This window comes from Pseudomonas sp. Pse79, from assembly GCF_024519615.1.
Classification (GTDB): Bacteria; Pseudomonadota; Gammaproteobacteria; order Pseudomonadales; family Pseudomonadaceae; genus Aquipseudomonas; species Aquipseudomonas veronii.
In genome coordinates this window covers 8,314-62,495 of record NZ_JALJRR010000030.1, presented here as the reverse complement: position 1 = coordinate 62,495, position 54,182 = coordinate 8,314, and the positions used below count along the sequence as shown (strand labels likewise).

Below are 54,182 nucleotides of genomic sequence, written 5' to 3'. Positions count from 1 at the left end.
GTGCACCGGGCGTTTTGAGACTGAAATAGGTGTAAACCTATTTCAGGACTAGACAAACAAATTCTGAAAACACCAAAGATTCAATGTGAGAGGGGGCTTGCCCCCTCCCACATTTCAGAGCGGTTTGAAATCCAACAGATGCGGCAGATCCACATCCCAGAGTACGCCAGGGTCGTTTACCTGGATCTCGCGCACCTGCCCCTGGGCAAACAGCGGCTTGGCCCCGCGATCGCCCGTCAACGCCATCAACGCTGGCCCAAACGCTCGTCCAAACGCAACCGGATGCCCATACTGGCCGGCATGCACCGGCACGTTGATGCTGTCCACGTGCTCCAGCACCCGTTCAATACTGGACGGCAGGATGAACGGCATATCACCCAGCACCACCAGCCAGCCATCACTGGAAGCACTGGCCGCGACCGCTGCCGCAATGCTGTCGCCCATTCCGGCCGAGCACAGCTGCACTACCTCGCAGCCATGGACCTGCGCCAGACGAATGACTTCAAGCCGCTCGGGCGACGTCACCAGCACGCGCTTTAGCGCCCACGCCGGCAAATTCACCAGCACCTGCTCGATCACCGGCCGCACCACTGCGTCCCGGCCGACGCACTCAGCCAGCAATTTATCCCGATCTGCCCCGGCTTCAGCGCGAAAACGACTGCCCTGCCCCGCCGCCAGCACAATCACCGTGACGGTCATTCAACCTGCACCGACAGCGGCTTTTTCTGCAGCGGCACCACGCCATTCTTGATCGCGACAATTTCCGCCAGCAACGACAGCGCGATCTCCGCCGGTGTATGGCTGCCGATATGCAAACCGATCGGCCCATGCAACCGCGCGATCGCCTGCGCAGACAACCCCAGCGCCGCCAGGTTTTCCCGGCGTTTACGCGTGTTGACCCGCGAACCCAGCGCGCCGATATAGAACGCATTGGAGTTCAGTGCCGTCAGCAACGCCATATCGTCCAGGCGCGGGTCGTGGGTCAGGCAGACGATGGCTGTGCGTTCGTCGGTCTGGATGTTCAGCACCGCTTCATCAGGCATGCCGGGCACAAAGCGGCCGTGCGGTTCTTCCCAGCCATACACGAACTCTTCACGCGGGTCGCAGATCAGCACTTCGAAATCCAGCAACCGCGCCATCTGCGCCACGTAGCGGGACAACTGCCCGGCGCCGATCAACAGCAGGCGCCAGCGCGGGCCATAGATGGCGCGCAGGCGCTCGCCGTCGAAGCTCACCACGTCGGTCTTGCTCGCGGGGCTCAAGCTCACGTCGCCGGTGGCCAGGTCCAGCTCCCGAGCGACGATTTCATGGGCGTCACAGCGCGCCAGCAACTCGGCCACCCACTGCCACTCCGTCACGCGCTCTTCGGTCAGGCGCAGGGTGCCGCCGCACGGCAGGCCGAAACGCGCCGCTTCATCGCGTGTCACGCCGTAGGTCACCAACTGCACCGCGGGCCCGTCGTCCGCCAACCGACCATCCTGCAAACGCGCAATCAAGTCGTCTTCAATGCAACCGCCGGACACCGAGCCGATCACCACCCCGTCGCCGCGCAAGGCCAGCATGGCCCCGGGCGGACGCGGCGCGCTACCCCAGGTCTGGACCACGCTGTACAACACCACCCGCTGCCCCGCGCGGCGCCATTCGAGCACGCTGCGCAGGACATTCAGATCCACGCTGTCCATCAAGCCTTCGCCTCCTGCCAGCCTTGCAACTGATAACGCACGGGCAGGTTGCGAATACGCTTGCCGGTGGCGGCAAAGATCGCATTGCACAGCGCCGGCGCAATCGGCGGTACGCCGGGCTCACCGACACCGCCCAACGGCACCTCGCCCTGTGGCGTGACCAGGTGGACCGCGACAACCTTGGGCCCCAGGGACATGCGCGCCACTTCATACATATGGAAGTTGTCCTGCTGGACCTTGCCGTCCTTGAAGCTGATCTCGCCCAATACCGCGTTGCCCAGGCCCATCACGCAGGCGCCTTCGAATTGCGAGCGAATGCGTTCCGGGTTGATCTGCGGGCCGCAGTCCACAGCGATATCCGCCTTGTGGACGATCAGCGTGCCGTCGTCTTTGACTTCCACCTCGATCACCGCCGCCACATAGGTGACGAAACTGTAATGCACCGCCAGCCCCAGGCCTCGCCCCTTGGGTAGCGTGCGCCCCCAGCCGGCGGCTTTGGCGGCGGTTTCGAGGACGCCGCGCAGGCGGGCGGTATCGATCGGGTAGCGCTCCGGGGATTCGCCGTAGTTCCACTCATCGCTCAGGGTTTTCGGATCGATCTGACGGTCCGGCCCAAGCAGTTTGAGTTGGTACTGCAACGGGTCCTGGCCGGCCTTGTGCGCCAGCTCATCGACAAAGCTCTGAATCGCAAAGCCATGCGGGATGTTCGATACCGAGCGGTACCAGCCAACCCGGGTGTGGGCGGCGGCTTCGGGGTTTTCCAGGCGCACGTTGGGAATCGCGTAGGCCATGTTGGTAAAGCCCATGCCCAGCTCGAACGCCGCCTCGTGGTTCATCCCCGGCGCAAACAACGCGGTGATGCTCGGCGCGACGGTGCGGTGCAGCCAGGCGGAAGGCAGGCCGTCCTTGTTCAGGCCGGCCTTGAGGTACTCGGCGGAAACCGTGTGGAAGTAGGAGTTGTGGATGTCATCTTCACGGGTCCACTGCACGCGCACGGCCTTGCCGGGGAACTCCTTGGCGAGGATGGCCGCCTCGACCACGAAGTCCGGCTTGGACTTGCGACCGAAACCGCCGCCCAGCAGCGTGACATTGATCGTCACGTTATCGAAAGGCAGGCCCAGGCGCTCGGCGACGCGCTCACGGGTCACCTGGGGCGCCTGGCTGGGGGCCCAGGCTTCGCACTGGCCCTTGTCGAAACGGGCAACGGCAACCATCGGTTCCATCGGTGACTGGGCCAGATGCGGCAAATAATAAGCGGCGTCCAAAGTGCTGTCGGCCTCGTTCATCGCCTGCTCGAGGGTGCCGGTGTTGCGCACCACTTTGCCCGGTTGCCGCGCGGCCGCTTCCAGTTCCTTGCGGTAATCGATCGAGTTGTAGCCGGCGTTGACGCCGTCATCCCAGACAATCGCCAGCGCTTCGCGGCCCTTGATCGCCGCCCATGTGTTGCTGGCCACCACGGCCACGCCGCCCAGCGGCTGGAACTCCGAGGGCAGAGGCCGGCTTTCGATTTCGAGGACCCTGATCACCCCCGGCACCTTCAACGCCGCACTGGCATCGAAGGATTTGACCTTGCCGCCATACACCGTCGGCCGTGCAATGGTGGCGTAGAGCATGCCGTCGAAATGCACGTCCGCGCCGTAGACCGCGCGACCGTTGACGATATCGGCGCCGTCGATGGCCTTGACGCCCTCTTTGCCGATGTAGCGGAACTCCGACGGCTGCTTGAGGCGCAGCGTGTCGCGCGCCGGCACCGCCAATGCACCGGCAGCGGCGGCCAGCTCGCCATAGCCCAAGGTGCGACCGCTGGGCTGGTGAACCACCTTATGCAGCTGCGCACGGCACTCGCCCAGCGGCACCTTCCACTGTTCGGCAGCCGCCTGTTCCAGCATCGCGCGCACACTCGCGCCGCAACGCCGCATCGGTTCGAACCAGTGGCGCATGCTGCGCGAGCCATCGGTGTCCTGGTTGCCGTAACGCACTTCGTCAGCCAGCGCCTGCTGGACGCGCACGTGGGCCCAATCGGCGTCCAACTCATCGGCGACTACCAGGCTCAGGCTGGTACGCACGCCCTGGCCCATTTCCGAACGGTTGCAGATCACGGTCACGGTGCCGTCGGTGGCAATGCTGACGTAGACCTTGGGGTCATCGATCAGCCCATGGGGCATGGCATCGCCGCCATACTTCTTGGCGGCATCGGCGGCAAACGCGGCGGACAGGCCCCAACTGGCGGCGATCACCAGCGCACCGGTGGCGCCGACGCCCTTGAGGAAACCGCGACGGCTGAGGTTATCGAGGACGAAATCAGCGGGTAAGCGGTTCATGCCTTGGCCCCCTGCAGGTGCGTCGAGGCCTGGCGGATCGCGGTCTTGATGCGGTTGTAGGTGCCGCAGCGGCAGATATTGCCGACCATCGCCTCCTCGATCTGCTCGTCGCTGGGGTTGGGGTTGGTTTTCAGCAGCGCGGTGGCCGACATGATTTGCCCGCCCTGGCAGTAACCGCACTGGGCCACGGCACTGTCCAGCCAGGCTTGCTGCACGACCTGGCCGATGGGGTCGGTGTGCAGGTTGTCGATGGTGCTCACGGCCTGGCCCTTGACCGCGCCGATCGGAGTGATGCAACTGCGCGCCGGGGCGCCGTCGATATGAATGGTGCACGCGCCGCACAGGCCCATGCCGCAGCCGAATTTGGTGCCGTTGTAACCCGCCACATCGCGAATCGCCCACAACAGCGGCATATCCTCGGTGACGTCCAGTTGATGGTCTTGACCGTTGAGTTTCAGGGTAATCATTGGGCACGCCCGCCTTTTTTTGCATTTAGGGGCGAGCCATCTGCTGCGAAAGGTATCGCTGGTTCGGGTGCACGCAGATGGGCTCAGGCTGAGGAGGCTCTCTTGCGAAGACGGATCTTCACCGGGCCTTTGATGGAGCATTGACTAACTGTAAACCAAAAAATTCGAATTTGGCCGCGCAGAAACGCAAACGCCCCGAACCAGTCGGGGCGTTTGCGGATTGCTGTGGGCGTCAGTTCACGCCATCAGCGGGTTACTTGACCACCGGCGCAGGGCCTTCGGCCACGCCCAGGTCATCTTCTTCACGGGTGTCGGAGATCCCACGACCACCGGAAGCCAGCTCGACTTGCAGCGTGTCTTCGTCCAGCTCCTTGACCCACTTGGCGACAACCAGGGTCGCCACGGCGTTACCGACCAGGTTGGTCAGCGCACGGGCTTCGGACATGAAGCGGTCGATACCGAGGATCAGCGCCAGGCCGGCAACCGGCAGGTGACCCACGGCCGACAGGGTCGCGGCCAGCACGATGAAACCACTGCCGGTCACGCCTGCAGCACCTTTGGAGGACAGCAGCAGCACCAGCAACAACGTGATCTGATGGGTGATGTCCATGTGCGTGTCAGTCGCCTGGGCGATGAACACGGCAGCCATGGTCAGGTAGATCGACGTACCGTCGAGGTTGAACGAGTAGCCGGTCGGGATCACCAGGCCAACCACGGATTTCTTCGCGCCCAGACGCTCCATCTTGATCAGCATGCGTGGCAGTGCCGATTCAGACGAGGACGTACCCAGAACGATCAGCAGCTCTTCACGGATGTAGCGGATCAGTTTCAGCACGCTGAAACCGTGCGCGCGGCAGATGGCGCCGAGCACCACCACCACGAACAGGACGCAGGTGATGTAGAAGCAGATCATCAACTGGCCCAATTGCACCAGGGAGCCGACACCGTAGGCACCGATGGTGAACGCCATGGCACCCAGCGCACCGATCGGCGCGAGCTTCATGATCATGTTGATGATGTTGAACATCACGTGGGCGAAGCGATCGATGAAGTCCAGCACCGGCTTGCCGTAGGCACCCAGGCGATGCAGGGCGAAACCGAAGATCACCGAGAACATCAGCACTTGCAGGATGTCACCGTTGGCGAATGCGCCGACGATGGTGTTTGGAATCACATTGAGGATAAACCCTACGATGCTCTGGTCTTTACCAGCTGTCACGTAGGCCGCCACTTTGGATGCGTCCAGGGTGGCCACGTCGATGTGCATGCCGGCGCCCGGCTGCACAACGTTCACCACGAACAGGCCGATCAGCAGGGCGATGGAGGACACGACTTCGAAGTACAGCAGCGCGTAGCCGCCGGTTTTGCCGACCGATTTCATGCTCTGCATGCCAGCGATGCCGCTGACAACGGTGCAGAAGATGATCGGGGCGATGACCATTTTGATCAGTTTGATGAACCCGTCACCCAGCGGCTTGAGCGCCACACCGGTCTGCGGGTAGAAGTGACCGAGCAAAATACCGATAACGATGGCAACGATCACCTGGAAATACAGGGATTTGTACAGTGGCTGACGAGTCGTCATTGCAAAGTTCCTCAATCGTCCCGTGTGGCAAATATCCGCCATTGCCCACGGCACTTGAATTGCGAACCCTCCTGCACTGGAGGGATTTGTTGTTTGCGAGACCTGTAGGACCAAGCCTGCGCTGTAATCCTTATCGCAAACGTCGTGCCACTTTGCTGAAACGGCCTGAAGCCCCTTAAACATCAGGGCTGGAGGGATCAAGGCGCGCCTGAGCGCCGTCCATTGCATGGCGGGTTTCCGCCAACTCGCCGTGTCTCGTCCTACAATTTGGCGGATATCCGCCTTGTCGCTGTAGCGGGTGATGGCTACCATCCGCCCTTCCATGGACGAGGCCCTTGCATGCGCGAACGTACCATCGCCAGTCACTACGCCCGAGCGGCCCTCGGCGGTGCGCGCCGGGCCGGCTACGACTACTCGGGCCTGTTGCAGCAGGTGGGCATCACCCCGGAACTGCTGAACGAACCCCGCGCCCGCATCGCCCCGGAACAATTTACCCGGCTGTTGCAAATGCTCTGGCTCGCGCTGGACGACGAATACCTGGGCTTTGCCGAAGGTCCGAGCAAGCGCGGCACGTTCGCCATGATGTGCCACGCGCTGATCCATTGCCGCACCCTGGAGAAGGCACTCGAACGCGGCTTGTTGTTTTACAGCCTATTCCCACAAGGTCCGCGTTGGCAGCTGACACGGGAAGGCGAAATGGCCCGCTTGAGCCTGGACGACTCCCAGCTCGGGGACCCGGATCACTTTCTCAGCGAATCCCTGCTGCTGATCTGGCATCGCCTCGGCAGTTGGTTGATCGGCCAGCGCATCCGCCTGCAGCAGGCCACGTTCAGCTACCCGATGCCGGCCCACGCCAGCGAATACGACCTGTTGTTTCCCTGCCCGCAGGTGTTCGGCGCACCGAACAGCAGCCTGGTGTTTCCTGCGCGTTACTTGAGCCTGCCGCTGCTGCAGGACGAGCGCACCCTCAAGCATTTCCTGCAGCGCTCCCCCGCCGACTTGTTGTCGCGTCCCGATGAAGGCGACAGTTTGAGCAGCCAGATCCGCCGCCTGCTCAGCCGTGACCGCACACCCTGGCCGGACCTGGACGCCGTTGCCCAGCACCTGCACATCAGCCCGCAGACCCTGCGCCGACATCTGCGTGAAGAAGGCAGCAGTTTTCAAGCGCTCAAGGATGAGCTGCGGCGGGACATCGCCATTTACCACCTGGGACGCGCGGATCTGTCATTGCAGGAAATTGCCGAACAGCTCGGGTTCTCCGAGCCGTCGGCGTTTCATCGGGCGTTCAAGAAGTGGACGGGATTGACGCCGGGGGCTTATCGGGCACAGGAGAGTTAGGCAGGCGCCACTCAAGGAAGGTCAAACGGCCGGAAAGTGGATCTTGAACGCCGCGCCCCCTAAAGGCGAGTCGCCCAGGGTCAGGCGCGCGCCGTAGCTTTCAATGATGTCCTTGACCACCGCCAGGCCGATCCCCTGCCCCGGGTGCTGACGGTCCAGCCGCTCGCCCCGTTGCAGAATCCGCGCGCGCTGGTCGGGCGGCACACCGGGGCCGTCATCTTCGATGCACAGTTCGATGCCATCCAGGCTTTCCACCAGGCTGATACGCACTTCGCTCAGGCACAGGCGGTAGGCGTTTTCCAGCAGGTTGCCGAGCAGTTCCAGCAAGGCGCCTTTTTCGATGGGCACATCGCACGCGTCCGGCAATACGAAGCTCACTTTGACGTGCTTGTCGCGGTAGACCTTGTCCAGCGTGTCGCACAGGCTTTGCAGTACCGGCTGCAGGCGTACCTGATGGCGTACCAGGCCGCTTTTACGCAGGCTGGCACGCTGCAACTGGTAGCTGATCTGCTGGCTCATGCGTTCGATCTGCGATTGCAGCACCCAGGCCTGGTCGCGGTCTTCGGGGCGCTGGGCCATGTCTTCGCTCACGCCCTGCAACACCGCCAGCGGGGTTTTCAGGCTGTGGGCCAAGTCGTCGAGGGAGTCGCGGTAGCGGGTACGCTGCTCGCGTTCACTGTGCAGCAAGCGGTTGAGAGACCCGGTGAGGCGCAGCAGTTCGCGCGGGTGTTCTTCGCTGAGGCTTTCGCGGGTGCCGCCTTCGATCTGGTCCAGCTCCTGGCTCAGGCGCCGCAACGCTTGCAGGCCCCAGGTCAGGCCCAGCCAGAGCAACGTCAGCAACACCAGCAACGCCGCGCCGAAGCCCAGGTAGAGGTTTTCGCGCAGGCCTTCGAGGGTCAACTGGTATTCGCGCACCGGTTGCAGCGCGACGATGCTGAACGCCGCACTCTTGCCGCCGAGCAGTTTGACCTCGACGTCATACACGAAGAATTCCTGGCCATTGCCCTCGCGAATCCGCGCAAACTCATTACCGCGCCCGTCATAGCGCGGCCTGTAGTTGATGTTTTCTTCCTGGGTTGCCCGCGAGCGCCACACCAGATGGCCTTCGCGGTCGTAGATATAACCGAGCAACCGGCTATCGGTGAGGTTGAAGCGTTCGTCCGGCAACTGCGCCGGCATCTGCAGGCGGTTGTTTTCGACCCGCGCCGCCGAAATCAAGGTGGTGACGTCCGACGCCAGGCGCTGCTCGATCGAGTCCTGCAAGGCCAGGCTGAACGCGCCCTGCATGGCCGGCAACAAACCCAGCATAAACAGCACGGCCAGGGTGGCGGCCGCCAGCATCAAGCGCACACGTAACGAGCGAATCAACGACAGCGCTCATTGAACAGATAGCCCAGGCCGCGCACGGTGTCGATCGGCTTGAACCCGCCCGGGCCTTCCAGTTTACGGCGCAGGCGGCCGACCAGCACTTCGATGACATTCGGGTCGCGCTCGTCGTCATCGGGGTAGAGCTGCTCCATCAAGCGGTCCTTGGGCACTACCTGCTGATGGTGACGCATCAGGTACTCGAGAATCCGGTACTCGTAGGCGGTCAGCGCCAGGGGCTGCTCGTCCAACGAGGCCTGCTTGCGGTTGAGGTCCAGCAGCAAGGGGCCGGCGACGATGGTCGATTGGGTAAAGCCGCTGGAACGACGCAGCAACGCGTTCATCCGCGCTTCCAGTTCTTCGAACTGGAACGGCTTGACCACGTAGTCGTCGGCGCCAGCGGCCAGGCCTTCGACCTTGTCCTGCCAGTTGCCGCGAGCGGTGAGGATCAGGATCGGGAAGGTCTTGTCCTGGGCGCGCAGTTGGCGGATCAGATCAAGACCGCCCATGCCGGGCAGGCCGAGGTCGATGATCGCCAGGTCATGGTTGAATTGGCCAGTCTGGTACAAGGCCTCCTCCGCGTTGGCCACGGCTTCGACCACGTGCCCGCTGTCGGTCAGGCGGGTATACAGGTGATGACGCAACAGAGCCTCATCTTCCACGACCAGCAATTTCATAAGGCTCTCCAAAGCAAATCAACAGTCCGACAGAGGGATATCATAGCGGCCCTGCAGGTCTTGCGGGCGCAGTTTAATGCCATTGTATTGGCCACCAAGATGCTCATAGCCGGCACGATACGTCGCCTGCGGGCTGCTCGAACCCAGCGACTGGCCCCAAGGCGCGGCCTGGCTGCGCACCGCCTCGAAGCTCACACGCTGCATCAGCGTGCTGGATTTCTTGGTTCTCTCGCTACCGAATGCCGCAAAGGCGCCATCGCTGGCCTGCGCCCCGGCGGTGGCACTGAACATGGTCAACGCCAACATCAGCTTCTTGATTGCAGTCATGGTACTTACCTCCACGTAGGCTGTAGGCCCACACTACGCAAGCGCCCCTGAACTCCCCCTGAACAGGCTCTGAACCTGGCCTGAACCGCTACGGACTATCCACTGGCGCGCCAACTCGGCAAAATACCGCCCATGACGCCCCTACCCGCTTGCTGCACCCCACTCGACGCCCATTGGCCACTGCCCGATCCCTTGCCGGGCACGGTGTTGCTCAGTACGCGCTTTGATCCGGCCCTGTTGATCCCCGGTGATTTCCAACGCAGCGCGGTGCCGCCGCCGGCGAGCATCCAGCGTTCGGTGGCCAAGCGCCAGGCGGAGTTTCTCGCCGGACGGTTATGCGCCCGCGCCGCCTTGCAACAACTCGATAACCTGGACTGCGTGCCGGCAATCGGCGAAGACCGGGCGCCGGTGTGGCCGCCGCACATCAGCGGCTCCATCACCCACAGCAGCGGGCACGCGGCGGCAATCGTCGGGCACAAGGCGCAATGGCGCGGGCTGGGGATGGACCTGGAAAATGTCCTGAGCCTGGAGCGCGCGGAACGCCTGGCGGGGGAAATTCTCACCGCCGATGAGTTGCAGCGCATGGCCGGGTTGCCGCGTGAGCAACATGCGCGGCTGGTGACACTGACGTTTTCGGCCAAGGAGAGCCTGTTCAAGGCGCTCTACCCGATCGTGCAGAAGCGCTTCTACTTTGAGCATGCCGAAGTGGTGGAATGGTCCGAGCACGGCCAGATGCGGTTGCGGCTGCTGACGGAGTTGTCCGGCGAGTGGTGCCACGGCAAGGAGTTGGTTGGGCAATTTGCGGTGGATGGGGATCAGTTGTTGAGCCTTGTAGCAATCGGCGTCTGATCGAGCGTCATCGGGGGCAAGCCCCCTCCCACACTGGAATGCATTCCAAGAGGGGCGGTGCGAGGGTTCGGCTTGCTCCCGATAGCAGTATCAGGATTTATCCTGGTCCCGTGGCCAACTCAGGCTGAAGCACGCTCCTCCCAGGTTGTTGCTCTTGCTGATCAATGCCCGCCCGCCATGCCAATGAATAATCCGCCGCACAATCGACAAGCCCAGGCCATGCCCGCCCGAGGCGCGGGTGCGGCTGTCGTCCAGGCGCAGGAACGGCGTGAAGATGCGTTCCCAGGCGCTTTCCGGTACGCCAGGACCATCGTCTTCCACATCGATGCGGCAGCGCACCTGGCCGACCTGGTAACTGATCAGCACCCGGCCCTGGGCATGGCGCATGGCGTTGCTCACCAGGTTCTGCAGGGCGCGGTGCAGGTAGCGCGGTTCGGCATCGACCCAGGCATCGTCCCAATGCACCGATGACAGGCAGATACCACGGCTCACGCTGACCTGCGGGCGCAGTGGCGATAATTCGCCGATCACCTGGTCGAGCAACGCATTGAGGTCGACCCGCTGGAAATTCAGCTCCGGCGCGCCCTGCTCCAGGCGCGCGTAGGTGAGCATTTCGTCGACCAGGCCGTCGAGGTCCTGAATATCGCTGTCCATGCCTTCGAGGTATTTGCGCCGGGCCTGCGGGGTGGCGGCCTCGCCGATCATCTCCAGGCCGAAACGCAGGCGCGCCACCGGGGTGCGCAACTCGTGGGACACCGCGCGCACCAGTTCGCGCTGGATCGCGAGCAACTGCTGCAGGTGCTCGGCCATGCCATTGAAGGCGGCGGCCAGGCGCCCCACCGAGTCGGCGCCGCGCGCGGGCACGCGCACTTCCAGGTTGCCTTTGGCAATACGCGTGGCAGCGGCCTCCAGGCCTCTGAGCCGGCGCTCGAGCTGACGCACCAACAGATAAACGATCAGGCCAATCAGGGTCAGGCCGATCAATGCGATCAGGATCAACCATTGCGCCGGGTACGGGTTCATTTGATACAACGGGCCGATTTCAAGCACCCAGGGCGTGCCGACCATGCCGGCAAACACCCGAATCGAGTCGCCGCCCTTGCCCAGCGCCATCACCGTATCGCCCTCCGACACGCGGCGGCGCTGGTCGTCGTCCATATCGGCCTGATCGAGGGCCATCAGGTGCATCTCGAAGCCAAACCCTTTGGCTTCCTTTATATCCGCCAGGCGTTGCGGTTGCTCGGCCACCGGAAAACGCACCAACTCGTCGGCCAACAGGTAGATCGTCGCCCGCGCCAATTGCTCGCTGATCTGTTGCACTTCACCTTCCAGCACCAACTGATCCTGCTCGCTGACCAAACGCAGGACCCGCGCCGCATGGGGGCCGGTCTGTTGCACCAGCACCTGGCCATGCTGCAGGCGGGTGCGTTGGCCGAGGTCCAGTTGGGCATCGGTGTACGTGCGCAGCATCAGGGGAATGCCCAACAGGCGCTCCCACACCGCCAGCGCACGCTGGCGCTCGATCGCGCTCATGGGTTGCAGGTTGTCGCCCATCAAGGCAAAGGTGCCGTGGGCCAGACGCTCGCGGTACTGCCCGCTGCGCACGTCGTTGAGCAGGTGCAACGCCAGCACGCCCAGCAGCGCCACCAGGATCAGCGCCGCGCACATGCCGCCGTAGATGCGCAGGAAGATCGAGTTCACAGCGGTATGTCGCCAGCGGCTTCGGGGACGAACAGATAGCCTTTGCTGCGCACGGTCTTGATCAGGCGCGGGTGGATCGGATCGTCGCCGATCTTCGGACGGATGCGCGAGATACGCACGTCGATCGAGCGGTCCTGGCCGTCGTAGCCGATGCCGCGCAGGGCGATGAAGATTTCTTCGCGCGACAGGATGCGCCCGGCATTCGCCACCAGCAGCCACAGCAGGTCGAACTCGGCGCTGGTCAGTTCGATGCCGTCGCCCTGCAGCCAGGCTTCGCGCAGGGCGTTATCCACGAGCAGCGGGCCGAATTGCAGGCGGCGCTGGTTTTGCGCGACGGCCGGTTCCGCCGGCTCGCTGCGGCGCAACAGGGCCTGGATACGCGCCAGCAGCAGGCGCGGGCGCACGGGTTTGCACACGTAGTCGTCGGCGCCCATGTCCAGGCCCAATACCTGGTCCATGTCGTCGGTACGCGCGGTGAGCATGAGGATCACCCCGTCGTAGCGCTCGCGCACCTTGCGGCAGATGCTCAGGCCATCTTCGCCGGGCAGCATCAGGTCGAGGATCACCAGGTCCGGCTGTTCGGCGATGATCCGCGCCGCAGCCTGGGCGCCGTCGCTTTCCACCGACACGCGCAGGCCGTTGCTCTCCAGGTAATCACGGGTCAACTCGGCCAATCGCTCGTCATCCTCGACGATCAGGATTTGCCAGGCTTCATGCTCCACAGGTAATCCTCGTTGTTATTAGGGGATTGGTTGGTCTGCTTGATCAAATGTGGGAGGGGGCTTGCTCCCTCCCACATGTTGATCTTCGCCAGCCACACCTTATTTGTAATGTTGTGAGGGCATAACAATGATCGATTGTAGCCATGCCCCAACCCTCGAACACAAGCCAGGAAATGCATTCGGTGATGAGGTTTTTTTGTGATAGGGTTCGCGCCCTCAAAAATCCAAAGAGCCGTTTTTTTCTTGGAATATTCAGTGACAAACGGCGCGGTCCCGCAGTACTGCGGCCTACACGGGCATTCTACGTTTCATACACATTTTACTCACAGCGTTATCCACAGCCCCTGGATTGCTAAGCCTCCAAAAACGCATTATCTTGTACCTCGGCGCCAAAAAAACCCTACATGTAGGGTTTTGAACTAAAAGACCAAACACAAATCAGACAAGAAACTCAAGCCCTTTCTTGCTCCTGTTTGGTCCAACTCCAGCATTTTTTGAAAGCCCAAACCGCTCATGCGGATGGCAACCGTTTTAGCGCTCCAACAGCGCAAAACGGTACGGGTGTTGCAGTGCTTGAACCGGGCAACTGTCACCCACCAGGAATACGGCGAGGCGCTTTTGAGCGCCAAACCGAAGACTTCGGCATGGAAGCGGCGCGATAAGCCCCCCTTCCTCCTGTCCCGAAGTTGTTATGCCAGGCCAAGGCCTGCTGTAAGTGCTTCAGGACGGAACGGTGGGCACCGTGATGGTGCCCAAATAAATATAGAATGTGGAGACAACCCCCCATGCAAACCGACACAACTCGCGAGAACCCGCAGGGCTCCGTGCCGCAGGCCGCTGATTCGAATATGGATCTGTCCGCCACTGCACCCGGCCAACTGCGCGTGATCAAGCGTAACGGCACTGTCGTTCCTTACACCGATGACAAAATCACCGTCGCCATCACCAAAGCGTTTCTTGCAGTTGAAGGCGGCAACGCTGCCGCCTCGTCGCGCATCCACGACACCGTTGCCCGCCTGACCGAACAAGTCACCGCGACCTTCAAGCGTCGCATGCCTTCGGGCGGCACCATCCACATCGAAGAAATCCAGGACCAGGTCGAACTGGCCCTGATGCGTGCCGGCGAGCAGAAAGTCGCCCGCGACTACGTGATCTACCGTGATTCGCGCGCCAAGGAACGTGCCGTTCGCTCCCCGGCCGACGAAGCCGCCGTACACGCGCACCCATCGATCCGCATCACCCTGGCCGACGGCACCTTCGCGCCGCTGGACCTGGGCCGCCTGAACACCATCATCACCGAGGCCTGCGAAGGCCTGGAAGAAGTCGACGGCGACCTGATCCAGCGCGAAACCCTGAAGAACCTGTACGACGGCGTGGCCCTGACCGACGTCAACACCGCCCTGGTGATGACTGCCCGTACCCTGGTTGAACGCGAGCCGAACTACTCGTTCGTCACCGCGCGCCTGCTGATGGACACCCTGCGTGCCGAAGGCCTGGGCTTCCTCGGCGTAGCCGACAGCGCCACCCACCACGAGATGGCCGACCTGTACGCCAAGGCCCTGCCGGCCTACATCGCCAAGGGTATCGAATACGAATTGCTGAACCCGGTCCTGGCCACCTTCGACCTGGAAAAACTCGGCAAGGCGATCAACCACGAGCGCGACCAGCAGTTCACCTACCTGGGCCTGCAAACCCTGTACGACCGTTACTTCATCCACAAGGACGGTATCCGCTTCGAACTACCGCAAGTGTTCTTCATGCGCGTGGCCATGGGCCTGGCGATTGAAGAGAAGCACAAAGAAGACCGCGCCATCGAGTTCTACAACCTGTTGTCGTCCTTCGACTACATGTCGTCCACGCCGACCCTGTTCAACGCCGGTACCCTGCGTCCACAGCTGTCGAGCTGCTACCTGACCACCGTGCCGGACGACCTGTCGGGCATCTACCACGCGATCCACGACAACGCCATGTTGTCCAAATTCGCCGGCGGCCTGGGCAACGACTGGACCCCGGTGCGCGCACTGGGTTCGTACATCAAGGGCACCAACGGCAAGTCCCAGGGCGTCGTACCGTTCCTGAAAGTCGTCAACGACACCGCCGTAGCGGTCAACCAGGGTGGCAAGCGCAAAGGCGCTGTATGTGCCTACCTGGAAACCTGGCACATGGACATTGAAGAGTTCATCGAGCTGCGCAAGAACACCGGCGATGACCGTCGTCGTACCCACGACATGAACACCGCCAACTGGATTCCTGACCTGTTCATGAAGCGTGTCTTCGACGACGGCAAGTGGACCCTGTTCTCGCCGTCCGAAGTGCCGGACCTGCACGACCTGACCGGCAAGGCCTTCGAAGAGCGCTACGAGTACTACGAAGCCCTCACCGAGTACCCAGGCAAGGTCAAGCTGTTCAAGACCATCCAGGCCAAAGACCTGTGGCGTAAAATGCTGTCCATGCTGTTTGAAACCGGCCACCCATGGCTGACCTTCAAAGACCCGTGCAACCTGCGCAGCCCGCAGCAGCACGTAGGCGTGGTCCACAGCTCGAACCTGTGCACCGAGATCACCTTGAACACCAACAAGGACGAGATCGCTGTTTGCAACCTGGGCTCGATCAACCTGCCGAACCACATCGTCAACGGCAAGCTGGACACCGCCAAGCTGGAGCGCACTGTCAACACCGCTGTTCGCATGCTCGATAACGTCATCGACATCAACTACTACTCGGTGCCACAGGCGCAGAACTCCAACTTCAAGCACCGTCCGGTTGGCCTGGGGATCATGGGCTTCCAGGACGCTTTGTACCTGCAGCACATTCCTTACGGTTCGGACGCCGCGGTCGAGTTCGCCGACAAGTCCATGGAAGCGGTCAGCTACTACGCGATCCAGGCTTCCTGCGACCTGGCCGACGAGCGCGGCGCCTACGAGACGTTCCAGGGCTCGCTGTGGTCCAAAGGCATCCTGCCGCTGGATTCGCAACAGATCCTGATCGCGCAACGTGGCCAGAAGTACATCGACGTTGACCTGAACGAATCCCTGGACTGGGCGCCGGTACGTGCCCGTGTGCAGAAAGGTATCCGTAACTCCAACATCATGGCCATCGCACCGACCGCGACCATCGCCAACATCACTGGCGTGTCGCAGTCGATCGAACCGACCTACCAGAACCTGTATGTGAAATCGAACCTGTCGGGCGAATTCACCGTGATCAACCCGTACCTGGTTCGCGACCTGAAAGCCCGCGGCCTGTGGGACTCGGTCATGATCAACGACCTGAAGTACTACGACGGTTCGGTGCAGCAGATCGAGCGCATCCCGCAAGAACTCAAAGAGCTCTACGCGACTGCCTTCGAAGTGGACACCAAATGGATCGTTGACGCCGCCAGCCGTCGCCAGAAGTGGATCGACCAGGCGCAGTCGCTGAACCTGTACATCGCCGGCGCTTCGGGCAAGAAGCTCGACGTGACCTACCGCATGGCTTGGTACCGTGGCCTGAAAACCACTTACTACCTCCGTGCCCTGGCCGCGACCAGCACCGAGAAGTCGACCATCAACACCGGCAAGCTGAACGCGGTTTCCAGCGGCAACCACGGTGATGACTCGGTGCTCGCCGCACCGGCCGGCCCGGCCCCCGTGCCGAAAGCCTGCGCGATCGACGAGCCGGATTGCGAAGCCTGCCAATAAGCTGAGCACGTTCCGGGCTTGATGGCCCGGGATTGGAAAACCCCGATAATCCCTTGCTGCAGTTGGGTTTATCGGGGTTTTCTTTTGCCTGGGCAAAGGCTCATCAGTCGTCGAACAATATGGTCGCAATCCCCGACCGGGGCACCCCGCCCCGCTTGCCCCACAGCTCAATCCGGCCACCGATCACCGCCATCGAATGACCGCCATACTCCACCGTCCCCACCTTGCCGCTTCGCAAGTCGGCATCCGTGGCCTGCCGGTAATTTTTGCGCAAGCCCAGACGGTCCAAGCCTTCCCGGCTGTACTCGCCATCATTGAGGGTACGTATGCCATCCAGAAAGCTGCGTCCGGCAGTGCCGTCGTTGTTTTCCAATTGCGCCCGTTTTGCGCTGACTGCAAACATGAAATTGGCGTTGGTCATCATTTTCGGGTCATCGCCCTGGAAACGTGCATGGGTGGCAGCCAGCCGCACTTCATCCTTGGTCAGGTCAACCTTGACACCATCGCGCATGGTCACAGAGTAGCCATTACCCGTCTCCTTGACCTCTTTGAAGACGTCGGTGGGCTTCTCGCCAAATTGCATCATGGCGGCTTTAATCGCTGAAACCGTCACGCAATTGCCGTCCGGCCCCTGTCTGAAACCGCTCCAGATATTCTCCGGTTTTTTCCCCGGCTCGCTGTCATCGGGCTTGTAGTCGAAATGCTTCGCGCCTTCGGTAATCGGCTTGTCGCTCATGGACTCGCTGGGGCCGAAACCACCGCCGCCTCCACCGCCTCCGCCTCCGCCGCCCCCCCCGCCCCCACCGCCGTCCGGAGAGGGGGATGGAGACGGTGCTGGTGACGGCGGCGCATCCGGGCCATCCGGAAATTCCTCCGGGAAGGCTCTCTTCATGAACGCCTGAAAGCCCTCAGGCGCGTCTTTCTTCACCTCTTCGAGGATCTCCTTGAACTTCTCTTCGCCGAGCTCCTTTCGCTTTTCATTCAGCTTGTCCCGCAGCTCCTGGGCCGTCTGGTTCTTGGAGGTTTTTTCGGCATCTTCAAGCTCCTTGATCAGCTTCGTGATACTGTCCTTGACGGCCCCCTTGTCGTCCTTGGTGCCATCAGACTGGTTGACCCCCTTCAGGTACTGCCCTCCCCCCCCATCCTCGTAACGCACCCCCCCAGCCCTTTGGCCGGATATCGATGAATTCCACATACCGCCTCTCCCAGGTAATGAAACAACCCAACGCCTCTCGGCTAGATAGGTGGAAAGACAGGTGTGGCGCGTTCCAACAAAGGCATGTCATCTCGTAACCGCATCGGGGATGGGAAAAGGTCCTGATGCCAAATAAAACGCAAAAAAAAGCCCCTCGATCGAGGGGCTTCTTGTGCAGCGTCAGCGCATCAGGTCATCTGGATGATGGTCTGCATGATGGTGCTCTGGGTGGAGATGGTCTTGGCGTTCGCCTGGTAGTTGCTCTGGGCCTTGATCAGGTCCACCAGCTCGTTGGTCAGGTTGACGTTGGAGTTCTCCAGGGAGTTGGCCACGATCGAACCGAGGGTGCCGGCTTGAGGGGTGTCGTATCCCGGTTGGCCCGAGGCAAAGGTCTCTCTCCAGGCCGTGCCGCCTGCCGGTTGCAGGCCTTGTTCGTTGTTGAAGCTGGCCAGGGAGATCTGGCCAATGGCCTTGCTCTGCTGGTTGCTGAAGGTGGCGAACAGTACACCGCTGCCGTCGATTTTCAGCCCGGTGATCTGGCCGGTGGCATAGCCATCGGTGACCGGCGGGTTACGATAGCTGGCCGAATTGTACTGGGTGATATTCGCCATGTTGACCGCAATACCGCCGGTGTTGGCCGCGGCGCCGTTAGCAGTCCATACACCGTTGGTCACGGTGCCCGGTTTCCAGTTGGAAATGGTCAGGGTGGTGTTGGAGACTGCGCTGGGCGGGGTGACCACGCCAGCGAGCTTACCGGCCGTGTCGAACGTCAGGGTCGACGCGACAGGTGCCACCGCGCCTGCGCCACTGATCGGGGTACCGTCAGGGTTACGCCCGTCGATCAAGGTGTAGGACTTCCATTGGTTGGAGTCCGTCTTCACCAGGTACTGCACCATCGGGTGAGCGTTGCCTTGGGTGTCGTACAAGGTGGTGCTGTACTGGGTGGTGAAGGTCTTGGTGTCGGTTGGGTTGAATGGCTTGGCCACCTGGTCGATCACCGGCTCCGAGGAGTTCAGGTTACTGCTGGAATCGACGGTGCTGGAGGCTTTTGGCGGCAGGTTCGACAAGTTGAGTTGCAGGTCGACCAAGCCACCCTTGACGATCTTGCCGTTGTCATCCGCCGCGTAGCCTTGCAGGCGCGAAGTACCGGTGTTGTTGGTGATGTAGCCGTCTTTGTCCGCACGGAAAGCACCACTACGGGTGTATTCCAGCGAACCGTCGCTACCCTTCTGTACGAAGAAGCCACCGCCCTGGATCGCCATGTCCAGGATGCCGCCACTGTTGTTGACGTCGCCCTGGGTGAATTGCTGGGACACGGCCGCCAGGTTCACACCGTTACCGATGCTGTTCTGGCCGGTGCCCAGCTTGGACGCCGCGTAGATGTCCGCGAATTCCGCACGGGACGATTTGAAGCCAGTGGTCGCGACGTTGGCGATGTTGTTGCCGGTCACGTCCAGTTGTTTGTTGGCCGCATAGAGGCCGCTCAGGCCGATGTTAAAAGACATGTTTCTCTCCCTCTGCCGTATCTAGCCGGCTCTATGTACCGATAGTCTGAATTTGCGACAGCTTGACGCTGCCCATGCCGCCTGCAAGGTTGAGCAGCATTTCGCCGCCGGTCTTGCTCAGGGTCACGCTGGTGACCGTCGCCGGCAGCGAAGTGGCCAGAGCCACTGCGTCGCCCGCGTCATTCTTGGTGGTGGCCGTAAAGGTGTAAGTCCCTGCCGGGGCGACCTCACCGTTGGCGTTCTTGCCATCCCAGATGAAGTCGGAACTGCCCGCGCTCTGTGCGCCCATATCGAGGGTACGCACCACGACACCGTCTTTGTCGGTAATCTTGACCGAGACGTTGCCCGTTGCCGCCGTCACTGCGACCGAGCCGGTCATGCTCTTGCTGGTGTCCACCAGCGCCTTGTCGGTCTGGGTAATGATCGAGCGACCGACCAGCGACGAAGCCTGCAATGCTTGCGACGAGCTGAAGTTGCTGGAGATGCTGTTTACCGAGTCGTTCAGGGTGTTGATGCCTTCCAGGCTACTGAACTGCGCCAACTGAGCCACGAACGCACCGTTGTCCTGAGGCGACAGCGGGTTCTGGTTCTTCAGTTGGGTCACCAACAGTTGCAGGAACGCATCCTTGCCCAGCGACTGGTTGCCCGTTGCCGTCTTGGTGGCGGTGCTGAGGCTGCTGTTGTCCGTCGCAGTCTTGACCTTGCTGTTGAACAGGTCCTGGACTGCCGAGTTGTTCGTCGTATCAACAATGGCCATTGTTTGGCGCCCCTTATCACTGACCCAGGGTCAGGACCTTCTGCATCATGGTTTTGGCGGTGTTCATCATTTCCGCGTTGGTCTGGAACGAGCGACTGGCAGAGATCATGTCAGCCATTTCCTCGACCACGTTGACGTTCGGGTAGTACACGTAGCCTTTTTCGTTCGCCGCAGGGTGATTAGGCTCATAGCGCGCTTCCAGATTGCTCTGGTCTTCAACCACGCCGAGTACCTGCACGCCTTGCCCGGCAGCGTCCTGATTCTGGAACAGCGAATCGCCGCCGCTGCTCTGGCCGCCCTGAAACATGGTGGCGAACACCGGGTGACGGGCGCGGTAGGTCTGGTCAATGCTCGAAGACACCGTCTCGGCGTTGGCGATGTTACTGGCGACGGTGTTCAGGCGCGTGGTCTGCGCGCTCATGCCACTACCGGCAATATTGAAAACACTGGCTAAGGACATGGCTTACTCTCCACGCAGGGCTGACATCAGCCCTTTGAATTTGCTGTTGAGCAGGGTGAAGCTGGCCTGGAAGTTCACCGAGTTCTCGGCGTAGGCCGATTGCTCCAACTGCGCGTCGACGGTGTTCTGGTCGATCGACGGCTGCATCGGCGTGCGATACAGCAGCGATTCGTCGCCACTGCTCAGGCCTTGCGCTTCGATATGACGGCTGTTGGTCATGTTCAAGGCGAAGGTGCCGTTCTTGGTCTTGTCCTGCTGTGCGGCGAGCACGGCGGAGAAATCCAGGTCCCGAGCCTTGTAGTTCGGGGTGTCGGCGTTGGTAATGTTGTTGGCCAGGACTTCGGCACGCTGGGCGCGAAAGCCGAGGGCTTGTTCGTGGATACCGAGCGCTTTATCGAAGCTGATGCTCATGGCGGAAACCTTTAGGCTGACCTGCTGTTCGTTAACAGGGTTATAGCAAGGTGCATGCCAATCTGGCTAAAGCCCATATATCAAGGGGTTACGCAGAGATTGCCGGCGGCAATGCCAGAAAAGCGGCAAGCGGTTTCCGCGTGGCGCCAGTAAAGCGGCAATCGGGAGTTGCCGCTTTTACCTTGCCGCAAAACAAATGTGGGAGGAGGCTTGCCCCCGATAGCGGTGGTTCAGTCATAGATACTGAGACTGACACACCGCTATCGGGGGCAAGCCCCCTCCCACACTTTGACTGCGTGCGACTTACTTGGCCTGGTAAATGATCCCAGGACTGCACTGCACCATCTGGAAATGATCCGGCAGGCCGTTCAGCGCCTCGGATGCACCGAGGAACAGATACCCCCCGCGCTTGAGCGTGCCGTGGATGCGTAGCAAGATGTCTTTCTTCACTTCGGCCGAGAAGTAGATCAGCACGTTACGGCAGAACACCATGTCGAACTTGCCCAGGCTGGCGTAGCTGTCGAGCAGGTTGAACGAGCGAAACTCCACCCGGTTCTTGATCGGCGCCTTGACCGCCCAGCGCCCCGCCCCTTTCGGGTCGAAGTAACGCTGCAGGCGTTCCGGGGACAAACCGCGGCCCAGGGCCAGGCTGTCGTACTCGCCGGTCTTGCAGTTGGTGAGCATGGTGCCCGACAGATCGGTGGCGACAATTTGCGCGCCGGCCTTCAACTGGCCCATGTTCGTCCGTTCGAACTCGTCGATCGCCATCGAAATCGAGTACGGTTCCTGCCCCGAGGAACAGGCTGCCGACCAGATCCGCAAACGCTGACCCGGGCTGGCCTTGATCGCCTCGGGCAGCACTTTGCTCTTGAGTACCTCAAAGGGGTAGGTGTCGCGAAACCATAGGGTTTCGTTGGTGGTCATGGCATCGACCACCATTTCCTTGAGCCCGCTGCGCGGCTGGCTCTGAATCCGCTGGACCAACTCACCGAGGGACTTGATGCCCTGCTGTTCCATCAGTTTGTTGAGACGGCTGGATACCAGATACTGCTTGTTTTCACCGAGCAATATGCCACAGGCTTTTTCCAGGAAGACCCGGAACTGTTCGAAATCCAAATTACCCGTAGACAATGATACCGCCTCTTAAATCGTGTGACCGCCAGGGAAATTCCCCTAGCCGTGATCTGCTGCCTTGATCCGGTCGACTACCCGGGATGCCAGGTCATCAGGGCGGAACTTAGCCAGGAAGTCGTCAGCACCGACCTTCTTGACCATCGCCTGATTGAATACGCCCGACAACGAAGTATGCAGGATGATATGCAATTTTTGCATGCGTGGATCGTTGCGTATTTCAGCCGTGAGGGTATAGCCGTCCATTTCCGGCATCTCGATGTCGGAAATCATCATCAAGAATTCTTCTTCCGGCTTCTTGCCTTCGTCCACCAGTTTGCGCAGGTAATCCAGCGCCTGGCGGCCATCGTTGAGCGCCACCACCTCAACGCCGATGGTTTGCAGGCAACGGGTCACCTGTTTACGCGCCACCGAGGAGTCGTCCACCGTCAGCACCCGCAGCGAAACCGCCTTGTGCGCCGTTTCGGCATCGACGACGCCAACCGAAATCGCTTCGGAAGTCGGTGCGACTTCGGCGAGGATTTTCTCCACGTCGATGATTTCGACCAACTGGTTGTCTACTCGCGTCACCGCCGTGAGGTAGTGATCGCGACCGGTGCCCTTGGGCGGCGGATGGATCTCTTCCCAGTTCATGTTGACGATACGTTCCACCGAGCGCACCAGGAAACCCTGGGTCTTGGTGTTGTATTCGGTAATGATCACAAACGGGTTTTCGCGGTCTTGCAGGCCGGCCGAACTCGTGGCCAATGCCAGGTCGAGAATCGGGATGGTCGCGCCACGGATGTTGGCTACGCCACACACCACCGGGCTCGACTTGGGCATGATCGTCAGCTTGGGACACTGCAGCACTTCCCGCACTTTGAACACGTTGATGCCATAGAGCTGCTTGCCGTCCAGGCGAAAAAGCAACAACTCCAGGCGATTCTGCCCTACCAGCTGTGTGCGCTGGTTTACTGAATCCATTACACCTGCCATGCCCAGACTCCTACGCTAAAACCTTTGGGGGTACGACGCGCACCCAACACTAAACGGCACGAGCTTTGCTTTTTATTGGCTATGGATATGAAAACGACAGTTTCCCGACGCACTCGCCACTCACGGTATCGCAGATTGCTCTGCGCCTGGATGGCGTTGTTTGCCGTGGGCGCAGGCATCACTGCCCGCGCCGCCGACGTCACCTTGCCTGATCTACTTATCGGCGTCACCCAAGGCTTTCTTGAATTCACTGTAGAAGATTATCTGGCAACCACCCAGACGCCAGGACGCTATGAAATCCAGGTCAACCAATTGGATCCGCGCCTGCGCATGCCGATGTGCGACAAGGAATTGACAGCCAGCCTGGAAAGCCCGGCCCAACCCATTGGTCGCGTGACGGTCAAGGTGCGCTGTGAAGGGACCTCGCCCTGGACCGTGTTCGTGCCCGCCCAGGTCAAACTGTTCCGCGATGTCGTCGTGGTGTCGCGGCCGCTCAAACGCAGCGGAATCATCGGCTATGAGGATGTCATCTTGCGCGAGCGGGACATCAGCCTGATCAATCAGGGTTACCTGACGTCAGTGGACCAGGCTGTCGGGCAACGATTGACCCGACCAATGGTCGCCGACCAGGTCATCACCCTGGTCCATCTTGAACAGGCAGAAGTCATTCGCAAGGGCGACCAGGTCATCATTTCCGCCAGCAGCGGCGGGCTGAATGTGAAGATGCCGGGCGAAGCGCTGTCCAACGGCGGCATGAGCGAACAGATCCGGGTCAAGAACCTCAATTCCAACCGCGTCATCAAGGCACGGGTCACCGCGCCGGGCCAAGTCGAGGTGGCTTTATAGATCACTGGAATAGGACGCCAGCTTTTCCTACACTGTACGCCTGACGTTCGTGCATGCAGGTTTATTGTCAATCGCGCCTAAAGTTTGTCCGGGTATGGCCGAAACCATGGCAAGCGTCCAAATACCCAGAGGTTTTTTATCATGGTCATCGATTTCAGCCGTTTGAATAACGCCCCGGCTTTGCCAGGCACTACGCGCACCAGCGGCACCAAGGACAGCGTAGACGCCAAGGCCCAGCCTCTGCCCGCCAAAGCGGAACAGGCCGGCGCCAGCCAAAGCGGGGAATCCGTACACCTGAGCAATGAGGCTCAACAGTTGCAGAAGGTCACTGACTCGCTGCGCGATCAACCCGTCGTCAATCAAGCCCGTGTGGCCGAATTGAAACAGGCAATCGCCGATGGCAGCTATAAAGTCGACAGCAACCGTGTAGCCAGCAAGCTGCTTAACTTCGAAGCCGAGCGCTAGGCAAAGGCCTGCGCCAGGCTTTTGGACGCTTAAAACCCAAGGCCAGCCATGCACCACGACGAAAATCTGCTTCAACTGATCATTGATGATCTGGCGCCGACGCAACAATTGCTCGAGCTGCTCAAAGAAGAATCCCTGGCCCTCTATGGCCGGGATATGCCGCTGCTGGAAGAAATCCTGGCGCGCAAGCAGTCGCTGATTGTCCTGCTGGAACAGCACGGCAAGAAGCGTAGCCAGATTCTCGTCAGCCTCGGCCTACCGGCAGATCAAGACGGCCTCGCACAGTTGGCCAGTCATTCCTCGGTCGGCGATCGGTTGCTGGCCCAGAGCAAAGAACTCAATCAATTACTCACCCAGTGTCAGGAAGCCAACCTGCTCAACGGTCAGTCGATCCAGCTTCAGCAAGCCACGACCGCCAATCAGTTGCGCATACTCCATGGCGGCGAACCTCCGGCCCTGTATAACGCCCAAGGCTCTACCTCGCGCATGGTCAAGCCAAGCACCCGCAGCCAAGCCTGACGTCGGTTTAACGTGCGCCCTATCCAAGGCGTGCGACATACTGGCAAAATGATGGTTCTTGCGTGTAGTCGTATATTGTCTGGAGATGGAAGAACCGTGTTCAACGCCCTTAATGCGGAAGAAGCTCCGCAGCCACCCAAGGTGTTCACCACGCCTCTGGAAATCGCTGGCACCTTGCGCATGCTGCAAGAAAGCCATGACCCGCTGATCATCACCTTCCATGAACGCAGCCAGCGCTTTCAAAGCTACCTGGTCGACGTCGACCGGGACAGCAAGACCCTGGCCCTGGACGAAATGATCCCCCGCGACGGCGAACGCTACCTTGAGAATGGCGAACCCTTCCGCATCGAAGGCTTTCACGACGGCGTGCGCGTTGCCTGGGAAAGCAACGGCACCCTGAGCATCAGCGAAAAAGGCGGCCACCGTATCTACAGCGGCAACATGCCGGACGAAGTGGTCTACCATCAGCGCCGCAATGCGTTCCGCGCCGCGCTGAAACTCGCGCAATTGGTGAATATCGAGTTGGGCGGCGAGAAACTCAAGGCGCCGGTCAGCGGCAAGCTGCTGGATATCTCCGCCACCGGCTGCAAATTGCGCTTTGAAGGCGATATTTCCGAGCGCCTGCAGTTGGGCCAGGTCTACGACCGTTTTATCGCCGCACTGCCCTTTGGCAGCATGACCACCTCGGTCGAACTGCGTTACCTGCACTTCGAAGAGAAGATCAACACCACCTTCGCCGGCGTGCGCTTCCACAACATGAGCGGCCTGGTGCAGCGCCAGGTCGAGCGTTTTGTGTACCAGTTGCAACGCGAAGCACGACGCTTCGACAAAGACGACGATTTTTAAGCATTCAGATCGCGATAAAAAACGGGCAGACCCTTTGGGGATCTGCCCGTTTTTGCATTCAGGGGCGCGCCCTGCTGAGGCCGTGGGGATGCTCATCCGGGCCCGGTGGTTCCGGCGGCCCTTCAAAGAGCGGCTCATCCGCCGATGATTCCGCGTCGGTTTCAGGCTCGGGCTCGACAACCGCCGTCTGCATCTGCTCCTGCACCATCTGCTCATCGACCCGCGGATCGAGGGCCGCCACCAGCGGCGAGCTGGACATGCTGTCAGGCATTGCCACGTGCTGCAGCGGTGCATCGTCGACCTGATGCAGGTTGGTCACCGCTTTAGGCCGGATACGCCACACCAGGATCAGCGCGCACAGGCTGAAAAACGCGTACAGCATCTGGCTGCCAAACAGCTTCATCACCACACCGGCCAGCAACGGCCCGATACTGGCGCCCACGCCATAGGTCACCAGCAGCATGGCCGTCAGCGATACCCGACGATCGCCTTCGACGTGGTCGTTGGAAAACGCCACGGCCAGCGGGTACAGGCAGAACTGCACCAGCGAACACAGGAACCCGGCCACGAACAGCACTTCCAGCGGCACCTTGCTCAGGATCGCCAACGGCAATGCTGCCACCGCCAGGCACAGGGCGAAGCAGCGAATCAACAGTGCGCGATCGTAACGGTCCGACAGCCAGCCCAACGGCCACTGCACCACCAACCCGGCAAAAATGCAGCTACCCATGAAGAGACCGACCTGCTCGGTACTCAGCCCCTGCTGGGACGCATAGAGCGGCGCCAAACCGTAGAACGAACCAACGATCAACCCCGCCCCCAGCACCGTGCTCAACGACTGCGGCACCCGCTGGATAAAGAAGCGTGGCTCCATCGGCGCCGGACGCAGGGGCGCCGGGTGAATGCGCCGGGTCATCGCCACCGGCACCAGGCACAGGGCGAAGCACAGCGCGACCAGCATCAGCAACTCGGGGCCGAGTTGGGGATGCATCACCAGGATCAACTGCCCCAGCACCAGGCCAAGGTAGGACGCAATCATATAGCCGCTGAACACTACGCCACGCTGCTTGGCATCCGCCTGCTCGTTAAGCCAGCTTTCGATGACCATGTACTGGCACATCATCCCCAGGCCCACGATGACCCGCAGCACGATCCAGGCCGGCAGCCAGTCGATCAGGCCATGGCCCAACACCGCCGCGCCGACGATCCCGGCACAGGTGGCATACGCACGGATATGCCCGACCCGGGCGATCAGGCGGTGGCCGATCTTGCCGCCCAGTACCAGGCCGGAATAGTTGGCCGCCATCAGCGCGCCGACCCACAGGCTGTCGACGTTGTCGGCCGCCAGGCGCAAGGCCAGGTACGTACTGAGCAGGCCGGAGCCGATCAGCATCATCAAGGAGGCGAAATAAAGGGCTCGAAAAGATTTCCAGATCTGGCGCATCGGCGTTCCGAGCGGCTCCTTGCAGTGAGGGTCAGGGCTACCGGCATGATAGTCCCGGGGGTCGGGTCCGGACAGGCACCAGGCGCTGTTTCCGGGGAATATTTTGTGTGAAAACGATGGACTACAGCTCAGACGCTACCGGGTGACACACAAGGTACAAGGTTGCGCGAAATACTCGCCGCACCACCTGTGAACCTCGATCACGCGCAAGGTTCGACCGAGTGTTGAAAAGACCGAGCACGCCCCAAAAGCCCCCCGCCGCGCCTGCACATGATTACCCGCACGCCGGCGTCGCCGATGCGTATCGCCGCTAATTGTTACTGTTTTATCAACATTGTTTTCCAGTCTTATGGATTTATCCAAAAAACCAGCGCTATAGACTGGTCTACGCGTTAATCCACCGCGATTAACCAGCGAATCAGTCGGAGTAAAGCATGTAACCCGAACAAGGCCGACAGAGCCTTCGGAACGATTCACTCGCGACTGAGCACGTGGACAGTCGTCAAGCGGGCGTAATACAGCCGCCAACGTTTTCGTTATCCCTCCTGCCGAAACTCAATCAGCCTCTATTAAGCATCCCGTTCGTTATCGAACGGCGCTTTCAACGTGGAGGGCTGGGGCGAAAGAGTGTCGGCATCCAGACCATGAATACGGGGATGGCCAATTATTACGCTGATTTCCAAAGCTCGCTTGCCGTCGGCAAGCCAGCCTATCGGGATCATGGAAGAACCGCACCCGGCCAACTAAAGGCCGAACTCAATATTCGGCCAAGTTGTTGGTAAATAGCGCAAACCGTTACGTATTTCCCCAACTGAGCATATACAAATATGACAGACGATCATCGATCTCACTCTGGAAGATCCTCAATGAGCACTATTGCAAGGGGACTGTTTTCCCTGCTTGTTTTTGCCGTGGCACTGGCGTTGATTTATGGCGGATTCAAGCTGGTAGCACTCGACGGGTCGAGTTATTACTTGCTGGCTGGCCTCGCCTATCTGTTGTTGGCGGCACTGTTTGTCTTGCGTAAACCTATCAGCATCGCCCTCTCCGTCGTCATATTCCTCGCCACCTGTGTGTGGGCGTTCTACGAAGTGGGTCAGTTCAGCTACTGGCAACTGCTGCCGCGCCTGGTGGTGCCGGCGATCATCCTGACCCTCAGCTTGTGGGTCGGTGCCGCATTCCCGGAAACAGCCTTGAGCACCCGGCGCACGGCGAACCGATTCGGCTTCGCCGTATTCCTGGCCTTGATCGCCACCTTCATTGCGGCGTTCTACCCGCACGGCGGGATCTCGAACCCTGTGGCCGCGACTGACTCGAGCAAGGCCACGAGCCCCGCCAGCGCACCTGAAAACTGGGAGTTCTTCGGGCGCAATGCGTCAGGGACGCGGTTTGCGCCTTACACGCAGATCACGCCGGGAAACGTCAAGGACCTGCAAGTAGCCTGGACCTACAGAACCGGACGTAGGACCACCGGCGCCGGCGCTGGCGTTGATGAAAACACCCCGCTGCAGATCGGCAACGTGCTGTATTCGTGCACCCCGGAAAACCTGATCACCGCGCTGGATGGCGATACGGGCAAGGCGATCTGGACGTTCGACCCTCACGCCAAAAGCGAAGAGCATGTGACGTGCCGTGGCGTGGGCTATTACGACATCGATAAAGACGACAGCCTGAGCGCGGCGGTCAAGGCCTCGTATACCGATCAGCAGCAATGTCGCCAGCGTATTCTGGTGTCGTCGGTGGATGCCCGCCTGTTTGCACTTGACGCGCACACCGGCGCCTTGTGCCAGAGTTTTGGTGACAACGGTTACGTCGATCTCAAGAAAGGCATGGGCCCGACCGAGAACAGCAAGCGCTACCACCCGACCTCCCTGCCTGTGGTCATGGGCCACCTCACGGTGGTGGGCGGTTGGGTACGCGACATTGTGGCAGGCGAGCCTTCCGGCGCCGTGCGTGCCTTCGACGTGCTGAGCGGTGCGCTGGTGTGGGCATGGGACGTCGGCGCGCCCGAAGGCACCGACCCGACCGCGGCCGATCACCCGTTCACGCTGGAAACACCTAACGTATGGACGATCCCGACCTACGATAAAGAGCTGAACCTGGTCTACTTGCCGACCGGCAATGGCCCGCCCGACTATTGGGGCGGTGATCGCAACGCCGTCAAAGAAAAATTTGGTTCGGCCGTCGTGGCAGTCGATGCCTCGACCGGCAAAGCCAAATGGGTCTACCAGCTCATTCACCATGATGTATGGGATTACGATCTGCCATCGCAGCCGGTTCTCTATGACATCAAGAATGCCCAAGGCGTGAAAACCCCGGTCTTGATCCAGACCACCAAGACCGGCCAGATTTTTGTGCTGGATCGTCGTACTGGCCAGCCGGTCACCGAGGTGCAGGAGCGTGCCGTTCCGACTTCTCCTGCGGCAGAAGGCGAACACTTGTCGCCGACGCAACCGTACTCGGCCGGCATGCCGGTGATCGGGGCCGACCCACTGACTGAAAAGTCGATGTGGGGCGTGTCGACATTCGACCAACTGTATTGCCGGATCATGTTCAAAGATTCGGTTTACGCGGGGCCGTTTACGCCGCCAACTGAAAAGCCGTACATCGAATGGCCTGGCTTGCTGGGCGGGATGAACTGGGGTGGCATCTCCATCGATGAGAACACCGGCACGATGTTCGTCAACGACATGCGGATGCCGCTGCGGATGTCATTGGTGACCAAGGAAGAAACCAAGAAGTTCAAGGTGTCGACCGATGAAGTGCCGGGTTTCATGGGCACCATTCGCCCGCAAGTCGCGGGTATCTATGGCGGCGTGAAAATCGACATCCTCCAGTCGCCACTGGGCGTGCCGTGCAACTCACCGCCCTTCGGCAGCATGAGTGCGATTGATCTCAATACGCAGAAACTGCTCTGGCAGGTTCCCATGGGCACCGTGCAGGACACCGGCCCGCTGGGGATCAAGACGCACCTGCAGATTCCGCTGGGCATGCCGACGCTCGGCGGTCCGACGTCGACAGCCTCTGGCCTGGTGTTCTTTGCGGGTACCCAGGACTACTACCTGCGCGCGCTCGATTCGGCCACCGGCAAAGAAGTCTGGAAAGCCCGCCTGCCGGTTGGCGCAGTTGCCGCCCCACTGATCTATCAGTCGCCCACCACCGGGAAGCAGTACGTGGTCATCTCCGCCGGCGGCATGAGCCATTCGCCTGACGTCGGTGATTACATCATCGCTTATGCATTGCCGGACAACATCAAGCCGTAATGCGTTAGTTGCCACTGCATGAAAATAACCCCCGTTTACGGGGGTTATTTTTCCAAGTCACAAAAGAACGGTGCAACCGATAAACAACGCGGGCCGTTGAGCTATTCCCCCACTTTCTCTGTAACGGAGCACATCCAAATGCTTTTTTCTTTCCGCGCCATGCTGACCAGCAGCCTGTGCAGCGGTTTGTCCCTATGCCTTTTCGCCCCATCCCCGGCACTGGCCGACGATCTGATGAACCGCTCTACACTCACTGGCGACTGGGGCGGTGAACGCCAAAAGTTGACCGACAAGGGCATCAAACTGACCGGTGACTACAGTTCCGAAACGATTTCCAACTTGCATGGCGGGATCAAGCGCGGCACCCGCTATTCACAACAAATACGCATAGGCGCCCAGTTTGATCTGAGTAAGTTGCTCGACAGCCCCGATGCGGGACGCGTGCAACTGCTGGTTAACGACCGTCGCGGCCACAGCGCCACCGAAGACTTGCTCGGAAACCGCCTGTCGTCGCAAGAAAACTATGGCGGCGAATACACCCGGCTGACCGAGTTCAGTTATCAACGCAACCTGTTTTCGCCGGCCCTCTCCACCAAACTCGGCTTCATGGTGATGGGCACCGATTTCGGTGGTATGCCCATCTTGAGCAACTTTGTGAGTGCCGGTTTTTGTGCACACCCACTGACCATGTCGAGCGGCAGTGGCTGGGGCAACTACCCGACAGCACATTGGGGCGGCGAGCTGCGTTACGATGTCAACCCGTCGCTGACGCTGCAAACCGCCGTATTCCAAGTCAACCCGGAATACAACACGCGCTCGTCCAAAGCGTTCTCCATGCCCAGCAACGGCACTACGGGAGCGATTTTGCCACTGGAGGCGATCTTCAATAACAACGCCTTCCTGAACGGCCAATACAAAGTCGGTTGGTACTACGACACCTCCAACGCCCCCAAGATCGGCAGTACGCAAAAGAGCGACAACCGTACCGGCGCCTATGTGTTGATTGACCAAGCCATCTGGCGGGATGAGCAAGACCCGCAAAGCGTACTACGCCTCTTCGGCCAAGCGGCCAGCAGCAACGCGGCGACCTCGCCGATGCGCCGCTGGTATTCGGTGGGCCTGGTCAAACAAAAGCCTTTCGCGAGCCGCTCGAACGACTCCATCTCTTTTGGCTATGGGCGCGCCGTGCTCAACTCGCGCACACGGGATGTGCAAGAAGCCAAGGCGACCAACCTCGAAGACGCCGAGATGATCGCCAACCTCGACAACGGCGAGCAGATGCTTGAGCTCAACTACGGCGCACAGGTCACACCTTGGCTGCTGCTGCGCCCCGATCTGCAGTACTACATCGAGCCCGGCGCGTTCTCCGGCAAAAAGCGTGACAACGCGCTGGCGGCGGGGTTACAGGTCAAGGCGACGTTTTAACAACGTCGTTCGCACAGGGGGCATCCATTCGGTGCCCTTTCGCAATCGCACACGCGGTCGGATATCTCAGCTTGCAGCGCAATCAATACGTGCTCAAGCGCTACGCGGGCCGACTGTCCGACCTTCTCCGGCGCTCCCCGCCCGACCCAAGCTCCGCCTTTAGCCCCCGACTTACCCATCGACCTCTCCTGCCAGTGACGAATTCAGATCAGCGCCGGTATACACTTATTATTTTTATATACTATAATTTGACCAACTGAACAATTAGTGATCAATCGTATGCTCGAATCAGATCTCCAGCGGCTTCACGCCAACGCCGATGCTGCCAGCCAATTCCTCAAGGCTCTGGCCAATCCGGATCGCTTGATCCTGCTCTGCCAGCTATCCCAAGGCGAGCGCAATGTCGGCGATCTGGAGTCGCTGCTCGGGATACAACAACCGACGCTTTCTCAGCAGTTGGCGGTGCTGCGCCGCGAAGGCCTGGTGGATACGCGCCGAGAAGGAAAGCAGGTGTTCTATCGCATCTGCAGCCCGGCGGCATTGGCAGTCATTCAAACCTTGTATCAACAATTTTGCGCTGGAGAAGCCTCATGAATATCGACTGGCTCAACTTCACTCCCTGGTCATCCCTTGCAGGCGGCGCATTGATTGGCCTGGCGGCCAGCCTTTTCGTCGTCGCCAACGGGCGTATCGCCGGCATCAGCGGTTTGATCGGCAGTCTTTTACAACGGGGCAGCGAAGGTGCGGGTGAGAAAGCGCTGTTTCTCCTCGGCCTGCTCGTCGCGCCGCTTCTATGGGGCTTGTTCGCCGCGCTGCCGCCGATTGAATTCCAGAGCGGCGGGGTCGGGCTGATCGTCGCCGGTGTATTGGTGGGTATCGGTACACGCTACGGTTCAGGTTGCACCAGCGGCCACGGCGTGTGCGGCATATCGCGCCTTTCGCCGCGATCGATGGTCGCCACTGCCTGCTTCATGTTCAGCGGTTTCCTTAGCGTATTTGTCCTGCGTCATCTGCTGGGAGCCTGGATATGAACAAACTGACCGCATTCATTGCTGGCCTGCTGTTTGGCCTGGGACTGCTGCTGGCAGGCATGGCCAACCCGAGCAAAGTATTGGCTTTCCTGGATCTGGCCGGTGCCTGGGACCCTTCCCTCGCGCTGGTCATGATCGGGGCGATTGGCGTCGCCATTGGCCCGCTGACCTGGGCGCGCCACCAATCCCGCTCGCTGCTGGGAAAGCCAATGCAACTGCCGACCAAGCGTGAGTTGGACCCGCGCCTGATCGGCGGCAGCCTGCTGTTCGGCATCGGCTGGGGAATAGCAGGCATCTGTCCAGGCCCTGCGGTGGCAATTCTGCTGACAGGACGCTGGCAAGCAATCGTGTTCATGTTGGCCATGCTGGCCGGCATGTTGTTGTTTACTGCGCTGGAGACCCGGCGCAACCACTGATCGGGAGATCGTCATGAAAGCGAACCTTGGAACCATTGACCGTAGCCTGCGCATTGTCGTCGGCCTGGTTCTCATTGGCCTCAGTCTGTCGGGCGTGATCGGCTGGTGGGGCTGGATCGGCTTAGTGCCATTGGCTACCGGTATTTTCCGTTTCTGCCCTTTGTACAGGTTGCTGGGCATCCAAACCTGTAACCGTTGCTGAGCAAAAACCCCATAGCGTTCACGTGCACGAGGGCATTGGCGCAGCCGATTTTGTGGCTATGCGCCAAGCACGGGACGCTACGCTGGGCATATGTGCGTTGATCCCAACAGCTGGATCTATCAACGGACACCTCGAGTGGTTTTGTTTAAAGCTATTCTGCGTGGCGTCGTTTCAAAAGCTGTGTGAACAAGGAAATCTCAATGTCCGACCTGAACGATCCGCGCGTGTTCTTTGCCGCCGAGCGCACGTTGCTCGCATGGAACCGAACCAGCCTTTCGCTGATGGCATTTGGCTTTGTGATTGAACGATCCGGGCTACTGCTCCAGATGCTGAAACCGGACGCTCCGGGCTCTCCCGGAAAACATTTTTCGTTCTGGATCGGGCTGGCCTTTCTGATGCTGGGCTCCTGGGTTGCCTGCTGGTCATCCTGGCAATACAAAAAGGTGGTCAAGACCCTCAAACCCGTTGAGATCCCCCTTGGCTACAGCGTCAATACCGGCCCTGGCATCAATGTCATCACTGCAATTCTTGGCGTTTTGCTCATGGCCTATTTGTTCATGATGTGAGCAAGACTGGCCTGCATGACTTCACTCGACCTCCTCGATGGGCGGTAGACGGGTGCAGTCGAGCATCTCTCGACGAGCAAACGAACGAGTGTGACCCTGGCTCACCTTTGGACCCTGATTAAGTGAGTCGCCCATTCAAAAACAAAAAAGCCCCGCCGGAGCAATACCCGGCGGGGCTTTTTGTTGGCCTGTTGCTGTCACCCTGCTGTCACGGGGAAAAATGAGCTGGCAGTGGATCGGCGCGCGAGGCTTTATTTATATGGTGTCCCAGGGCCGGTTCGAACGGCCAACCTTCCCCTTAGGAGGGGGATGCTCTATCCAATTGAGCTACTGGGACAAATGACAACCATCGGGCCAACGGCGCTGCGACGGACGGCGTGCATGTTAACGGCCGAGGTGGGTTTTGTCATGTCGTCCGTGGGCTTTTTGAGTGTAAGCCAATGCTTGCGCCACGGATCACGGTTTCGCCCAGCAAACCCGGGCATTCGAGGCCATCGTGCAAAATGCACTACGCCAAAATGCCAGCATTGCAAATTGCAACCCGAGCGCTGTTTAGATTAAACTCAAACCATTGATTTTATTGAAATAAAACATTGGCACGGCATCTGCAATACCTCTCCTACAAAACCATTCGGCTGGACCCGCTGCGGAGAAGATGACGATGAACAGCACCCTTCTGTTGGCTCTCAATACCGTCGCCCTGGCCGCACTGGTGATGTTTCATTTTCAGTCGAACGGTAGCGATGACACCGCGCAGATCCGCCAGCCCGTGCCGCATCATCTGCAACAACGTCCGCAATTGGCGGTGATGACGGCCAACCCGCAATCGCCCGTGCGCCTGGCCCAAAGCACTCAGGCCGCGCCCGCAACTGAACACTGGGTTTTCTGAGGAAGCCTTCCATGTCCAAAGCCGCCTGGCTGTTTTTGTGCCTGACCGTCGTGACTGCCGTGCTGGGCATGTCTACCTCGTCCCAGGACGCTCGCACCACCGCCCTCATCACCAGCGTCGTGTTCGGCAGCTTCCTGCTGTTGACGCTGATCGTCGGCCGCCGAATCAGATTCGACCCCGTGCTGCGCTGATTTTCGCTCGCCGGTACACCTACCTTATGTCGCCTCGCACTAGTAAATCGGCAAATTGCCACTAGTCTTAAAAACAAGGGCAAAAGGCCATATCACGATACGATATGCGCCCCAAACCCCTTGGCAGCAACGGCTTGCGGGACGATGAATTGTGACGATCGCTCGCAAAAAAGTTTTCCAACCAGTCCGCAAAAAAGCAAATCAGTACTGGCATAAAGCCTTTAGGCAGTTCAATATTTGTCACAGAATTGACGCCAAGGAACCGGCAAAACTGAGGCATGATGCGGCCTCTTTGCAATTCAGGTTGAACTTTGGTCGTGAGCCTTGTCTTAACACTCATCTTGCGGCCAATTCCAATAACCGCTCCCCTGAACTAACCGGTTAAATATATGCGCCCATTGAAACAGGCAATTTATTCCAGCCGTACGGCTGACAAGTTCGTCGTACGTCTGCCAGACGGAATGCGGGAACGCATTGCCGAGGTGGCTCGCAATCATCACCGCAGCATGAACTCCGAAATCATCGCGCGCCTGGAGCAGAGCCTCATTCAGGAAGGTGCGTTGGGCGAAGAGCTAAGCATGCGCCTGGACAGCCCTGAGCTGTCACTGCACGAACGCGAACTGCTGCAGCGTTTTCGTCAGCTCTCCCACCGCCAGCAAAATGCCCTTGTCTCGCTTATTGCGCACGACGTTGAGGCGGCCGCAGAAGCCGAATGATTTGTTCCTGAAAGCCGAAGCCAGCCATGTGCTGGCTTTTTTTTGCGCGCAATTCGGGAAGGCAGTACTGGGCGGGGGCTGGGTTGCCCCCGCCGCGAGGGGTCAGAGCAGGAAGATCGTCGCCAGGCCAAGGAAGATGAAGAAGCCGCCGCTGTCGGTCATGGCGGTAATCATCACACTGGCGCCCATGGCTGGGTCGCGCCCAAGGCGTGCCAGGGTCATGGGGATCAGCACCCCCATCAAGGCCGCCAACAGCAGGTTAAGGGTCATGGCGGCGGTCATCACCACCCCCAGCGACCAACTGCCGTACAGCAAGTAGGCCACGATCCCGATCACCCCGCCCCACACCACGCCATTGATCAGCGCCACCGCCAATTCCTTGCGCATCAGGCGCGAGGTGTTGCCGGTATTGACCTGGTCGAGCGCCATGGCGCGCACGATCATGGTAATGGTCTGGTTGCCGGAGTTACCGCCGATCCCGGCAACGATTGGCATCAACGCCGCCAGTGCCACCAGCTTTTCGATCGAACCTTCGAACAGCCCGATCACCCGCGAAGCGATGAACGCGGTGATCAGGTTTACGGCCAGCCACGCCCAGCGGTTACGCAGGGAGCGCCAGACCGAGGCAAAAATATCTTCCTCTTCACGCAGACCCGCCATGTTGAGGACTTCGGTTTCACTTTCTTCACGGATCAGGTCGACCATTTCATCGATGGTCAGACGGCCGATCAGCTTGCCGTTCTTGTCGACCACCGGGGCCGAGATCAAGTCGTAACGTTCGAAGGCCTGGGCGGCGTCGTAGGCGTCTTCATCCGGATGGAAACCCACCGGATCGCTGGCCATCACGTCCGCAACCTTCTTCTCCGGGTCGTTGACCAGCAGGCGCTTGATCGGCAGCACGCCCTTGAGAATGCCTTCGTAGTCGACCACGAACAGCTTGTCGGTGTGCCCTGGCAGCTCTTTCAGGCGGCGCAGGTAACGCAGTACCACTTCCAGGCTGACGTCTTCGCGGATGGTGACCATCTCGAAGTCCATCAGGGCACCGACCTGATCCTCGTCATAGGACAGCGCGGAGCGCACGCGCTCACGCTGCTGGCTGTCGAGGGCTTCCATCAGCTCATGGACAACATCACGGGGCAGTTCGGGGGCCAGGTCGGCCAGTTCGTCGGCGTCCATCTCCCGGGCCGCGGCCAGGAGCTCGTGATCATCCATGTCGGCGATCAGGGTTTCACGGACGGAGTCGGATACTTCGAGCAGGATGTCGCCGTCGCGGTCGGCCTTGACCAACTGCCAGAGGGTCAGTCGATCATCCAGCGGCAAGGCTTCAAGGATATAAGCGACGTCGGCGGAGTGCAGATCATCGAGCTTGCGTTGCAACTCGACGAGGTTTTGCCGATGAACCAGGTTTTCGACGCGGTCGTGGTGCGGACCTTCCTGGCGGTGCGTGAGCTCTTCGACCACGCGCTGGCGCTGCAGCAGCTCAATGACTTGAGCCAGGCGATCCTGCAGGCTTTCTTGTGTTTTCTTTACTTCTACTTCGGTCATAGGCGAGCTCCACTCCCAGCAGCGGGGCACGCCGGAAGGATCAATCAGTCAATTCATGATTGGTAAAACGGGGTACTGAGTAACTACTGGGTAAGTCCATGGAGGTGTTCCACAAGCCCCGGCGGGGCTGACGGGCGCAATGATACACCGCCCGCCGCTTTTAACGTCAAAAAACTGGTAAGAACAAGCGCTTGCGAGCCAAAGCTGAGAATTGGCCGCATCTATGAATTGCGACGCTGCCACGCGAATGGAAAACACATGGCGCGGGAAGAAAAGGTTTGATCCTACAAACCCCAGACGGCAAAAAGCCCGCACTAGGCGGGCTTTTTGTTTGTATGGTGCACTCGACAGGATTCGAACCTGTGACCGCTCGGTTCGTAGCCGAGTACTCTATCCAGCTGAGCTACGAGTGCAGATTGTGTTTTTAGACCAGATCACAACTGGTTGTAACCGAATCACCTGCATTGCTGCAACTGACTCTTAAATGGTGCACTCGACAGGATTCGAACCTGTGACCGCTCGGTTCGTAGCCGAGTACTCTATCCAGCTGAGCTACGAGTGCATTTGTTGCCGCGCATTATAGGCCGTTCAATCTCTATGTAAAGCGATTTTTTCGATTAATTTCAACAACTTATCGATAAATCCAGATTGCAACGTACTAAGCAAATAATGGCGGAGAACGGGGGATTCGAACCCCCGACACCCTTTTGAGGTGTACTCCCTTAGCAGGGGAGCGCCTTCGGCCACTCGGCCAGCTCTCCGCAACACGGGGCGTATATTAACCACGTTCATCCCCGTTTGCAAACATAAAAAACGATAAAAATTAAAGGCTTGGTTCTTCGTCCTTCTCTTTCTTGATCCGCAGATAGATTTCCTCGCGGTGGACCGCTACCTCTTTCGGAGCATTTACCCCAATACGCACTTGATTGCCTTTGACGCCGAGCACGGTCACGGTGATTTCTCCATCACCAATAATCAGGCTTTCTGCGCAACGACGAGTCAGAATCAACATACCTTTCACCTCACGCACTTCAGTTCAGGAACAACAGTCTGCAAAAAAAGGCCTTCGACCTACGGCTCATCGGCCATAGCCCTACCAGCTAAGTATTGTCGAGCCCACGCAAAACAACATGCGCCCTACAAAAAAATGAAAGGCGCGGTAAACCGCGCCTTCCTGGCCTTGCATCACTCGCCCTGTCGGGCCGGAGCGTCCAACTCAAAAGCGGTATGCAGTGCGCGTACAGCCAGTTCCAGGTACTTCTCTTCGATCACCACCGAGACTTTGATTTCCGAGGTGGAGATCATCTGGATGTTGATGCTTTCCTTGGCCAGGGCCTCGAACATGCGGCTGGCAACGCCGGCATGGGAACGCATGCCCACACCCACGATCGACACCTTGGCGATCTTGGTATCGCCGACCACTTCACGCGCGCCAATCCCGCTCGCAGTGTTCTGCAGGATACGCTCGGCCGCTTCGTACTCGTTGCGGTGAACGGTGAAGGTGAAATCGGTGGTGTTATCGTGCGAAACGTTCTGCACGATCATGTCGACTTCAATGTTCGCGCCACTGATCGGGCCGAGGATCTTGAATGCCACGCCCGGGGTGTCTGGCACGCCACGGATCGTCAGCTTGGCTTCATCGCGGTTGAAAGCGATGCCGGAAATGATCGGCTGTTCCATGGATTCCTCTTCATCAATAGTAATGAGGGTGCCCGGACCCTCTTTGAAGCTGTGCAATACGCGCAGCGGAACGTTGTACTTGCCGGCGAATTCCACCGCGCGGATCTGCAACACCTTGGAACCGAGGCTGGCCATTTCCAGCATCTCTTCGAAGGTGATCTTGTCCAGGCGCTGAGCCACGGATACCACGCGCGGATCGGTGGTGTAGACGCCATCCACATCGGTGTAGATCTGGCATTCGTCAGCCTTGAGCGCGGCCGCCAGGGCCACACCGGTGGTGTCCGAACCGCCACGCCCGAGGGTGGTGATATTGCCGTGCTCGTCGACGCCCTGGAAACCGGCGACGACTACCACACGACCGGCCTTCAGATCAGCGCGAATCTTCTGATCATCGATCTGCAGGATGCGCGCCTTGGTGTGCGCGCTGTCGGTGAGGATACGCACCTGACTGCCAGTGTAGGACACTGCCGGCACACCGCGCTTGTTCAGCGCCATGGCCAGCAGGCCAATGGTCACCTGCTCGCCGGTGGACACGATCACATCCAGCTCACGCGGCAGCGGTTGTTGATCGCCGCTGATAGCCTTGGCCAGTTCGATCAGGCGATTGGTTTCGCCGCTCATGGCCGACAGCACCACGACGAGGTCGTCGCCGGCATCGCGGAATTTCTTAACCTTGTCGGCGACCTGCTCGATTCTTTCGACAGAGCCGACCGAGGTGCCTCCAAATTTCTGTACGATCAAAGCCATTTCTAAGCCGCCTCAGCCCGTAAAGGGGCGCCCAATAAACCAATCTTCCAGCAACCGAGCGAGCCCGCGACTAGACCACGGGCTCATTCACAGCGCCTTAAATGCCAGCCTCGACAAACGGCACGGTCAGGGCCAGGGCCGCGTCCAGGGCACCGGCGTCTACACCACCGCCTTGTGCCATGTCCGGACGACCACCGCCCTTCCCGCCCACTGCCGCAGCGGCTTGTTTCATCAAATCACCGGCTTTGAGTTGGCCAGTCAGGTCTTTGGTTACACCGGCAACCAGAACGACCTTATCCTCATGGACACTGCCGAGCAGGATCACTGCGCGGCCGAGCTTGTTCTTCAACTGATCGACCAAGGCCAACAACGCCTTGCCATCCTGGCCGTCCAGGCGCGCCGCCAGGACGTTCACGCCCTTGACGTCCTGGGCGGAAGCCGACAGATCGTCGCCTGCCGCGCTGGCCGCCTTGGCCTGCAACTGTTCCAGCTGTTTCTCCAGGGCGCGGTTGCGCTCCAGCACGGCGGACAGTTTGTCGATCAGGTTGTCACGGCTGCCCTTGACCAGGCTGGCCGCTTCCTTGAGTTGTTCTTCACCCGCATTGAGGTAGGCCAGGGCCGCAGCGCCGGTCACCGCTTCAATACGACGCACACCGGACGCCACACCGCCTTCGCTGATGATTTTCAGCAGGCCGATGTCGCCGGTACGGTTGGCGTGGATCCCCCCGCACAGTTCCACCGAGAAGTTGCCGCCCATGCTCAGGACGCGCACGTTGTCGCCGTACTTCTCGCCGAACAGCGCCATGGCGCCCTTGGCCTTGGCGGTCTCGATGTCGGTTTCCTCGGTTTCCACCGCGGTGTTCTTGCGCACCTGGGCGTTGACGATGTCTTCCAGGGCCTTGATCTGCGCAGGCTTGATCGCTTCGAAGTGGCTGAAGTCGAAACGCAGGCGCTGGCTGTCGACCAACGAACCCTTCTGCTGGACGTGCTCGCCCAACACCTGGCGCAGTGCCGCGTGCAGCAAGTGGGTGGCCGAGTGGTTCAGCGCAGTGGCGTGGCGCACGTCGGCGTCCACCTGGGCGTCCACTGGCGAACCGACGATCAGGCTGCCCGACGCCAATACGCCGTGGTGCAGGAATGCGCCGCCGGTCTTGGTGGTATCACGCACATCGAAACGACCGGAAGACGCCTTGAGGAAACCGCAGTCGCCGATCTGACCACCGGATTCGGCATAGAACGGCGTCCGGTCCAGGACCACCACGCCGTCATCGCCTTCATTCAGGACGTCGACCGACTGGCCGTCTTTATACAGCGCGATCACTTTGGCCGAACCGTGGGTGGCCGTATAGCCGGTGAACTCGGTGGCCACGTCAACCTTGACCAGGCTGTTGTAGTCCATGCCGAAGGAACTGGCGGAACGGGCACGCACGCGCTGGGCTTCCATCTCGCGTTCGAAACCTTCCTCGTCGAGGGTCAGGTTGCGCTCACGGGCGATGTCGCCGGTCAGGTCCATCGGGAAACCGTAGGTGTCGTAGAGTTTGAACACCACATCGCCCGGCACCACGCTGCCCTGCAGGCCGGCGAGGTCTTGCTCGAGGATTTTCAGGCCCTGTTCCAGGGTCTTGGCGAACTGCTCTTCTTCGGCCTTGAGCACGCGCTCGACGTGCGCCTGGTTCTGGGTGAGTTCCGGGAAGGCTGCGCCCATCTCGGCGACCAGCGCCGCGACGATCTGGTAGAAGAAGCTGCCGTTGGCGCCCAGCTTGTTACCGTGGCGGCAGGCGCGACGGATGATACGGCGCAGCACGTAGCCACGGCCTTCATTGGACGGCAGCACGCCGTCGGCAATCAGGAAACCGCAGGAACGGATGTGGTCAGCCACCACTTTGAGCGATGCCTGGTCTTCATTGGCACAACCGATGGCCTTGGCCGCAGCGGCCAGCAGGCTCTGGAACAGGTCGATCTCGTAGTTGGAGTGAACGTGCTGCATCACCGCACTGATCCGCTCCAGGCCCATGCCGGTATCCACCGACGGTGCCGGCAGCGGGTGCAACACGCCATCGGCGGTGCGGTTGAACTGCATGAACACGTTGTTCCAGATCTCGATGTAACGGTCGCCGTCTTCTTCCGGCGAGCCCGGTGGGCCGCCCCAGATATCGGCGCCGTGATCGTAGAAAATCTCGGTGCATGGGCCGCACGGGCCGGTGTCGCCCATGGTCCAGAAGTTGTCGGAGGCGTAAGGCGCGCCCTTGTTGTCGCCGATACGCACCATGCGCTCAGGCGGCACGCCGACTTGCTGGGTCCAGATGTCGTAGGCTTCGTCATCGCTGGCGTAGACGGTGACCCAGAGCTTTTCCTTCGGTAGTTTCAGCACGCCAGTGAGGAAGGTCCAGGCGAAGTTGATCGCGTCTTTCTTGAAATAGTCGCCAAAGCTGAAGTTGCCGAGCATTTCGAAAAACGTGTGGTGACGGGCGGTGTAGCCGACGTTTTCCAGGTCGTTGTGCTTGCCACCGGCGCGCACGCATTTCTGGCTGCTGACCGCGCGGGTATAGGCGCGCTTTTCCTGGCCCAGGAAGCAGTCCTTGAACTGGTTCATCCCCGCGTTGGTGAACAGCAGGGTGGGGTCATTGCCTGGGATCAAGGAGCTGGAGGCGACACGGGTGTGGCCTTGCTCTTCGAAGAAGCGAAGGAAGGCTTCACGGATTTCTGCGCTTTTCATTAGGTTCTTCCACGGAGTCTGAGGCCAAAGGCCAGTGCGCAACATCATCAGACGGAGCGACGGCAAAGGGCCGCATTATATCGGCCCTTTGCCGGTGGTACAGCGTGTTTATGTGATAGAAACAGTCAATTAGACAGTCTGCACGGTCATTTCCGAGAAAACTCGACGAATGCCTGCACCACTTGCTCGATCTGCGCACGGCTCACGTCCAGGTGCGTGACCATGCGCAGGCGCGGTGCGGCGCTCAACTTGATGCCGCGCTCGGCGGCAAACGTCTTCAGGGCCTGCGCCCGGTCGCCGAGCTGCACGTAGACCATGTTGGTCTGCACCGGCTCCACCGCATACCCGGCCTTGCGCAGTTCATCACCCAGCCATTGGGCGTTGGCGTGGTCGTCGGCCAGGCGCTGCACCTGATGGTCAAGGGCATACAGCCCCGCCGCCGCCAGGGAACCGGCCTGGCGCATGCCGCCGCCGACCATCTTGCGCAAACGCCGCGCCTTGGCGATCAGCGCCGTGGAGCCGCACAACACCGAGCCAATCGGCGCGCCCAGGCCCTTGGACAGGCACACCGACACCGAATCGAAATGCTGGGTGATCTCCCGCGCGTCCACGTCGAGCCTGACCGCCGCGTTGTAGAGGCGCGCGCCGTCCAGGTGCAGGGCCAGGCCATGTTCACGGGTAAACGCACGTGCCCTGGCCAGGTACTCCAGCGGCAGCACCTTGCCCTGCATGGTGTTCTCCAGCGCCAACAGGCGGGTGCGGGCGAAGTGAAAATCATCGGGTTTGATCGCTTCCAGCACCTGATCCAGGTCCAGGGAACCGTCCGCCTGCACTTCCAGTGGTTGCGGCTGGATCGAACCCAGCACCGCCGCGCCGCCGCCTTCGTACTTATAGGTGTGGGCCTGCTGACCGACGATGTATTCCTCGCCGCGCTCACAGTGGGCCATCAACGCCAGCAGGTTGCTCATGGTGCCGGTGGGCACGAACAACGCCGCGGCGAACCCCAGGCGCTTGGCCAGTTCGGCCTCCAGGCGGTTGACGCTGGGGTCTTCGCCATACACGTCATCGCCGCTGACGGCGCTGGCCATCGCATCGAGCATGCCGGGGGTGGGTTGGGTCACGGTGTCGCTGCGCAGGTCTATCACGGTCATCAAACTGGCCTCTGATGGGTTGGGCGTTCTTTCGTACTGACGATTACTGCGGGTAAAGCCACGGAATATCAAGCCCTATGCTGCGTCAATCGAATATCAATCAAACAAACCGATATAGGCTATCGATACGGCAATCGTGCAGTTTCTGAAAAACCATGTTAAAAACTCTCCGCCGCCAGGGTTCTGGCGGCAACGTTCTCAGGGCGGGGTGCAATTCCCCACCGGCGGTAATTGCGCGCAATGTGCATAGCCCGCGAGCGCTTGGCGCCTCGAACTGCTCCGGCAGGACGGCGACAAGGTCAGCAGACCCGGTGTGATCCCGGGGCCGACGGTCATAGTCCGGATGAAGAGAGAACGGGATTGGCGCAAAAGGGCCGCGCGCTGAGTTCATGCCTGCATGACCCAGCTGTTCGTACCCTTAAATCCCATTCGATTCATAACGCCCTGTTTTTTTCTTAAACAGGAGTCAGAACATGCAACCCACCGCAATCGACAGCAAAAGCAAAAACCATCACGGCGAGCGCGTCGCGTTTATCCAGGCCTGCTGGCACAAGGATATTGTCGACCAATCGCGCAAAGGCTTTCTCAGCGAAATGATCGCCCTGGGTTACCAGGAATCGGACATCGATTTCTTCGAAGTCGGCGGCGCCTTTGAAATGCCCCTGCACGCCAAGCTGCTGGCCAAGACCGGCCGTTACGCCGGCATCGTCGCCGCGGCCCTGGTGGTGGACGGCGGCATCTACCGCCACGAATTCGTCGCCCAATCGGTGGTCAGCGGCCTGATGCAGGTTCAGCTGGAAACCGAAGTGCCGGTGTTCTCGGTGTCTCTGACCCCGCACCACTTCCACGCTGGCAGCGAGCACCACGCCTTCTTCCATGATCACTTCGTACACAAAGGCCAGGAAGCGGCGCGTACCTGTGCCGACACCTTGCACAAGGTGCGTGCGATCCGCCGCAGCGAGCCGCGTGCCGTAGCAGTTTAAGCAACACCGCAAAACAAAATGTGGGAGGGGGCTTGCCCCCGATAGCGGTCTGTCAGTTAAAAATTTTCTGACAGTTACACCGCAATCGGGGGCAAGCCCCCTCCCACATTTAGATCCGGTTAAGGCTGAGATCTACGCCAGCCCGGCGTCCGTGGTCGGCACGATCAATATCCCTGCGCGCAAGCCATTCTTCACCTTCGGGTTCGGGAAGATGATGCGTGCGCCCTCCTCCTCGATCACCCAGCGGGTCTTGGCGACGTCTTCGGCGAGCAGATAGCCCTGGGCCAACGGCGAAAAGTTTTCCACGTCCGCCGGCAGGTGCAACAGGAATGCATCGCTGTGCTTGATGACTTCGCGGGACACGGCAAACAGCTGCAGGCCATCCAGGCTGCCGGTGTCCGGCTCGGTGCCTTCGATGATCTGCGTCAGCCGGGTTTCCAGGCGCGACACGTCCACATCCTGGTTCTGCCCGAATGGCCGCGCCTTGCCCAATTCCAGGGTAAAGGCCTCGGCGCCCAGTTGCTCATAGGTAAAGGCGGAGAAGGTGATCGAAGCTTTGTTCTGCAGCAGCACCGCCTGCATACCGGCGGCGCGCAAGCGGGCCAGTTCGTGGCGCGAATGCTGGCGCCCGTCCTTCCACGGGTAGAGGGCGAACTGCTCGACCTTCGAGCCGCGAATGGCGGTGTGCAGGTCGTAATGCAGGCGCGAGCGGCCAGGCAGGCTGAAGAAGCTGCGGGCCAATTGTTCCAGCTCGGCGGCGCGCATGGCTTCAGGGCCGATATTTTTTTCGTGACGACCGTTGAACAGCCGGTTGACGTCCAGTTCGAGGTAACGCTCGCCGCGGCGCATGGCCTCGGGGTTGCCGAACAGGAACAGAATACGGGTGCGGGGTTTGATCTGCCCACGGGCGATGCCATGCAACAGGCGGTCGAGCAGTTCGATCGGCGCGGTCTCGTTGCCGTGGATGCCGGACGACAGCAGCACGTCGCTGCCGTTGTCCCGCGCTTGCGGCGGGCGCACTTCGAGCGCGCCTTCGCTGAGCCAGCGCATCTGCACGCCGTCGACAGTCAGTTGAATTTTTTGCGCCGGTTCACGACCAGCGAGAGTCAGTTCAAGGAGTTTGCCGAGGGCGAGCATAAGCAGCTTCCTTAGTGGTTGCAGCCTGGGCCGTGGACGTGATCGTCGTCATCACCCTCAACGTCGGCCGGTTCCATTTCCAGTTGCAGGCTCATCAGGTTGGTGGCCAGTGGGCGCATCAGCAGGTTGGCGTACTCGGCGTCGCCTTCTTCCACGTCCACACCGATCAGCAGTTGGCCACGGCCGTCGTGCTGAATCCAGACTTCCTTGCCCTGCCAGATCACGGCAACGCGGGTGCAGGAGGTTTGCAGCTGGGTGCCGTCGGTGTCTTCAAGGATCAGTTGCAGGGTATCGGTGCTCATAAATAGCTCTCGGCCGTGTGGCGTTAATTGATCTGGAAAGGATATACCGCGCCCAGTTTAAGGATTTGCGTCAGTTCATCCAATGCCGTCCGGCATTCAAGCAGCAATTGCGGGTCAGCCAGGTCGCTTTCGCGCAGGCTGTCGCGGTAGTGCTTGTCGACCCACTGGGTCAGCGTTTCATACAACGGCGCGGTCATGATAACCCCTGGGTTCACCGCCGCCAGCTCGGTTTCGTTCAACGCCACGCGCAAACGCAGGCACGCCGGGCCGCCGCCGTTCTGCATGCTTTGCTTGAGGTCGAAGACCTTGACCTCGCGGATCAAACCACCGGCAGCGGTCAGACCTTGCAGATACTGCCAGACACGTGCGTTGGCGCGGCACTCTTCCGGCACGATCAACAGCATCGAGCCGTCGGCGCGGGTCAGCAATTGGCTGTTGAACAGGTAGGAACGCACCGCGTCTTCGACGCTGACCTGGGCACGCGGCACGCACACCGACTGGAAGTTGCCGCCCAGTTTGCCCAACTTGGCCTGCAACTCGGCAAGCATCGTCTCGGTGTTGAGGAACGCGTCCTCGTGATAGAACAGCATTTCGCCATTGCCCACCGCGATCACGTCGTTGTGGAACACGCCGGCATCGATCACCGCCGGGTTCTGCTGGGCGAAGACCACGCCAGCCTCCTTCAGGCCATGCAGGCGGGCGACGGCCTGGGAGGCTTCGAGGGTCTGGCGCGCCGGGTACTTCTGCGGCGCCGGGTAACGGGTGTCGAACGCGCTGCGGCCGAACACGAAAAACTCCACGCCGGCCTCGCCATAGTCACGGCAGAAACGTGTGTGGTTGGCCGCGCCTTCGTCGCCGAACTGCGCCACCGCCGGCAACGCGGCGTGGTGGGCGAAGTGTTTCGCATCGGCAAACATCGCCCCCAATACGCGGCTGGTGGTCGGGTGTTCGATGCTGCGGTGGTATTTGCAGTTGAGGTTGGCGGCGGTGAAATGCACGCGGCCATCCGCCGTGTCGGCGCTCGGGCTGACGGTGGCGGCGTTGGCCACCCACATGCTCGACGCCGAGCAACTGGCGACCAGCAATGGCATGGCGTGCTTGGCCGCGTGCTGGATGACCTGGGCATCGCTGCCGCTGAAGCCGAGGTTGCGCAAGGCAGCCACGTCCGGGCGTTCCTGCGGCGCCAGCACGCCTTGCACAAAGCCCATGTCCATCAGCGCTTTCATTTTCTGCAGGCCCTGCAACGCCGCTTCCTTGGGGTTGGAAGCTTGCTGGCTGTTGCTCTGGGACGCGACGTTGCCGTAGGACAAACCGCCGTAGTTATGGGTCGGCCCCACTAGACCGTCAAAATTGACTTCATAGGATTTCATCGGCGAGGCTCCACGAACATCTGTTTTTATAGGCATCTAATGACTTGAATACACCACCGACCTAATGTGGGAGGGGGCTTGCCCCCGATAGCAGTCTGCCAGTTGATGAATCAGGTGACTGATCCACCGCTATCGGGAGCAAGCCCCCTCCCACCTTTAGATCAGTGTAATGCCGGGGGTGAGTGTGGCTGGCAGCACCAGGCTTGGGGTTTCCAGGGACGCCACCGGGTACGCGCAATAATCCGCTGCGTAATAGGCGCTGGCGCGATGATTGCCCGAAGCCCCGACACCACCGAACGGCGCGGTACTGGCGGCGCCGGTCAGTTGTTTGTTCCAGTTGACGATCCCGGCGCGGCTTTCCAGCCAGAATTGCTGGTAGCGCGCTTCGGAGTCCGACAACAAACCGGCGGCCAGGCCGTACTGGGTGTTGTTGGCCTCGGCAATCGCCGCGGCGAAATCAGCGTAGCGGATCACCTGCAACAGCGGGCCGAACAGCTCTTCATCGGCGCGCTCGCTCACTTCGGTCACGTCAATGATGCCCGGGGTCAACAACGCGGCCTGAGCCTGCGGCTGGGTCATTTCCAGCAGCGCCACGGCGCCGTTGGCCAACAGCAGTTCCTGGGCGTCCATCAAGGCTTTCGCCGCCGCCAGGGAAATCACCGAGCCCATGAACGGCGCCGGTTGCTGGTCGAACGCACCAACCGCAATCGTCGCGCTGACCGCCACCAGCCGCGCCAGCAGCGCATCGCCCCAGGCGCCTTCGGGCACCAGCAAGCGACGGGCACAGGTGCAACGTTGGCCGGCCGAGATAAACGCCGATTGGATGATGGTGTAGACCGCCGCATCCACGTCGGCCACTTGATCCACCACCAGCGGGTTGTTACCGCCCATTTCCAGGGCCAGGATCTTGTCCGGGCGCCCGGAGAACTGCTGGTGCAGGTGATTGCCGGTGCGGCTGGAGCCGGTGAAGAACAACCCGTCGATACCCGGGTTGGCCGCCAGGGCGATTCCGGTTTCCCGCGCACCTTGCAGCAGGTTCAACACGCCCGCCGGCAGGCCGGCTTCGATCCAGCATTGCACGGTCAGCTCGGCGACTTTCGGGGTCAACTCGCTGGGTTTGAACAGCACGGTATTGCCCGCCAGCAACGCCGGGACGATATGCCCATTGGGCAGGTGACCGGGGAAGTTGTAAGGGCCAAACACCGCCACCACGCCGTGAGGCTTGTGGCGCAGCACGGCGGTGGCGTCGCCCAGCGGGCCGCTCTTCTCGCCGGTACGCTCGCGGTAGCTTTGCACCGAGATTGCGATCTTGTTGGCCATGCTGGTGACTTCGGTGGCCGATTCCCACAGGGGCTTGCCGGTTTCTTCACCGATGCAGCGGGCGATTTCATCGGCGCGGCTTTTCAAGGTATTGGCGAAGGCTTCGAGCACACCGATGCGCTCTTCCAACGAGCGCCGGGCCCACGCCGGAAACGCCTGGCGCGCCGCCTGCACGGCGGATTCGACCTGCTCGGCGCTGGCGCCATTGCCGGCCCACAGCACGTGCTGGGTCACCGGGTTGCGCGATTCGAACAACTCACCCTGGCCAGCCAGCCAACTACCTGCGATATACAGCGAATTCATTATTTCGACTCCCGAGCAGCAGACAACGGTACGGCACGCACTTGATCGCCCACCACCAGTTGCAGGCGCTTGGCGGTCAACGGATCGACCACCAGCGTGCCTGCCGCCAGGCGGGCCGGTGCGGCGGTGATGCGGCACTCTTCGCGCTTGCGGTTATGGATCAGGAACGGCGTGGCGTCGTCGCCTGGCGTGCCGATGGCCAACACCAGCGACTGGCTGTCGCGCACCGCACGGATCTTGCTGGTCTCACACTCCACCGCTGGGCCGGCGTCGAAAATGTCGACATAGCCCTGGTAGCTGAACCCTTCGCTCTTGAGCATGCTCAGCGCCGGCTCGGTATCCGGGTGGACCTTGCCGATCACGTTGCGCGCATCCTCGGACAGGAAGCAGCTGTACAGCGGAAATTTCGGCATCAACTCGGCGATAAAGGCTTTGTTGCCCACGCCGGTGAGGTAGTCGGCCTGGCTGAATTCCATCTTGAAGAAGTGTCGGCCCAGGCTTTCCCAGAACGGCGAACGCCCGGCTTCATTGGACACGCCGCGCATCTCGGCGATGATCTTGTTGCCGAACAACTGCGGGAACTCCGCGATAAACAGCAGGCGCGCCTTGGCCAGCATGCGGCCGTTGAGGCCGTTGCGGTAATCGGCGTGCAGGAACAACGAACACAGTTCGGAGTTGCCGGTGAGGTCGTTGGCCAGGAACAGCGTCGGGATCTCACGGTAGATATTCAGCTCCTGGGAGGCGCTGACGGTCAGGCCGACCCGGAAGTTGTACCAGGGCTCGCGCAGGCCGACGGCGCCGGCGATGGCGGAAATCCCCACCACGCGGCCTTCGTCGTTTTCCAGCACGAACAGGTAGTCGGCATCCCCGCGCCCGGCTTCGCCGCGGAAGGTTTTTTCGGCCCAGCCGACCCGGTGGGTCAGGCGCTCTTCGTTGGCCGGCAAGGTGGTCAGGCCGGTGCCGGTGCTGCGCGCCAGATCAATCAGGGCCGGTAAATCGCTGCTGCGTACGGGACGAACGATCATGCTATCTCCTCAGGCGGGCCGCCCGCTCAGGCCACCCGCAAAACTCTGCGTTAAACCGCAACCAAACGCACGCTGGCGCCTTCGCCGACGCCCAGGGCTTCGGCCGCTTCCAGGTCCAGGGTCACCGGTTTGCCGGGCGCGTAGTCCAGCTCCAGCAGCACCGCGCGGTAATCCTGCAACTGCGCGTTGCTCACCAGGTACTGGCGGCCGACACCCTTGACCCTCTCGCCGATCTTCACCGGCACCACGCGGCTCTGGGCGATCGAGCGAATGCCCGAGACCCGCGCGTGCAGCGTCGGGCCGCCGTCGAAGATGTCGATGTAGTGATCGGTCTCGAAGCCTTCGCGCATGAGGATGTCGAAGGTGATCTGCGCACGCGGATGCACCTGGCCCATGGCTTCCTGGGCTTCGTCCGGCAGCAGCGGCACGTAGATCGGGTAGTGCGGCATCAGCTCGGCGAGGAACGTGCGGCTTTTCAGCCCGCACAGGCGCTCGGCGGCGGCGTAGTTGAGGTCGAAGAAGTTGCGTCCGATGGCGTCCCAGAACGGCGAATCACCGTTCTCGTCGCTGTAGCCGACAATCTCGGTCACCACCGAGTCGGCGAAGCGCTCGGGATGGCTGGCGACGAACAACAGGCGGCCGCGGGAATTGAGTTCCGACCACGGCGAACCGACCAGCTCCGGCACCACGTAGAAGCTGGTGAGCAGGCTGTTACCGGTGAGGTCGTGGCACTGGGAAAGCACGTGGATCTTGTTGTGGATCTTCAGCTCGCGGGAGGCGTGGACGAAGGTCTCGTTACGGAAGCTGTAGAACGGTTCCGAGTAGCCGGCCGAGGCGACGATGGCCGAACAGCCGACGAGCTTGCCGGTCTCGGTGTCTTCGAGCACGAAGAAATAGCTTTCTTCACCGTTGAAACTGACCTCGGCAGCGAAGGACGCTTCGCTGGCGGCGATCTTGTCGCTCAGGCGCTCCACATCGTCCGGCAAGGAGGTGACACCAATCGGGCTGTCCGCAGCCAGACGCTGCACCTCGCCCAGATCAGCCATTTGCGCGGGGCGCATCACCAGCATGGTGTCACTCCTTAACTCGAAAAACTCATAGGAAAAAGTACCGGACAGGTCAGGAACAACACATATCCAATGTGGGAGGGGCGGTGCGACGATTCGACTTGCCCCCGATAGCGGTGTATCAGTCACCAGATGTATCAACTGACAGACTGCTATCGGGGGCAAGCCCCCTCCCACATTCGACCCAGTCCGACAGATAAATGTGTATCAGGCTTGGGTCAGTGTTTTAACAGCACGCTCAAAACGGTCCAGGCCTTCATTGATGTCCGCATCCTCCACCACCAGGCTCGGCGCGAAACGCACCACGTCGGGGCCGGCTTGCAGGATCATCAGGTTTTCTTTCTCGGCCGCGTTGAACACGTCCTTGGCCTTGCCTTTCCAGGCGTCGCTCAACACGCAACCGAGCAGCAGGCCGAGGCCGCGCACTTCGCTGAAGATCCCGTATTGTTTGCCGATCTGTTCCAGGCGGGCCTTGAACAGGTCGTGCTTGGCGTTGACGCCGGCCAGCACTTCAGGCGTGTTGATCACATCGATCACCGCCCCCGCCACCGCACACGCCAGCGGGTTGCCGCCGTAGGTGGTGCCGTGGGTGCCGACCACCAAGTGCTTGGCCAAGGCTTCCGTGGTGAGCATCGCGGCAATCGGGAAACCGCCGCCCAGGCTCTTGGCACTGGTGAGAATGTCCGGCACCACACCGTAGTGCTGGTAGGCGAACAGGTGGCCGCTGCGGCCCATGCCGGTCTGCACTTCGTCGAACACCAGCAGCGCGTCGTGGGCGTCGCACAGTTCGCGGGCGCCTTGCAGGTAGGCCAGCTCGGCCGGCAGCACGCCGCCCTCGCCTTGCACCGGTTCCAGCACCACGGCGCAGGTCTTGTCCGACACGGCGGCTTTCAGCGCGGCCAGGTCATTGAACGGCACATGGGTGATGCCGGTGATCTTCGGCCCGAAGCCGTCGGAGTACTTCGACTGGCCACCGACGTTGACGGTGAACAGGGTACGGCCGTGGAAGCTGTTGAGGGCGGCGATGATCTCGTATTTCTCGCTGCCGAAGCGGTCGAACGCCACGCGACGGGCCAGCTTGAACGCAGCCTCGTTGGCTTCAGCGCCGGAGTTGCAGAAGAACACACGCTCGGCAAAGGTGGCGTCGATCAACTTGTGGGCCAGGCGCAGGGCCGGCTCATTGGTGAAGACGTTGGAGACGTGCCACAGCTTGTGGGCCTGTTCGGTCAACGCACCGACCAGCGCCGGGTGGGCATGGCCCAAAACATTGACCGCGATGCCGCCGGCAAAGTCGATCAGCTCGCGACCCGCCTGGTCCCACACGCGCGAACCTGCGCCGCGCACGGGGATGAATGCGGCAGGTGCGTAATTGGGCACCATGACCTGGTCGAAATCGGCACGTTGCACCGGGGCTTGCTCAACGGACATCGGAGTCTCCTGAAGAGGAACGCCTGCCTGGAACTGGCGGGCGATGCAGGGATTGTAAGGACAGTTTTCAGCGCGGCCTTGCCGCCAAGCGACAACTTCTTATAGCGCCAACCCGCGATTTTGGCGGGTTTACGCCAATGCGACAAATAGCATCGCAATGGCGCAGTTTAAACGCTACCGGGGCACAGCGGCAGGTGGTCGAGCAGGATAGGCGTAACTTGGCCGGCGGCCGGCTATCTATCTACCCCAGGGATCGCGCGGGTGAGATCAACCGCGTTCGGACGGCACCGACGACAACTCGAACGGGCTGCTGCTGCGTCGCTGGTTGCGGTCTTCGCGGGGGGTGGCGCCGAAGAAATTGCGGTAGGCGCTGGAGAAGTGCGGCCCCGAGGAGAAGCCGCAGGACAGGCCGATCTGGATGATCGACTTGCTGGTTTGCATCAGCATCTGGCGGGCCTTGTTCAGGCGCAGTTCCAGGTAATACTGGCTGGGGACGCGATTGAGGTATTGCTTGAAGATGCGTTCCAGTTGTCGTCGCGACACGCAGACATGCTGGGCGATTTCGTCGGTGGTCAGCGGTTCCTCAATGTTGGCCTCCATCAACAGCACCGCCTGGGTCAGCTTCGGATGGCTCGAGCCCAGGCGGTTTTGCAGAGGGATGCGCTGGCGCTCGCCGCCTTCGCGGATGCGCTCCACCACCAGTTCCTCGGACACCGCACCGGCCAGCTCGGCGCCGTGATCACGGGCCAGCACCGCCAGCAACAGGTCGAGTACCGACATGCCGCCACAGGCGGTCAGGCGATCGCGGTCCCAGTCGAACAGATGGCTGGTGGCGATGACCTTGGGGAAGCGCTCGGCGAAATCGTCCTGCCAGCGCCAATGCACGGCGGCGCGGTAGCCGTCGAGCAGACCGAGATGAGCCAGCGGGTAGACACCGGCCGACAAGCCGCCGATCACACACCCGGCGCGCACCAGTTGCTTGAGCGCGGTGCTGAGCTGCGAAGCGATCGCGGTGGGCGGCTCGTCGGCCAGCAGGAACAGTTTCTGGAAGCCTTCGAGCTTGCCGGCCCACGGCCCGCCGGGCAGTTGCCAGGCGCCATCGGTCTGCGGTTCGGCCTGCAGAAACGACAGTTCATAGACCACCTCCGGATGCACCCGCTGAGCAACGCGCAAGGCCTCCTCAGCCAGCGCAAGCGTCAGTGCTTTTGTGCTGGGCCAAATCAGGAAACCAATTCGATGGGCAGTCATGGAGGGCTATCCGAAGCAAAAACAGTGAAAGAAGCCGTGGGCCAATGCTAGCCCGTAAACGAACACAAATCTCAAAAACGATGAACATCCAATGTGGGAGGGGCGGTGCGACGATTCGACTTGCCCCCGATTGCGGTGTATCAGTCACCAGATGTATCAACTGACAGACTGCTATCGGGGGCAAGCCCCCTCC

Annotated in this window: 49 protein-coding genes, 4 tRNA genes and 1 riboswitch; of the genes, 18 read left to right on the top strand and 35 right to left on the bottom strand. The window is 60.7% G+C overall.

Annotated features, from left to right (window positions below; all coding sequences use genetic code 11):
- Window positions 1-114: 114 nt before the first annotated feature.
- From NR164_RS26850 to NR164_RS26830, 5 genes are all read right to left on the bottom strand, one after another.
- Window positions 115-699: a nucleotidyltransferase family protein gene (locus NR164_RS26850; RefSeq protein ID WP_046382357.1), complete on the bottom strand. Its 585-nt coding sequence runs from the start codon at window positions 697-699 to the stop codon at window positions 115-117.
- Complete coding sequence (locus NR164_RS26845; protein ID WP_046489265.1) at window positions 696-1,682, bottom strand: XdhC family protein; 987 nt, start codon at window positions 1,680-1,682, stop codon at window positions 696-698. The genes NR164_RS26850 and NR164_RS26845 overlap by 4 nt, the downstream gene beginning before the upstream one ends.
- The gene (locus tag NR164_RS26840; protein WP_256823498.1) at window positions 1,682-4,003 is read right to left on the bottom strand and encodes a xanthine dehydrogenase family protein molybdopterin-binding subunit; all 2,322 of its coding nucleotides are present in this window, start codon (window positions 4,001-4,003) and stop codon (window positions 1,682-1,684) included. Before NR164_RS26840 ends, NR164_RS26845 begins: the two co-directional genes overlap by 1 nt.
- Window positions 4,000-4,470, bottom strand: coding sequence for a (2Fe-2S)-binding protein (locus NR164_RS26835; RefSeq protein ID WP_046382354.1), 471 nt, complete (start codon window positions 4,468-4,470; stop codon window positions 4,000-4,002). The genes NR164_RS26840 and NR164_RS26835 overlap by 4 nt, the downstream gene beginning before the upstream one ends.
- Window positions 4,471-4,723: 253 nt before the next feature.
- On the bottom strand, window positions 4,724-6,055 hold the full coding sequence (locus NR164_RS26830; RefSeq protein WP_079444538.1) for a dicarboxylate/amino acid:cation symporter: 1,332 nt from the start codon (window positions 6,053-6,055) through the stop codon (window positions 4,724-4,726).
- Window positions 6,056-6,394: 339 nt separating this feature from the next.
- Between NR164_RS26830 and NR164_RS26825 the strand changes: the two genes are divergently transcribed.
- Complete coding sequence (locus NR164_RS26825) at window positions 6,395-7,393, top strand: AraC family transcriptional regulator (RefSeq protein ID WP_079444539.1); 999 nt, start codon at window positions 6,395-6,397, stop codon at window positions 7,391-7,393.
- 21 nt (window positions 7,394-7,414) lie between these two features.
- Here NR164_RS26825 and NR164_RS26820 read toward each other — a convergent pair whose 3' ends face one another.
- The 3 genes from NR164_RS26820 to NR164_RS26810 are packed head-to-tail and all read right to left on the bottom strand — an operon-like array spanning window position 7,415 to window position 9,762.
- Complete coding sequence (locus tag NR164_RS26820; protein WP_046382351.1) at window positions 7,415-8,761, bottom strand: ATP-binding protein; 1,347 nt, start codon at window positions 8,759-8,761, stop codon at window positions 7,415-7,417.
- Window positions 8,758-9,435 carry a response regulator gene (locus NR164_RS26815; RefSeq protein WP_046382350.1) on the bottom strand — a complete coding sequence of 226 codons (678 nt, stop codon included), beginning with the start codon at window positions 9,433-9,435 and terminating at the stop codon, window positions 8,758-8,760. Before NR164_RS26815 ends, NR164_RS26820 begins: the two co-directional genes overlap by 4 nt.
- An 18-nt stretch (window positions 9,436-9,453) precedes the next feature.
- Entirely contained in the window at window positions 9,454-9,762 is a 309-nt protein-coding gene (locus tag NR164_RS26810) for a hypothetical protein (protein ID WP_046382349.1), read from the bottom strand.
- A gap of 132 nt (window positions 9,763-9,894) precedes the next feature.
- On the opposite strand from NR164_RS26810, the gene NR164_RS26805 reads away from it, so the two are divergent.
- Window positions 9,895-10,611 carry a 4'-phosphopantetheinyl transferase gene (locus tag NR164_RS26805; protein ID WP_256823497.1) on the top strand — a complete coding sequence of 239 codons (717 nt, stop codon included), beginning with the start codon at window positions 9,895-9,897 and terminating at the stop codon, window positions 10,609-10,611.
- 90 nt (window positions 10,612-10,701) lie between these two features.
- Here the strand turns inward: NR164_RS26805 and NR164_RS26800 are convergent, their stop codons facing one another.
- Both NR164_RS26800 and NR164_RS26795 read right to left on the bottom strand, forming a co-directional pair.
- Window positions 10,702-12,312, bottom strand: a complete 1,611-nt coding sequence (locus NR164_RS26800; RefSeq protein WP_046489255.1) for an ATP-binding protein — start codon at window positions 12,310-12,312, stop codon at window positions 10,702-10,704.
- On the bottom strand, window positions 12,309-13,034 hold the full coding sequence (locus NR164_RS26795) for a response regulator (protein ID WP_046382346.1): 726 nt from the start codon (window positions 13,032-13,034) through the stop codon (window positions 12,309-12,311). Before NR164_RS26795 ends, NR164_RS26800 begins: the two co-directional genes overlap by 4 nt.
- A gap of 785 nt (window positions 13,035-13,819) precedes the next feature.
- Between NR164_RS26795 and NR164_RS26790 the strand changes: the two genes are divergently transcribed.
- A complete protein-coding gene (locus tag NR164_RS26790; RefSeq protein WP_046382345.1) occupies window positions 13,820-16,714 on the top strand; it encodes a ribonucleoside-diphosphate reductase subunit alpha in 2,895 nt (964 codons plus the stop codon).
- A 103-nt stretch (window positions 16,715-16,817) separates the two neighbouring features.
- On the opposite strand, the gene NR164_RS26785 is transcribed toward NR164_RS26790, so the two are convergent.
- From NR164_RS26785 to NR164_RS26755, 7 genes are all read right to left on the bottom strand, one after another.
- Entirely contained in the window at window positions 16,818-17,909 is a 1,092-nt protein-coding gene (locus NR164_RS26785) for a hypothetical protein (RefSeq protein WP_256823496.1), read from the bottom strand.
- 188 nt (window positions 17,910-18,097) lie between these two features.
- Window positions 18,098-19,414, bottom strand: coding sequence for a flagellar hook protein FlgE (gene flgE / locus NR164_RS26780; protein WP_079444543.1), 1,317 nt, complete (start codon window positions 19,412-19,414; stop codon window positions 18,098-18,100).
- A gap of 31 nt (window positions 19,415-19,445) precedes the next feature.
- Window positions 19,446-20,171: a flagellar hook assembly protein FlgD gene (gene flgD, locus NR164_RS26775; protein ID WP_046482146.1), complete on the bottom strand. Its 726-nt coding sequence runs from the start codon at window positions 20,169-20,171 to the stop codon at window positions 19,446-19,448.
- A gap of 16 nt (window positions 20,172-20,187) precedes the next feature.
- Window positions 20,188-20,631 (bottom strand): flagellar basal body rod protein FlgC, encoded by a 444-nt coding sequence (gene flgC, locus NR164_RS26770; protein WP_046382341.1) that lies wholly within the window; start codon window positions 20,629-20,631, stop codon window positions 20,188-20,190.
- A 3-nt stretch (window positions 20,632-20,634) separates the two neighbouring features.
- Complete coding sequence (flgB, locus tag NR164_RS26765) at window positions 20,635-21,042, bottom strand: flagellar basal body rod protein FlgB (protein ID WP_046382340.1); 408 nt, start codon at window positions 21,040-21,042, stop codon at window positions 20,635-20,637.
- Window positions 21,043-21,345: 303 nt separating this feature from the next.
- The gene (gene cheR / locus NR164_RS26760; RefSeq protein ID WP_026140309.1) at window positions 21,346-22,173 is read right to left on the bottom strand and encodes a protein-glutamate O-methyltransferase CheR; all 828 of its coding nucleotides are present in this window, start codon (window positions 22,171-22,173) and stop codon (window positions 21,346-21,348) included.
- A 42-nt stretch (window positions 22,174-22,215) separates the two neighbouring features.
- Entirely contained in the window at window positions 22,216-23,148 is a 933-nt protein-coding gene (locus NR164_RS26755) for a chemotaxis protein CheV (protein WP_026140310.1), read from the bottom strand.
- Window positions 23,149-23,229: 81 nt separating this feature from the next.
- On the opposite strand from NR164_RS26755, the gene flgA reads away from it, so the two are divergent.
- The 4 genes from flgA to NR164_RS26735 all read left to right on the top strand — a co-directional run bounded on the left by flgA (window position 23,230) and on the right by NR164_RS26735 (window position 25,824).
- Window positions 23,230-23,994 carry a flagellar basal body P-ring formation chaperone FlgA gene (flgA, locus tag NR164_RS26750; protein ID WP_032804943.1) on the top strand — a complete coding sequence of 255 codons (765 nt, stop codon included), beginning with the start codon at window positions 23,230-23,232 and terminating at the stop codon, window positions 23,992-23,994.
- Between the two features lie 141 nt (window positions 23,995-24,135).
- The gene (gene flgM, locus NR164_RS26745; protein WP_017849175.1) at window positions 24,136-24,459 is read left to right on the top strand and encodes a flagellar biosynthesis anti-sigma factor FlgM; all 324 of its coding nucleotides are present in this window, start codon (window positions 24,136-24,138) and stop codon (window positions 24,457-24,459) included.
- Window positions 24,460-24,507: 48 nt separating this feature from the next.
- Complete coding sequence (locus NR164_RS26740; RefSeq protein WP_046382339.1) at window positions 24,508-24,978, top strand: flagella synthesis protein FlgN; 471 nt, start codon at window positions 24,508-24,510, stop codon at window positions 24,976-24,978.
- Between the two features lie 96 nt (window positions 24,979-25,074).
- A complete protein-coding gene (locus NR164_RS26735; RefSeq protein WP_017849177.1) occupies window positions 25,075-25,824 on the top strand; it encodes a flagellar brake protein in 750 nt (249 codons plus the stop codon).
- 58 nt (window positions 25,825-25,882) lie between these two features.
- Here the strand turns inward: NR164_RS26735 and NR164_RS26730 are convergent, their stop codons facing one another.
- Complete coding sequence (locus tag NR164_RS26730; RefSeq protein WP_057005513.1) at window positions 25,883-27,268, bottom strand: MFS transporter; 1,386 nt, start codon at window positions 27,266-27,268, stop codon at window positions 25,883-25,885.
- A gap of 866 nt (window positions 27,269-28,134) precedes the next feature.
- Here NR164_RS26730 and NR164_RS26725 point away from each other — a divergent pair.
- The 7 genes from NR164_RS26725 to NR164_RS26690 all read left to right on the top strand — a co-directional run bounded on the left by NR164_RS26725 (window position 28,135) and on the right by NR164_RS26690 (window position 34,171).
- Complete coding sequence (locus NR164_RS26725; protein WP_256823495.1) at window positions 28,135-30,531, top strand: membrane-bound PQQ-dependent dehydrogenase, glucose/quinate/shikimate family; 2,397 nt, start codon at window positions 28,135-28,137, stop codon at window positions 30,529-30,531.
- A gap of 138 nt (window positions 30,532-30,669) precedes the next feature.
- Complete coding sequence (locus tag NR164_RS26720; protein ID WP_256823494.1) at window positions 30,670-31,956, top strand: carbohydrate porin; 1,287 nt, start codon at window positions 30,670-30,672, stop codon at window positions 31,954-31,956.
- Between the two features lie 279 nt (window positions 31,957-32,235).
- Entirely contained in the window at window positions 32,236-32,550 is a 315-nt protein-coding gene (locus tag NR164_RS26715) for a metalloregulator ArsR/SmtB family transcription factor (RefSeq protein WP_046385196.1), read from the top strand.
- Window positions 32,547-32,987 carry a YeeE/YedE family protein gene (locus tag NR164_RS26710; protein WP_017849185.1) on the top strand — a complete coding sequence of 147 codons (441 nt, stop codon included), beginning with the start codon at window positions 32,547-32,549 and terminating at the stop codon, window positions 32,985-32,987. Before NR164_RS26715 ends, NR164_RS26710 begins: the two co-directional genes overlap by 4 nt.
- Window positions 32,984-33,403, top strand: coding sequence for a DUF6691 family protein (locus NR164_RS26705; RefSeq protein ID WP_017849186.1), 420 nt, complete (start codon window positions 32,984-32,986; stop codon window positions 33,401-33,403). The genes NR164_RS26710 and NR164_RS26705 overlap by 4 nt, the downstream gene beginning before the upstream one ends.
- Window positions 33,404-33,416: 13 nt before the next feature.
- Window positions 33,417-33,605 (top strand): DUF2892 domain-containing protein, encoded by a 189-nt coding sequence (locus tag NR164_RS26700; RefSeq protein ID WP_017849187.1) that lies wholly within the window; start codon window positions 33,417-33,419, stop codon window positions 33,603-33,605.
- A 200-nt stretch (window positions 33,606-33,805) separates the two neighbouring features.
- Window positions 33,806-34,171 (top strand): YidH family protein, encoded by a 366-nt coding sequence (locus NR164_RS26690; protein ID WP_046382334.1) that lies wholly within the window; start codon window positions 33,806-33,808, stop codon window positions 34,169-34,171.
- 260 nt (window positions 34,172-34,431) lie between these two features.
- On the opposite strand, the gene NR164_RS26685 is transcribed toward NR164_RS26690, so the two are convergent.
- Window positions 34,432-34,508: transfer RNA gene (locus NR164_RS26685), tRNA-Arg, on the bottom strand.
- Between the two features lie 324 nt (window positions 34,509-34,832).
- Here NR164_RS26685 and NR164_RS26680 point away from each other — a divergent pair.
- From NR164_RS26680 to NR164_RS26670, 3 genes are all read left to right on the top strand, one after another.
- Window positions 34,833-35,060, top strand: coding sequence for a hypothetical protein (locus NR164_RS26680; protein ID WP_017849198.1), 228 nt, complete (start codon window positions 34,833-34,835; stop codon window positions 35,058-35,060).
- Window positions 35,061-35,071: 11 nt separating this feature from the next.
- Window positions 35,072-35,251: a PA3371 family protein gene (locus NR164_RS26675; protein WP_017849199.1), complete on the top strand. Its 180-nt coding sequence runs from the start codon at window positions 35,072-35,074 to the stop codon at window positions 35,249-35,251.
- A 389-nt stretch (window positions 35,252-35,640) separates the two neighbouring features.
- Entirely contained in the window at window positions 35,641-35,967 is a 327-nt protein-coding gene (locus NR164_RS26670) for an Arc family DNA-binding protein (RefSeq protein ID WP_017849200.1), read from the top strand.
- Window positions 35,968-36,069: 102 nt separating this feature from the next.
- On the opposite strand, the gene mgtE is transcribed toward NR164_RS26670, so the two are convergent.
- The 8 genes from mgtE to ltaE form a co-directional block, all read right to left on the bottom strand.
- Complete coding sequence (gene mgtE, locus NR164_RS26665; protein ID WP_046382330.1) at window positions 36,070-37,512, bottom strand: magnesium transporter; 1,443 nt, start codon at window positions 37,510-37,512, stop codon at window positions 36,070-36,072.
- A 336-nt stretch (window positions 37,513-37,848) separates the two neighbouring features.
- Window positions 37,849-37,925, bottom strand: a tRNA-Arg gene (locus NR164_RS26660).
- Between the two features lie 72 nt (window positions 37,926-37,997).
- Window positions 37,998-38,074: transfer RNA gene (locus tag NR164_RS26655), tRNA-Arg, on the bottom strand.
- Window positions 38,075-38,182: 108 nt separating this feature from the next.
- Window positions 38,183-38,273 (bottom strand) — tRNA-Ser (locus NR164_RS26650).
- Window positions 38,274-38,335: 62 nt separating this feature from the next.
- Window positions 38,336-38,524 carry a carbon storage regulator CsrA gene (gene csrA / locus NR164_RS26645; RefSeq protein ID WP_003175645.1) on the bottom strand — a complete coding sequence of 63 codons (189 nt, stop codon included), beginning with the start codon at window positions 38,522-38,524 and terminating at the stop codon, window positions 38,336-38,338.
- Window positions 38,525-38,697: 173 nt separating this feature from the next.
- The gene (locus NR164_RS26640; protein WP_017849202.1) at window positions 38,698-39,939 is read right to left on the bottom strand and encodes an aspartate kinase; all 1,242 of its coding nucleotides are present in this window, start codon (window positions 39,937-39,939) and stop codon (window positions 38,698-38,700) included.
- A 97-nt stretch (window positions 39,940-40,036) separates the two neighbouring features.
- Window positions 40,037-42,655 (bottom strand): alanine--tRNA ligase, encoded by a 2,619-nt coding sequence (alaS, locus tag NR164_RS26635; RefSeq protein ID WP_256823493.1) that lies wholly within the window; start codon window positions 42,653-42,655, stop codon window positions 40,037-40,039.
- Between the two features lie 146 nt (window positions 42,656-42,801).
- Window positions 42,802-43,806 carry a low-specificity L-threonine aldolase gene (ltaE, locus tag NR164_RS26630; RefSeq protein WP_079444548.1) on the bottom strand — a complete coding sequence of 335 codons (1,005 nt, stop codon included), beginning with the start codon at window positions 43,804-43,806 and terminating at the stop codon, window positions 42,802-42,804.
- Window positions 43,807-43,996: 190 nt separating this feature from the next.
- Window positions 43,997-44,166, top strand: a riboswitch (FMN riboswitch).
- Window positions 44,167-44,279: 113 nt separating this feature from the next.
- On the opposite strand from ltaE, the gene NR164_RS26625 reads away from it, so the two are divergent.
- Window positions 44,280-44,789 (top strand): 6,7-dimethyl-8-ribityllumazine synthase, encoded by a 510-nt coding sequence (locus tag NR164_RS26625; protein WP_017849205.1) that lies wholly within the window; start codon window positions 44,280-44,282, stop codon window positions 44,787-44,789.
- A gap of 132 nt (window positions 44,790-44,921) precedes the next feature.
- On the opposite strand, the gene astE is transcribed toward NR164_RS26625, so the two are convergent.
- The 8 genes from astE to NR164_RS26585 form a co-directional block, all read right to left on the bottom strand.
- Window positions 44,922-45,926 (bottom strand): succinylglutamate desuccinylase, encoded by a 1,005-nt coding sequence (astE, locus tag NR164_RS26620; protein ID WP_017849206.1) that lies wholly within the window; start codon window positions 45,924-45,926, stop codon window positions 44,922-44,924.
- 11 nt (window positions 45,927-45,937) lie between these two features.
- Complete coding sequence (locus NR164_RS26615) at window positions 45,938-46,228, bottom strand: hypothetical protein (RefSeq protein ID WP_017849207.1); 291 nt, start codon at window positions 46,226-46,228, stop codon at window positions 45,938-45,940.
- A gap of 23 nt (window positions 46,229-46,251) precedes the next feature.
- Window positions 46,252-47,598: an N-succinylarginine dihydrolase gene (gene astB, locus NR164_RS26610; RefSeq protein WP_017849208.1), complete on the bottom strand. Its 1,347-nt coding sequence runs from the start codon at window positions 47,596-47,598 to the stop codon at window positions 46,252-46,254.
- Between the two features lie 156 nt (window positions 47,599-47,754).
- Window positions 47,755-49,224: a succinylglutamate-semialdehyde dehydrogenase gene (gene astD, locus NR164_RS26605; protein ID WP_162231510.1), complete on the bottom strand. Its 1,470-nt coding sequence runs from the start codon at window positions 49,222-49,224 to the stop codon at window positions 47,755-47,757.
- Window positions 49,221-50,246, bottom strand: coding sequence for an arginine N-succinyltransferase (gene astA / locus NR164_RS26600; RefSeq protein WP_017849210.1), 1,026 nt, complete (start codon window positions 50,244-50,246; stop codon window positions 49,221-49,223). Before astA ends, astD begins: the two co-directional genes overlap by 4 nt.
- 50 nt (window positions 50,247-50,296) lie before the next feature.
- Window positions 50,297-51,316, bottom strand: a complete 1,020-nt coding sequence (gene aruF / locus NR164_RS26595) for an arginine/ornithine succinyltransferase subunit alpha (protein WP_017849211.1) — start codon at window positions 51,314-51,316, stop codon at window positions 50,297-50,299.
- A 204-nt stretch (window positions 51,317-51,520) separates the two neighbouring features.
- Complete coding sequence (locus tag NR164_RS26590) at window positions 51,521-52,741, bottom strand: aspartate aminotransferase family protein (RefSeq protein WP_046382325.1); 1,221 nt, start codon at window positions 52,739-52,741, stop codon at window positions 51,521-51,523.
- A 267-nt stretch (window positions 52,742-53,008) separates the two neighbouring features.
- On the bottom strand, window positions 53,009-53,989 hold the full coding sequence (locus NR164_RS26585) for a GlxA family transcriptional regulator (RefSeq protein WP_017849213.1): 981 nt from the start codon (window positions 53,987-53,989) through the stop codon (window positions 53,009-53,011).
- Window positions 53,990-54,182 lie beyond the last annotated feature (193 nt).

Bases quoted from the DNA above. Each gene is read 5' to 3' on its own strand.
- NR164_RS26850 (WP_046382357.1), bottom strand. From the start codon at position 699: ATGACCGTCACGGTGATTGTGCTGGCGGCGGGGCAGGGCAGTCGTTTT.
- NR164_RS26845 (WP_046489265.1), bottom strand. From the start codon at position 1,682: ATGGACAGCGTGGATCTGAATGTCCTGCGCAGCGTGCTCGAATGGCGC.
- NR164_RS26840 (WP_256823498.1), bottom strand. From the start codon at position 4,003: ATGAACCGCTTACCCGCTGATTTCGTCCTCGATAACCTCAGCCGTCGC.
- NR164_RS26835 (WP_046382354.1), bottom strand. From the start codon at position 4,470: ATGATTACCCTGAAACTCAACGGTCAAGACCATCAACTGGACGTCACC.
- NR164_RS26830 (WP_079444538.1), bottom strand. From the start codon at position 6,055: ATGACGACTCGTCAGCCACTGTACAAATCCCTGTATTTCCAGGTGATC.
- NR164_RS26825 (WP_079444539.1), top strand. From the start codon at position 6,395: ATGCGCGAACGTACCATCGCCAGTCACTACGCCCGAGCGGCCCTCGGC.
- NR164_RS26815 (WP_046382350.1), bottom strand. From the start codon at position 9,435: ATGAAATTGCTGGTCGTGGAAGATGAGGCTCTGTTGCGTCATCACCTG.
- NR164_RS26810 (WP_046382349.1), bottom strand. From the start codon at position 9,762: ATGACTGCAATCAAGAAGCTGATGTTGGCGTTGACCATGTTCAGTGCC.
- NR164_RS26805 (WP_256823497.1), top strand. From the start codon at position 9,895: ATGACGCCCCTACCCGCTTGCTGCACCCCACTCGACGCCCATTGGCCA.
- NR164_RS26790 (WP_046382345.1), top strand. From the start codon at position 13,820: ATGCAAACCGACACAACTCGCGAGAACCCGCAGGGCTCCGTGCCGCAG.
- NR164_RS26785 (WP_256823496.1), bottom strand. From the start codon at position 17,909: ATGTGGAATTCATCGATATCCGGCCAAAGGGCTGGGGGGGTGCGTTAC.
- flgE (WP_079444543.1), bottom strand. From the start codon at position 19,414: ATGTCTTTTAACATCGGCCTGAGCGGCCTCTATGCGGCCAACAAACAA.
- flgD (WP_046482146.1), bottom strand. From the start codon at position 20,171: ATGGCCATTGTTGATACGACGAACAACTCGGCAGTCCAGGACCTGTTC.
- flgC (WP_046382341.1), bottom strand. From the start codon at position 20,631: ATGTCCTTAGCCAGTGTTTTCAATATTGCCGGTAGTGGCATGAGCGCG.
- flgB (WP_046382340.1), bottom strand. From the start codon at position 21,042: ATGAGCATCAGCTTCGATAAAGCGCTCGGTATCCACGAACAAGCCCTC.
- NR164_RS26755 (WP_026140310.1), bottom strand. From the start codon at position 23,148: ATGGCAGGTGTAATGGATTCAGTAAACCAGCGCACACAGCTGGTAGGG.
- flgA (WP_032804943.1), top strand. From the start codon at position 23,230: ATGGATATGAAAACGACAGTTTCCCGACGCACTCGCCACTCACGGTAT.
- flgM (WP_017849175.1), top strand. From the start codon at position 24,136: ATGGTCATCGATTTCAGCCGTTTGAATAACGCCCCGGCTTTGCCAGGC.
- NR164_RS26740 (WP_046382339.1), top strand. From the start codon at position 24,508: ATGCACCACGACGAAAATCTGCTTCAACTGATCATTGATGATCTGGCG.
- NR164_RS26730 (WP_057005513.1), bottom strand. From the start codon at position 27,268: ATGCGCCAGATCTGGAAATCTTTTCGAGCCCTTTATTTCGCCTCCTTG.
- NR164_RS26725 (WP_256823495.1), top strand. From the start codon at position 28,135: ATGAGCACTATTGCAAGGGGACTGTTTTCCCTGCTTGTTTTTGCCGTG.
- NR164_RS26720 (WP_256823494.1), top strand. From the start codon at position 30,670: ATGCTTTTTTCTTTCCGCGCCATGCTGACCAGCAGCCTGTGCAGCGGT.
- NR164_RS26715 (WP_046385196.1), top strand. From the start codon at position 32,236: ATGCTCGAATCAGATCTCCAGCGGCTTCACGCCAACGCCGATGCTGCC.
- NR164_RS26710 (WP_017849185.1), top strand. From the start codon at position 32,547: ATGAATATCGACTGGCTCAACTTCACTCCCTGGTCATCCCTTGCAGGC.
- NR164_RS26705 (WP_017849186.1), top strand. From the start codon at position 32,984: ATGAACAAACTGACCGCATTCATTGCTGGCCTGCTGTTTGGCCTGGGA.
- NR164_RS26700 (WP_017849187.1), top strand. From the start codon at position 33,417: ATGAAAGCGAACCTTGGAACCATTGACCGTAGCCTGCGCATTGTCGTC.
- NR164_RS26690 (WP_046382334.1), top strand. From the start codon at position 33,806: ATGTCCGACCTGAACGATCCGCGCGTGTTCTTTGCCGCCGAGCGCACG.
- NR164_RS26680 (WP_017849198.1), top strand. From the start codon at position 34,833: ATGAACAGCACCCTTCTGTTGGCTCTCAATACCGTCGCCCTGGCCGCA.
- NR164_RS26675 (WP_017849199.1), top strand. From the start codon at position 35,072: ATGTCCAAAGCCGCCTGGCTGTTTTTGTGCCTGACCGTCGTGACTGCC.
- NR164_RS26670 (WP_017849200.1), top strand. From the start codon at position 35,641: ATGCGCCCATTGAAACAGGCAATTTATTCCAGCCGTACGGCTGACAAG.
- mgtE (WP_046382330.1), bottom strand. From the start codon at position 37,512: ATGACCGAAGTAGAAGTAAAGAAAACACAAGAAAGCCTGCAGGATCGC.
- csrA (WP_003175645.1), bottom strand. From the start codon at position 38,524: ATGTTGATTCTGACTCGTCGTTGCGCAGAAAGCCTGATTATTGGTGAT.
- NR164_RS26640 (WP_017849202.1), bottom strand. From the start codon at position 39,939: ATGGCTTTGATCGTACAGAAATTTGGAGGCACCTCGGTCGGCTCTGTC.
- alaS (WP_256823493.1), bottom strand. From the start codon at position 42,655: ATGAAAAGCGCAGAAATCCGTGAAGCCTTCCTTCGCTTCTTCGAAGAG.
- ltaE (WP_079444548.1), bottom strand. From the start codon at position 43,806: ATGACCGTGATAGACCTGCGCAGCGACACCGTGACCCAACCCACCCCC.
- NR164_RS26625 (WP_017849205.1), top strand. From the start codon at position 44,280: ATGCAACCCACCGCAATCGACAGCAAAAGCAAAAACCATCACGGCGAG.
- astE (WP_017849206.1), bottom strand. From the start codon at position 45,926: ATGCTCGCCCTCGGCAAACTCCTTGAACTGACTCTCGCTGGTCGTGAA.
- NR164_RS26615 (WP_017849207.1), bottom strand. From the start codon at position 46,228: ATGAGCACCGATACCCTGCAACTGATCCTTGAAGACACCGACGGCACC.
- astB (WP_017849208.1), bottom strand. From the start codon at position 47,598: ATGAAATCCTATGAAGTCAATTTTGACGGTCTAGTGGGGCCGACCCAT.
- astA (WP_017849210.1), bottom strand. From the start codon at position 50,246: ATGATCGTTCGTCCCGTACGCAGCAGCGATTTACCGGCCCTGATTGAT.
- aruF (WP_017849211.1), bottom strand. From the start codon at position 51,316: ATGCTGGTGATGCGCCCCGCGCAAATGGCTGATCTGGGCGAGGTGCAG.
- NR164_RS26590 (WP_046382325.1), bottom strand. From the start codon at position 52,741: ATGTCCGTTGAGCAAGCCCCGGTGCAACGTGCCGATTTCGACCAGGTC.
- NR164_RS26585 (WP_017849213.1), bottom strand. From the start codon at position 53,989: ATGACTGCCCATCGAATTGGTTTCCTGATTTGGCCCAGCACAAAAGCA.